Annotated in this window: 35 protein-coding genes (1 of these 35 running past the window's edge); 21 read left to right on the forward strand and 14 right to left on the reverse strand. The window is 45.2% G+C overall.

Annotated features, from left to right (window positions below):
• The first annotated feature begins 388 nt into the window (after positions 1-388).
• Positions 389-3,826, forward strand: coding sequence for a DUF4347 domain-containing protein (locus QUB44_RS14760; RefSeq protein WP_333368639.1), 3,438 nt, complete (start codon positions 389-391; stop codon positions 3,824-3,826).
• 897 nt (positions 3,827-4,723) lie between these two features.
• Positions 4,724-8,005, forward strand: coding sequence for a DUF4347 domain-containing protein (locus QUB44_RS14765; RefSeq protein ID WP_333368643.1), 3,282 nt, complete (start codon positions 4,724-4,726; stop codon positions 8,003-8,005).
• 244 nt (positions 8,006-8,249) lie between these two features.
• Here QUB44_RS14765 and QUB44_RS14770 read toward each other — a convergent pair whose 3' ends face one another.
• From QUB44_RS14770 to QUB44_RS14785, 4 genes are all read right to left on the reverse strand, one after another.
• Positions 8,250-11,834 (reverse strand): AAA-like domain-containing protein, encoded by a 3,585-nt coding sequence (locus QUB44_RS14770; RefSeq protein ID WP_333368646.1) that lies wholly within the window; start codon positions 11,832-11,834, stop codon positions 8,250-8,252.
• A gap of 27 nt (positions 11,835-11,861) precedes the next feature.
• Positions 11,862-15,539 (reverse strand): WD40 domain-containing protein, encoded by a 3,678-nt coding sequence (locus QUB44_RS14775; RefSeq protein ID WP_333368649.1) that lies wholly within the window; start codon positions 15,537-15,539, stop codon positions 11,862-11,864.
• Between the two features lie 27 nt (positions 15,540-15,566).
• Positions 15,567-19,154: an AAA-like domain-containing protein gene (locus QUB44_RS14780; protein WP_333368652.1), complete on the reverse strand. Its 3,588-nt coding sequence runs from the start codon at positions 19,152-19,154 to the stop codon at positions 15,567-15,569.
• 241 nt (positions 19,155-19,395) lie between these two features.
• The gene (locus QUB44_RS14785) at positions 19,396-20,685 is read right to left on the reverse strand and encodes an AAA-like domain-containing protein (protein ID WP_333166808.1); all 1,290 of its coding nucleotides are present in this window, start codon (positions 20,683-20,685) and stop codon (positions 19,396-19,398) included.
• A gap of 685 nt (positions 20,686-21,370) precedes the next feature.
• Here QUB44_RS14785 and QUB44_RS14790 point away from each other — a divergent pair.
• The 3 genes from QUB44_RS14790 (at position 21,371) to QUB44_RS14800 (ending at position 28,122) form a co-directional block, all read left to right on the forward strand.
• A complete protein-coding gene (locus tag QUB44_RS14790; protein WP_333166807.1) occupies positions 21,371-22,939 on the forward strand; it encodes an ATP-binding protein in 1,569 nt (522 codons plus the stop codon).
• A gap of 90 nt (positions 22,940-23,029) precedes the next feature.
• Positions 23,030-26,710 (forward strand): GAF domain-containing protein, encoded by a 3,681-nt coding sequence (locus QUB44_RS14795; protein WP_333368655.1) that lies wholly within the window; start codon positions 23,030-23,032, stop codon positions 26,708-26,710.
• A 194-nt stretch (positions 26,711-26,904) separates the two neighbouring features.
• Positions 26,905-28,122: an adenylate/guanylate cyclase domain-containing protein gene (locus QUB44_RS14800; RefSeq protein ID WP_333368731.1), complete on the forward strand. Its 1,218-nt coding sequence runs from the start codon at positions 26,905-26,907 to the stop codon at positions 28,120-28,122.
• A gap of 49 nt (positions 28,123-28,171) precedes the next feature.
• Here the strand turns inward: QUB44_RS14800 and QUB44_RS14805 are convergent, their stop codons facing one another.
• The gene (locus QUB44_RS14805) at positions 28,172-29,452 is read right to left on the reverse strand and encodes a recombinase family protein (RefSeq protein ID WP_333368658.1); all 1,281 of its coding nucleotides are present in this window, start codon (positions 29,450-29,452) and stop codon (positions 28,172-28,174) included.
• 3 nt (positions 29,453-29,455) lie between these two features.
• A complete protein-coding gene (locus tag QUB44_RS14810) occupies positions 29,456-29,815 on the reverse strand; it encodes a VOC family protein (RefSeq protein ID WP_333368661.1) in 360 nt (119 codons plus the stop codon).
• 175 nt (positions 29,816-29,990) lie between these two features.
• Here QUB44_RS14810 and QUB44_RS14815 point away from each other — a divergent pair, with 175 nt between their 5' ends.
• The 6 genes from QUB44_RS14815 to QUB44_RS14840 all read left to right on the forward strand — a co-directional run bounded on the left by QUB44_RS14815 (position 29,991) and on the right by QUB44_RS14840 (position 41,972).
• Positions 29,991-32,117 carry a SpoIIE family protein phosphatase gene (locus tag QUB44_RS14815; RefSeq protein WP_333368664.1) on the forward strand — a complete coding sequence of 709 codons (2,127 nt, stop codon included), beginning with the start codon at positions 29,991-29,993 and terminating at the stop codon, positions 32,115-32,117.
• A gap of 166 nt (positions 32,118-32,283) precedes the next feature.
• Positions 32,284-33,816: a hypothetical protein gene (locus QUB44_RS14820; protein ID WP_333368667.1), complete on the forward strand. Its 1,533-nt coding sequence runs from the start codon at positions 32,284-32,286 to the stop codon at positions 33,814-33,816.
• Between the two features lie 254 nt (positions 33,817-34,070).
• Entirely contained in the window at positions 34,071-39,521 is a 5,451-nt protein-coding gene (locus QUB44_RS14825; RefSeq protein ID WP_333368670.1) for an AAA family ATPase, read from the forward strand.
• Between the two features lie 155 nt (positions 39,522-39,676).
• A complete protein-coding gene (locus QUB44_RS14830; RefSeq protein ID WP_333368673.1) occupies positions 39,677-40,912 on the forward strand; it encodes an adenylate/guanylate cyclase domain-containing protein in 1,236 nt (411 codons plus the stop codon).
• Between the two features lie 31 nt (positions 40,913-40,943).
• Positions 40,944-41,552, forward strand: coding sequence for a DUF6272 family protein (locus tag QUB44_RS14835; protein WP_333368676.1), 609 nt, complete (start codon positions 40,944-40,946; stop codon positions 41,550-41,552).
• Positions 41,553-41,618: 66 nt separating this feature from the next.
• Positions 41,619-41,972 carry a slr1659 superfamily regulator gene (locus QUB44_RS14840; protein ID WP_333368679.1) on the forward strand — a complete coding sequence of 118 codons (354 nt, stop codon included), beginning with the start codon at positions 41,619-41,621 and terminating at the stop codon, positions 41,970-41,972.
• 182 nt (positions 41,973-42,154) lie between these two features.
• Here the strand turns inward: QUB44_RS14840 and QUB44_RS14845 are convergent, their stop codons facing one another.
• From QUB44_RS14845 to QUB44_RS14860, 4 genes are all read right to left on the reverse strand, one after another.
• Positions 42,155-43,636, reverse strand: coding sequence for an ATP-binding protein (locus QUB44_RS14845; protein WP_333368682.1), 1,482 nt, complete (start codon positions 43,634-43,636; stop codon positions 42,155-42,157).
• Positions 43,637-43,765: 129 nt separating this feature from the next.
• On the reverse strand, positions 43,766-44,119 hold the full coding sequence (locus QUB44_RS14850; RefSeq protein ID WP_333368685.1) for an alpha/beta hydrolase: 354 nt from the start codon (positions 44,117-44,119) through the stop codon (positions 43,766-43,768).
• A 24-nt stretch (positions 44,120-44,143) separates the two neighbouring features.
• The gene (locus tag QUB44_RS14855) at positions 44,144-44,452 is read right to left on the reverse strand and encodes an alpha/beta fold hydrolase (protein WP_333368734.1); all 309 of its coding nucleotides are present in this window, start codon (positions 44,450-44,452) and stop codon (positions 44,144-44,146) included.
• Positions 44,453-44,464: 12 nt separating this feature from the next.
• Positions 44,465-44,626 (reverse strand): hypothetical protein, encoded by a 162-nt coding sequence (locus QUB44_RS14860; RefSeq protein WP_333368688.1) that lies wholly within the window; start codon positions 44,624-44,626, stop codon positions 44,465-44,467.
• 128 nt (positions 44,627-44,754) lie between these two features.
• Between QUB44_RS14860 and QUB44_RS14865 the strand changes: the two genes are divergently transcribed.
• Both QUB44_RS14865 and QUB44_RS14870 read left to right on the forward strand, forming a co-directional pair.
• Positions 44,755-44,955 (forward strand): hypothetical protein, encoded by a 201-nt coding sequence (locus QUB44_RS14865; protein WP_006634481.1) that lies wholly within the window; start codon positions 44,755-44,757, stop codon positions 44,953-44,955.
• A gap of 157 nt (positions 44,956-45,112) precedes the next feature.
• Positions 45,113-47,011: a BamA/TamA family outer membrane protein gene (locus tag QUB44_RS14870; RefSeq protein WP_333368691.1), complete on the forward strand. Its 1,899-nt coding sequence runs from the start codon at positions 45,113-45,115 to the stop codon at positions 47,009-47,011.
• A gap of 273 nt (positions 47,012-47,284) precedes the next feature.
• Here QUB44_RS14870 and QUB44_RS14875 read toward each other — a convergent pair whose 3' ends face one another.
• Complete coding sequence (locus QUB44_RS14875) at positions 47,285-48,619, reverse strand: HEAT repeat domain-containing protein (protein ID WP_333368694.1); 1,335 nt, start codon at positions 48,617-48,619, stop codon at positions 47,285-47,287.
• A 45-nt stretch (positions 48,620-48,664) separates the two neighbouring features.
• On the reverse strand, positions 48,665-49,216 hold the full coding sequence (locus QUB44_RS14880; protein ID WP_333368697.1) for a CPBP family glutamic-type intramembrane protease: 552 nt from the start codon (positions 49,214-49,216) through the stop codon (positions 48,665-48,667).
• A 59-nt stretch (positions 49,217-49,275) separates the two neighbouring features.
• Between QUB44_RS14880 and QUB44_RS14885 the strand changes: the two genes are divergently transcribed.
• A complete protein-coding gene (locus QUB44_RS14885) occupies positions 49,276-49,590 on the forward strand; it encodes an acylphosphatase (protein WP_333368701.1) in 315 nt (104 codons plus the stop codon).
• A gap of 133 nt (positions 49,591-49,723) precedes the next feature.
• On the opposite strand, the gene QUB44_RS14890 is transcribed toward QUB44_RS14885, so the two are convergent.
• Positions 49,724-50,371 carry a phosphoribosylanthranilate isomerase gene (locus tag QUB44_RS14890; protein WP_333368704.1) on the reverse strand — a complete coding sequence of 216 codons (648 nt, stop codon included), beginning with the start codon at positions 50,369-50,371 and terminating at the stop codon, positions 49,724-49,726.
• A gap of 133 nt (positions 50,372-50,504) precedes the next feature.
• Here QUB44_RS14890 and psaK point away from each other — a divergent pair, with 133 nt between their 5' ends.
• The 5 genes from psaK (at position 50,505) to QUB44_RS14915 (ending at position 55,908) form a co-directional block, all read left to right on the forward strand.
• Positions 50,505-50,789: a photosystem I reaction center subunit PsaK gene (psaK, locus tag QUB44_RS14895; protein ID WP_333168587.1), complete on the forward strand. Its 285-nt coding sequence runs from the start codon at positions 50,505-50,507 to the stop codon at positions 50,787-50,789.
• Positions 50,790-50,869: 80 nt separating this feature from the next.
• Positions 50,870-52,066: a site-2 protease family protein gene (locus QUB44_RS14900; RefSeq protein ID WP_333368707.1), complete on the forward strand. Its 1,197-nt coding sequence runs from the start codon at positions 50,870-50,872 to the stop codon at positions 52,064-52,066.
• 4 nt (positions 52,067-52,070) lie between these two features.
• Entirely contained in the window at positions 52,071-54,092 is a 2,022-nt protein-coding gene (locus QUB44_RS14905) for an adenylate/guanylate cyclase domain-containing protein (RefSeq protein ID WP_333368710.1), read from the forward strand.
• 38 nt (positions 54,093-54,130) lie between these two features.
• Positions 54,131-54,916, forward strand: a complete 786-nt coding sequence (locus QUB44_RS14910; RefSeq protein WP_333368713.1) for a DUF928 domain-containing protein — start codon at positions 54,131-54,133, stop codon at positions 54,914-54,916.
• 197 nt (positions 54,917-55,113) lie between these two features.
• Positions 55,114-55,908 carry a DUF928 domain-containing protein gene (locus QUB44_RS14915; RefSeq protein ID WP_333368716.1) on the forward strand — a complete coding sequence of 265 codons (795 nt, stop codon included), beginning with the start codon at positions 55,114-55,116 and terminating at the stop codon, positions 55,906-55,908.
• A gap of 50 nt (positions 55,909-55,958) precedes the next feature.
• On the opposite strand, the gene QUB44_RS14920 is transcribed toward QUB44_RS14915, so the two are convergent.
• Positions 55,959-56,738, reverse strand: a complete 780-nt coding sequence (locus QUB44_RS14920) for a biotin/lipoate A/B protein ligase family protein (RefSeq protein WP_333368719.1) — start codon at positions 56,736-56,738, stop codon at positions 55,959-55,961.
• A 143-nt stretch (positions 56,739-56,881) separates the two neighbouring features.
• Between QUB44_RS14920 and QUB44_RS14925 the strand changes: the two genes are divergently transcribed.
• Together QUB44_RS14925 and QUB44_RS14930 are read left to right on the forward strand one after the other, a co-directional pair.
• Positions 56,882-57,208: a thioredoxin family protein gene (locus QUB44_RS14925; protein WP_015177073.1), complete on the forward strand. Its 327-nt coding sequence runs from the start codon at positions 56,882-56,884 to the stop codon at positions 57,206-57,208.
• 225 nt (positions 57,209-57,433) lie between these two features.
• A protein-coding gene (locus QUB44_RS14930; RefSeq protein ID WP_333368722.1) for an LL-diaminopimelate aminotransferase crosses the window boundary here: on the forward strand, positions 57,434-57,671 show its start. 986 nt of this gene lie beyond the right edge of the window; only the first 238 of its 1,224 coding nucleotides appear in the window; its start codon is at positions 57,434-57,436; its stop codon lies off the right edge, out of view.

Here is a 57,671-nt window from a genome sequence, read left to right on the forward strand (position 1 = left end):
TCTATCCTTGCTCTTCGCTGTGCTTATCTCAACGGTCAACTTTCAATTTGATGTATTTGCCAAACTGAGATGCACCCAATTACCTCCACTATTTCCGCATCCCTCAACTCAGGCTACTATTAGCAAAATAAGGTCAAAAAAAATTGGATAATAGAACCTAGATTTATTTCAAAAGTCCCGATTAATATTGCCATTTATTCCCATAGATAGAGGCTCAAACTTCCATTTGACTCAAGAGGCAAAAGGCAAATGCCGAGCAAAATAAATCACTAAAAATATTTTTAAAATGACACCATCTCCAAATTTAGTGTTAAGATAGAATCAAATAAGCCTGATGAGATTACTTCGGGGTGTATCTACTAATAATGCCCTTAATGGAGTCTCCAATATGAGTTCTAAAGTCGCTCAAGTTAACTCACAATCTGCTTTTGAAAAAATGCCACTGCGCTCCTTAGTCTTCATTGACTCCGGCGTGGAAGATTACGAGTCACTTACAGCGGGAGTGCTGCCGGGACAGCAGGTAGTAATACTCGATCGCACCAAAAACGGCATCGAACAAATCACCTCCGAGATGGAAAAGTACGCCTCTACTAACGGGGCGATAGACTCGGTTCACATTATTTCTCACGGCAGTTCTGGCAGCCTACAATTAGGCAATACCGCTCTGGGTTCAGATAACATAGAGCAATACAAAAGCCAGTTGGAAAAGTGGCAAACTTCACTAGCCCCACAAGCAGACATCATGCTGTACGGCTGCGATGTAGCAGGCGGTACAGGTGCTAATTTCGTCGATCAATTCAGTCAATTAACCGGGGCTGACGTTGCGGCATCCACCAACACAACCGGCCGTAGCGGCGACTGGAATTTAGAATTTGCCTCTGGCCAAATTGAATCTCCCTTAGCCTTGCAGTCAGAGGCTATGGCAAGTTACCAAGATGATTTAGCTACGATCGTAGTATCCAACAATAGCGATAGCGGGCCCGGTTCATTAAGGGCTGCGATCGCCAGCGCTGTTGCCGGTGATACAATTACCTTCGCTCCAGGTTTAGCCAGCCAAACCATTACTCTCACCAGCGGTCAACTCGATATTCCCGCTGGCAAAAACATCACGATTGACGGCGCCGCAGCAGCGGGTTTAACTATCAGTGGTAACAACGCATCCCGCGCGTTTTTTGTCAACGCCAACGTTGCCACTGCTACCAATTTTGTGGTCAAAAACCTGATTATTACTAACGGCAAAACTACCGATCGAGGTGGCGCGATCGGCACAACCGACGAAGTAAACCTCACAGTAGAAAACGTTCAGTTCAACAACAACGTCGCCGATAAAGGTGGTGGCGCAATTTTTGGTAATTTCAACAATACCCTGACTGTTACCAACAGTAAATTCAACGGCAACGTAGCCACCGCAGCTAACGATGAACGCGGTGCAGGTGCGATCGGCTTTTTGAGTTTCAAAACTTTTACAGTCACCAACAGCGACTTCACCAACAACAAAGGAATTAACGGCGGGGCAATTAACAGCCTTCAAGGTAAGCTGACAATTGACAACTCCCGATTCATCGGCAACGACACCACAGCAGCCACTTTCGCCACAGGGCAGCCCAATTCTTTCTTAAGAGGTTTCGGCGGCGCAGTTTATACCGATCGAGCCAGCAATCCCAGCGAAGCTTCCGGCACAATTAAGATTACCAATAGCGTATTTCAAGACAATAAAGGTCGAGGTGAAGGAGGCGCAGCTTATCTGTTCACCGGCAGCCAAGACAACGTTATTTTGGAAAAGAGCACCTTCCAAAATAACGAAATTCTGGCGCTACCCGGTGGAAATCCTGGAAACGGTGGTGGGGTAACGATTTTGAGCGACAACACCAACCAGGGATTGACTATTACCAACACCACCTTTGCGGGCAACAAAGCCGGCAATCAAGGTGGCGGCCTGTGGATGCGAAATGCCCCTACTACGATTACTAACAGTACGTTTTCTGGCAACTCCACGGCGTTTGCTGCTGGTGATTTCAACAAACTCGGCGGTGCAATGACTCTTGGTGCACCCACAACCATTCTCAACACGACGATCGCCGATAATTCTGCCGGCTGGGTTGGTGGAGGTATCTTCGCCACTGCCAATAATGTCACCCTCAAAAACACGATTCTTTCCAACAATACAGCGGCTAACGGAGGAAACCCTTGGGGCATTCAGCAACACGTCACCGCCCAATATAGCGATCAAGGAGGGAATTTTCAGTGGCCGGCCAAAAATCCCAATGACGGAAGCGATTTCAATGCGACGGCAAGTATTACGATCGCAGACCCCTTACTTGGGCCTTTGCAAAACCTCAACGGCGCTTTAGTCAGGCCGCTGCTGACAGGAAGTCCGGCAATTGATACAGGGATTGCCACCGGCGCACCCACTACGGATCAGCGCGGCGTGACTCGCCCTCAAGATGGCGACAGCATTCCAGGTGCGATCGTGGACAGCGGATCTTTTGAATTGGGAGGTAGTGTCGTCCCGGCCCCAACTCCGACACCCGCGCCGGCCCCAACTCCGACACCCGCGCCGGCCCCAACTCCGACACCCGCGCCGGCTCCAACTCCCACACCCGCGCCGGCCCCAACTCCGACACCCGCGCCGGCTCCAACTCCGACACCCGCGCCGGCTCCAACTCCCACACCTGCGCCGGCGCCGACTCCCACACCTGCGCCGGCGCCGACTCCCACGCCCGAACCGGCGCCAACTCCCACGCCCGAACCGGCGCCAACTCCCACACCCGAACCGGCGCCAACTCCCACACCTGCGCCGACTCCGCCGCCAACACCAACTCCTGCACCGACACCAACTCCAGCTTCGGATGATTGCCTACTCGATAGCCTCAACGCCCCGCAACTAGATCCTGCCACCATCACCCCCAACCCCGTCCAACAAACTATCAACGGCGGCGAGGATAGCGATTTCATCATGGGCGGTGTCATCAACGACTCAATTAACGGAGAAGCCGGCAACGATACTCTCTACGGCATGGGCAGCAATGACAACATTGACGGCGGCGCAGATAACGACTCAATCTTCGGCAATGGAGGCAGCGATTTCATCTCTGGCGGCGCTGGCAACGATACCATCTACGCTGGCAAAGATCCTGACACTGTTGTTGGTGGTGAGGGCGACGACTTGTTGAGGGGAGATTTAGGCAATGATACAGTTGCCGGCGGCGTTGGTAACGACAGCATTTTCGGCGGTAAAGATGACGATATCTTGCTGGGTGAAGATGGTGACGACTACATTTTAGGGAACTTAGGAAATGACACAATTAATGCTGGAAATGGCAACGATATTGCCTTTGGCAATGAAGGTGCAGACCTGATTTTTGGCGACATCGCTAACGATACCCTGTACGGCGGCAAAGAAAACGACAGTCTCGATGGCGGTGAGGGCAACGACTTGCTGTTGGGTGGCAATGAAAACGATGTACTCTGTGGCGACATCGGTAACGATACCCTGTACGGCGGAAAAGCTAATGATATTCTCAGCGGCGGTGCTGGGGACGATTTCCTTTCCGGGGATGTTGGGGACGATACTTTGACTGGAGGTTCGGGAAATGATGTGTTTTTCCTCAATCAAAGTTCGGGTAGCGACATCATTAATGATTTCCGCAAGGGAGAGGATTTAATTGGGCTGAATTCTGGTTTGAGTTTTAATCAACTCAGTATTACTTCCAGTAACAATCAAACTTTGATTACTGTGACGGACACCAATCAATTGTTGGCGAAGCTTAACGGTATTACCCCCGGTATTCTCACCGCTAGCGATTTCACTCAGGTAACAATCTAACTGCCTGGGGTAGGGTGCGCCATCAGCAGCCCGCCCGCTTAGAAGTGGTGAAGAAAGCTCTCAAACTCCTGAAATTTGGGGAATGACGTTAGCGCAGTCCGCCCCTATGGGGGCTACGCCAACGAAGAGGAGCGATCGATCTGATTCTTTTTAACAGCGATCGGTAATAAATCTTGTTTATTGCCGATCGCCCCCACCTAGAATGAGGCACATCAGTCTATTGCAATCCTGAGCTAGCTAGCCATAAGTAGTACCCGAATAAAGCCAGCTTTCTCAACCACTAAATTTCAGATTTTTGGGAACTTTTTCCAGGTAGGGAAAAACTTAAATTAATCAAATTTTTAGGCATTTTTCCTGGTTTTATCTAATGTGAATGTATCAGGTACTAGCTAGAGCAATTTTCAGGAATTCGGAACCCAGAAAATCTTTTCTAAATTTCCCCTGACCAAGGCTTCCAAATGGTTTGATGCACTACTTATCTGGCTAAGGGTGTGCATGGCAAATCTACATAGAGAGGTTCCCCGTATCCGACTATTTACATTAAATCCTCTCCATTTAATTGCTAAAAAAATCGCAACTTTCACACAGCTTAAGCTGATTTGGGAGACAAGTGTCGGATTTCACTTACGGAGAAAATTCAAGTTTTCCCCTAAATTTTAATCTCCCCGATGGATCACCGAGGTTTTATATCAAATCCGTTAGCATCGGAATAGTAAATTCGAGTTCACTGTTCACGGCGTTCACTGTCAACAGTCAACAGTCAACCGTCAACAGTCAACATCATTCCGGTGTAACCGGAAATGATATTAATTCTGACTGCTGCCTTCTGCATCTCTAGCCTTCCGCTTTCAAGGTGAATCTACCAGCAAATAGTAAACATTCTCATGGGTATGCCAAATGAGTTCAACTTTTGCCACCAACATGGATTCACAATCTGTTCTCCGCAATACTGGTTCTAAATCTATTGTCTTCATTGATCCCGACTTAGATGACTATCAAACTCTTGCGGGTGGCGTGCTTACCGGTGCAGAGATCGTCATTTTAGATAAAAATGGTAACGGAGTCGAGCAAATTACTGCGAAACTGCAAACAATTTCTGCTGCTGGGGAAACTGTAGACCAAGTTCACATTTTTTCTCACGGCAATTCTGGCAGCTTGCAGCTAGGTTCTGCAACGTTAAATGCGGATAATTTGCCGCAATATGAAAGCCAGTTGCAAAGGTGGCGAAATGCCCTAAGCGACAAAGCAGATATTGTGCTTTATGGTTGCGATGTGGCTGCGGGTTCGGGAAGCGATTTTGTTGATCGCCTGGGCGAGTTAACCGGGGCTGATATTGCAGCATCTAGCGATCGCACTGGCCGCGGTGGTAACTGGAATTTGGAGTTTGCCAAGGGTGATATTGAAGCACCGCTAGCCTTGACTCCAGAGGCAATGGCGGATTATCAAGGGACTTTAAAGACTATTACCGTTACCAACACTAATGATAGCGGGGCCGGTTCATTGAGAGATGCGATCGCCTCTGCAGCAGCCGACGATACCATTCAATTTGCCTCCACTCTTGCGGGTCAAACAATTACTCTAACGAACGGTCAACTTGTCATCAACAAAAACTTGACAATTGATGCCGTTGGTGCAGCCAATTTAACCATCAGTGGCAACAATGCTTCGCGGGTAATCCGCACAGAAGGTGCAACAAATGTTACTCTAAAAAACCTAATTGTTGCCAACGGCAAAGTTTCTGGAACCGATCCGAATAATGAGACAACTAGCGCCGGTGGTGGCATTCAAACAGGAGGTAGCAGCACTTTAACTTTAGAAAATTGTCAAGTCAATAATAATGTGGCCGGTTTTGGTGGCGGCATTTACACGGGTTTTCGCAGCACGACAAATGTAATTAACAGCAAGTTTAGCGGCAATGACGGTTCGCTAGCGGATAATACCGAACGTGGTGGCGGTGCGATCGCTACTAAAAGCGGCGGTGTTCTGACTATCAAAGATAGCGAATTTACCAACAACAAAGGCAGCTACGGCGGTGCTGTTAATAACCTGTTGGGCAGCATGACGATCGAAAACTCTAAATTCACAGGCAACCGCACAGAGAAAGGCGTTGGCGGAGCAGTTTACGTCGATGGCGCTAATGCTTCAGGACCGAATGCAACCCCCGGCCCCGTTGCCGGAACTATTGCTATCCGCAACAGTGTTTTTGATGGCAATATCGGAGCGAGAGAAGGAGGAGCGGGATTTTTATTTGGCTATCTTCAAGATAAGATAGTTTTGGAAAATAGCACTTTTGTTAACAATAAAGCTGTTAAGGATCTAGCCGGAGTTGGAGGTTCTGGAGGCGCAATTCGTCACGGAAATACCGAACTTACTGTAACAAACTCCACTTTTGCCAATAACCAAGCTGAAGATAATGGGGGCGGTTTGTGGTCAGGAGAGAATGGAAATATCAGCATTGTCAACAGTACATTTTCCGGCAACAGCGCTGCTAAGCAGGGCGGAGCAATGCTTGTCGCTAACAGAGATTCCTTTTCGACTAACATCGTCAATTCGACTTTTGCTAAGAATACCGCTGAATTTTCGGGAGGTATTGCTACTTTTAACGATCCTGTGAAATCGCCAATTACTGTCAAGAATTCGATTTTTGATAGGAATACGGCAAGTAATCCTTTTAAAACTAGGCAGCACACTGGACGGGAGCTCATCGATGGGGGAAACAATCTTCAATTTCCCGCTAAACTGACGACGGGCGATCCTAATGATAGTAATGTTACGGCAAATGTGACGATCGCAGACCCCTTACTCGGCCCTTTGGAAAATATTAACGGCGCTTTCGTGCTGCCGCTGCTAACAGGAAGTCCGGCAATTGATACGGGTACTGGTGCGGGCGCGCCGGCGGCAGATCAGCGCGGTGTGAGTCGCCCTCAAGATGGTGATAATAACGGAAGTGCGATCGTTGATATTGGCGCTTATGAATTTAACCCTACAGTCACGCCGAGTCCCACTCCGACTCCCACTCCAACTGAGACTCCGACTCCGACTCCGACTCCGACTCCGACTCCCACGCCCACACCGGAACCCACTCCTACTCCCACACCGGAACCAACTCCCACGCCCACACCGGAACCAACTCCCACGCCCACACCGGAACCAACTCCCACGCCCACACCGGAACCAACTCCCACGCCCACACCAACTCCAGCTTCGGATGATTGCCTACTCGATAGCCTCAACGCCCCGCAACTAGATCCTGCTACCATCACCCCCAACCCCGTCCAACAAACTATCAACGGCGGCGACACTACCGATTTCATCATGGGTGGTGTCATCAACGACTCAATTAACGGACAAGCCGGCAACGATACTCTCTACGGCATGGGCGGCAATGACAACATTGACGGCGGCGCAGATAACGACTCAATCTTCGGCAATGAAGGCAGCGATTTCATCTCTGGCGACGCTGGCAACGATACCATCTACGCTGGCAAAGATCCTGACACTCTTATTGGGGGAGATGGCGAGGACTTGTTGAGGGGAGATCTCGGCAATGATACAGTTGCCGGCGGCCTTGGCAACGACAGCATTTTCGGCGGTAAAGATGACGATATCTTGCTGGGTGAAGATGGGGACGACTACATTTTAGGCAACTTAGGAAATGACACAATTAATGCTGGAAACGGCAACGATATTGCCTTTGGCAATGAAGGTGCAGACCTGATTTTTGGTGAGGAGAGACATGACACGCTGTACGGAGGCAAAGAAAACGACAGTCTCGATGGCGGTGAGGGCAACGACTTGCTGTTTGGCGGCAATGAAAACGATGTGCTCTGTGGCGACATCAGTAACGATACCCTCTACGGCGGCAAAGCTAATGATATTCTCAGCGGCGGTGCTGGGGACGATTTCCTTTCCGGGGATGTTGGGGACGATACTTTGACTGGAGGTTCGGGAAATGATGTGTTTTTCCTCAATCAAAGTTCGGGTAGCGACATCATTAATGATTTCCGCAAGGGAGAGGATTTAATTGGGTTGAATGCTGATTTAAGTTTTAATCAACTCAGTATTACTTCCAGTAACAATCAAACTTTGATTACTGTGACGAACAGCAATCAATTGTTGGCGAAGCTTAACGGTATTACCCCCGGTATTCTCACTGCTACCGATTTCATTACTTTGTAGTTATTATACTAAATCCGGTTTGGCTATACCCTCGATTATTCTGCGTATCCTTCGGCGGTTGAAACCGCTACTAAACAAACGAAGTCCGCCTCTGCAGACTGAGAGATAAAGGGAGTAGTTAAGCCGGATTTAGTATTATAGTATAGTTCACTAAAAAGTAGCCAAGCATGATAATTATCCTCTAATCTTCTGATGCTATAGCCACACATATTAATCTATTATTCCTAATTAAGCGGACTTAATATTATTCGGTTTTAATCCGATCGCACAAATGTCTATCCTCCTCCTTCACACCGGCATTTGTTCGCAGATAATCCCCCACCCGATCGCACCCATAACCCAATTCATCGAGTTTGAGAATACGCTCTAGATCCCATAAAATCACAGTGCGATCGTCCCCGGCTGAGGCAATTTGTTTGCCATCAGGACTAAACGCAACTCCCCAAACGTTCCCTTCATGTCCGGTTAGCGTCGTTATTTCTGTCCCGTCAATTTTCCAAAGTTTGAGTGCGCCAGTTGAGCCTCCCCCCACCAGCATTTGACCGTCTGGACTGAAATCAACTGCCATCATGCCTCTAGTATTTCCCTGGAGGGTTTTGAGCAACGTGCCATCGATCGTCCAGAGTTTAATCGTGTCATCCCTGCTGGCAGTTGCCAAAGTGCGACCGTCTGGACTGATGGCAACTTCCCAAACAGGGCTGCGATGACCCTCTAGAGTCTTGGAAAACCTACCGTCAAGACTCCACAACCGAGCAGTGCTGTCGCTACTGGCTGAAAGCAGCCTCTGTCCGTCAGGGGTAAAGTCCACATCGTAAACCCTAGCCCGATGCCCTGTGAAAGTTCGTAGGGGCGGTGCCCCTGTACCCGCCCTGCCGTCCTTGTTCCACAGTTTCACAGTTTTATCGTTGCTAGCAGAAGCCAGTAGCCGACCATCTGGACTGACGGAGGCATCCCAAACTCCCGCCTCATGTCCTGTAATGGTTTTCAGCAGCGTCCCGTCGAACTGCCAGAATTTAATTGTTTTATCTTCACTAGCGCTAGCAAGGATGGGCGCGATCGCTCTGTTGGCAAAGCTGGCATCAGAGAGGAAAGCAACCGAGTGAACGGCAGTCTCGTTTCCGGCAAAAGACTTCAGCAACGTGCCGTCTCGCGCCCACAGTTTGAAACTGCCATCCGTACTAGCTGAAGCTAGCATCTGACCTTCGGGGGAGAAATCCACATCCCAAATCGTGCCGCCATGTCCGTAAAGGACTTTCGAGAAGGGGTTTGTCGGATTCCAGAGTCGAGCGGTATAGTCGTCGCTAGCGGAGACAACCATTTGACTGTTGGGAATAAAAGTAAGCCCGCGAATTCCAGATTGATGCCCTTTGAGGACTTTCAACAGCGTCCCGTCCGGCTTCCAGAGGTTGATGGTTTGGTCGGCGCTGGCGGAAGCAATCAGATCGCCTGCTGTGCTGACGGCGACTTCAAACACTTCCGAACTGTGACCGCTAAGAGTTCGTAGCAGCGTTCCGTCGGGTTGCCAGAGTTTGACTGTGTTGTCAGCGCTGGCAGAGATAATGGCGGGACGTTTTACGCCGCTATTGTCTGCAAGTAAAGCGAACTCAACTTCCCAAACTGCGGCGCCGTGACCTTCCAGAGTGTTCACCAGTTCGCCGTCTAGAGTCCAGACCTTGACCGTATTATCTGTGCTGCTAGAGGCGAGCAGGTTTCCATCCGGGCTAAAGGCAACACCCCAAACTGCACCTTGATGTCCGCTCAGGGTTTTGAGCGGTTTGCCATCAACGCTCCACAGGCGAATGGTGCTGTCTTCACTGGCGGAGGCGATGCGCTCACCGTCTGGACTCACGGCGATCGCCCAGATCGCAGCCTTGTGTCCCTGAAAGGTTTTGAGCAGCTTGCCTTCCCGACTCCACAGATAAATGTTGCCGTCCACGCTGGATGTTACCAGGCGCTGGCTGTCGGGACTAAAACGAAGGGCGTAGACGCTGCTGATCGTGTGTTGGAGAGTGTGCAGCAAGGTGCCATCCCGTTGCCAGATTTTGGCTGTTTGGTCGCCGCCGCCGGTGGCGATGAGTTGACCGTCTGGACTGACATCAACTGCCAGAACCGGGCTGGAATGCCCCAACAGGCGATTGAATTCTGCCGTTCCATAGATGGCTTGTTGCAGCACTTGTTGAACTTGAGATGGCAACTGGGGGCTGGAAGGCACGAGACTGTCGAGCCTGCGTCTGGCTTTGATGGCGCTCACGAGGGCATCTAATTGCTGTTGGGATGCGAATTGCCCTGCCGATGAGGAGGTGAGGGCTTGAACTTCGCTGATGCGGGCTTGCTGCTCGCTGGTGAGGGCTTGATGATATTGCCAAAGGGCGAGAATGCCAAAGGCGATCGCAACTATTAGCGCAGCGCTGAGCGCCCCAAGAAATCTTCGCTGCCGCTTCGCTGTCTCTCGCTCTAAAACTAACCGCTTGCGTTCTTCTGTGAGTCTGGCTTCAACTTCTCTGAGCCTCGCTGCTTCCAGCGCTTGCTGCACTTCCAGCCTGTCTAATTCGCCAGAAGCGGCTAAAAATTGATAGTCCAAATCGCTCAAACTTTTTCCCTGGGCCCAGTAGGAAGCGTCTTTTAACGATTGTCCGCGCAACAATCGCGATTCATCGGTTTGTTTTGAAGCGATCCAAGCATTGAAAGCTTGGGAGTAAGGACGCAGTTGCTCTAACTGTTTTTCTACCCATTGTAGGTGAAAAACTGCTTGATAAATCGGGTTATTTACCTTTAAAAAACCTTGGTATTTTACTGCCAAACCTGATAGCAGCAGTTCGATATGCTCTCGACTGTCATCCGCTTCAACTTCACCAAATTGTAAGAGGTTTTGATAGATACCTAAGCTACGTGCAGTGAGTTGTTCGTTGCGAATGATGCGATCGCGAATAGTCTTTAAATGCTCCGGCTCATCTTGCGATTCCCATTTATTGATGATGTTTTCTCTCACCAATGATTCTACAAAAAATCCCTCGGTTCCCGGTGGTATTTTTAAATCACCGCTGTGGGCTGACCCCGCCATTTTTACTACTAATTCACATATCTTTTGCGTTAAAAATGGCTGTCCTCCCGTCCAATCTAAGATTTCTTTGAGAACTGCCTGCGGATTGGCTATGACATTTTCTAACCCTTTCGCTAATGGTTGCGCTTCTTCTAAACTAAATCCTGACAAATCGATCGCTTGTCCGATATTAAAAGGTGTCCGATTTTTATCGGCGATTAAATCGCTGGGTGTAGCTACTCCGAAAATCGCGAAGGTAATCCGGTTGTATTCTGGATTAATGGCTCGTTGGTTGTAACAATAACGAATCAAGGCGAAAAAGTCATCGACGGGAAAATCTAAACTTAAAATACTATCAATCTCATCGACAAATATAAAAATTCGCTCGTTCGGAAATTTTACCAATAAAATCTCTTCAATAAATTGACTCAATCTTTGCAGGAGAGAAACTTCTTCTTGTTCTTGCCACCAGATTTTTAAATTGACTTTTCCTACAAGATGGAAACTGCGCCACAAATCCCCAACGATGCCTTTATACCACTGTAAAGGAGTAATGTTTTCGCTACCGATGCGGGTCATGTCGATCGTGCTGCATTGAAATCCTTCGGCTTGCAATCGATGGAAGGTGCGAACGAGAAGGGAAGATTTGCCCATCTGTCGGGAGTTGAGGACGTAGCAAAACTCGCCGAGTTTTAAGGCTTGATAAAGTTCGATATCTGCTTGTCGTTCGACATAGGTAGGCGCATCAGTTGTAAGACTGCCACCAATTTGGTAAGAGTAATCTTTCATAATTGATATTTAATTGTTTCGGATAATTTAACGATCGCCCACGGCATCGCACAAATGTCTATCCTCCTCCTTCACATCGGCATTTGTTCGCAAGTAATCTCGCACGCGATCGCAACCATCAGCCAACAAATCCACTTTCAAAACTCGATCCACATCCCACAAAACCAGCGTATTATCCTCACTCACAGAAGCCACAAATGACCCATCCCCACTATACGCTACCCCCCGAATCGCCGCAGAGTTACCTCGGATCGTCGTTAATTGGGTACCGTCAAGCTTCCAAAACTTCAGCGTATTGTCTACACTACCAGAAGCAATAATATTACCATCCGGGCTAAATGCCACCCCCCAAACCGCCACCGCATGACCTTCCAGAGTTCTCAGTAACTTACCATCCACAGTCCAAATCTTAACAGTATTGTCCCCACTGCCAGAAGCCAGAAATTTACCGTCAGGGCTAAACGCCACCCTCCACACCGCAGCAGTATGGCCTTGAAAAGTTCTCACCAAAGTACCATCAAGCTTCCACAACTTCACAGTACCATCCCCTCCTGCCGAGGCAATTAGCTGACCGTCAGGGCTAAATACCACCTGCCAAATAGGAGCATGATGTCCTGTCATAGTATGCAATAAAGTACCATCGGGCCGCCAAAGCTTGATAGTATTATCTTGACTTCCAGAAGCAATAATTTGACCGCTTGGACTGAAAGCTAATCCAAAAACCGTAGCGTTATGACCTACCAAATTTGCGATCGCTTTTCCGTTTCGAGTCCAGATATTCACCTTATTATCATTTCTGCCAGAAGCAATTAACTTGCCATCGTCACTCAGGGCAACAGCATAAATCGCAGCGTTTTCTACAGTGAAAGTCCTCAACAATTTACCTTGCCGACTCCAAAGCTTAGTCGTGCCATCCTCGCTGCCTGTAGCAATTGTAGAACTATCCGAACTCAGTGCGAGCGCCCAAATTCCGGCTTTATGTGCAGTAATCATCGTCCGCAATGGGTTTTGACTCTGCCACAGCCGCACCGTATTATCTGCACCCGCCGAAGCAATAAAACTGCCGTCTGGGCTCCAAGCTATCCCCCAAATCGCAGCAGTGTGACCTCTCAATGTCGTCCGTTCTGTTCCGTCAAGATTCCAGAGTTTAACAGTTTGATCGCGACTTGCAGAAGCAAGAGTCTGACCATCGGGACTGAAAACAACTCCCGATACTACGGCAGAATGACCTTCAAGCGTTCTAAGCAAAGTACCGTTTTTGTTCCACAGTTTCACCGTTTTGTCTCCACTTCCTGAAGCCACAATCTGACCGTCTGGACTAAACGCTGCTGCAGATACCACAGAAGTATGACCCCGGAGAGTTCTTAACAGTTTGCCGTCTTTGTTCCAGAGTTTCACCGTTTTGTCTCCACTTGCCGTAACAATAGTCTGACCGTCTGGACTGAAAGCCACTGAGGGTACCCCAGCAGTATGACCCTGGAGAGTTCTTAACAGTTTGCCGTCTTTGTTCCAGAGTTTCACCGTTTTGTCCATGCTGGCAGAAGCAATTGTTTGACCATCGGGACTAAACGCCACTGTCCAGATACCAGCAGTATGACCCTGAAAAGTTTTCAACAAAGTTCCGTTTCGCTGCCAAAGTTTTACAGTTCCATCATCACTTCCAGAAACAATAAACTGACCGTCCGGGCTAAATTTGACAGACCGAACGATCGCCTGATGACCTTTGAGTGTTGCTATTTCCGTTCCGTCCCGCCGCCACAGTTTAATAGTTTTATCCACACTTGTTGAAGCAATAAACTTACTGTCCCGACTAATATCAATTCCAATAACAGCCGCTTTATGTCCCGATAAACGGTTGTATTCATCCCCTTCATAAACCGCTTGACGCAATACATTGATAACTTGATTATCAATATTTTTATCCATTTTGCCTAAGTTTTGTAGTCGGCGCTTAGCTTTAATTGCTTCTATTAGTGCATCCAATCGGCGATTAGAGGCAAACAATCCCTCTGAGGAAGAAACCAGGGCTTTAATTTCACTAATCCGAGCTTCGCGCTCACTAATAATGGATCGGCGATACTGAAAATAACTTGTTACTCCTAAAGCACAGGCAAGTAGCAGTGCCATACTCACAGCAAATAGTAATGCCCTCTGTCGTTTAACTGCTTTTTTTTCTTGAATTAATCGCATTTGTTCCTGGGCCAGTCGCGCTTCCACTTCTTTGGTGCGTTCTGCTTCTAAAGCTTGTTGAACTTCTCGCCTATCTAGTTCGGCACTAGCAGCTAAGAACTGATAGTCTAGGTTACTTAAGCTTTTTTCCTGCGCCCAGATTTGACCATCTTTTAAAGCTTGTCCCCGCAAAAGTCGGGAAGAATCTGTTTGTTGTGAAGCAATCCAAGCATCGAAGGTTTGCGAGTAGGGGCGCAGTTGCCCTAATTGCTTCTCTACCCATTCCAGGTTAAAAACTTCAGCATAAACCCTGTTTCTTACCTGTAAATAACCATTGCTTTTAACAACTAATCCCGATAATAATAGTTCAATTTGTTCTGGTGAGTCATCAGTTGATACCCTTCCCGCTCTTTTGCTCAAAGGTAGAAATCTTTCATTTCCTTGTAGAGGCAATTCCCCTGTGGTTGCCCTATAAAGATTTGGGTCAGGCACGGAGGTACTGCCCCTATAGTCCTCTTCAAAGTCGCACAATGAAAAAGATCCGCTGGCTAAGGGGGGGTTAGATAGTAAAATTTGCTGGTAGATGCCGAGTAATCTGCCCGCGCGTAGTTCGTTGCGAATAATCCGCTCCTTTATGGTTTTTAAATGTTCCGGTTCATCCTGAGATTCCCATTTATTAATAATATTTTTTCGCACTAAACGTTCTACCCAAAATTCTTCTGCTTCTGCTGGAATTGTTACTACTTTTGGCGGTGTTGTTTGAGTTGCTAGGTAGGCTAAATAGCACAGTTTTTGCGTCAGGAATGGCTGCCCAGAAGTCCAAGCCAATATCTCTTTGAGAATAGCTTCATAATTATTGACTACACTTGCCAATCCCGCCGCTAATGGTTGGGCTTCTTCTAGTTCAAAACCTCGTAAATTTATGGCTCGACCAATATTAAAAGGAGTTCGTTTTTTATCAACAATTAAATCGCTAGGTGTAGCTACTCCAAATATTGCAAAACTAATACGATTATATGCTGGATTAATTGAGCGTTGATTATAGCAAAAGCGAATAAGGGCAAAAAAATCATCGACAGGGAAATCTAGACTGAGAACACTGTCAATTTCATCAATAAATATAATGATTTGTTGGTCAGGAAACTTGGCTAACAAAATATCTTCAATAAAATGACTCAATCTTTGCAGAAATGATACATCTTCTTCATCGCGCCACCAGGTTTTTAAGTTAACTTGCCCTAAAAGATTGAAGCCGCGCCACAGTTCCCCAATCATGCCTTTATACCACTGTAAAGGAGTGATATTTTCGCTACCGATGCGGGTCATGTCGATCGTGCTGCATTGAAACCCTTCGGCTTGCAATCGATGGAAGGTGCGAACGAGAAGGGAAGATTTGCCCATTTGGCGGGAATTGAGAACGTAACAAAACTCACCTCGTTTTAAGGCTTCATAAAGTTCTATATCTGCTTGTCGTTCGACATAGGTAGGCGCATCAGTTGTGAGACTGCCACCAATGTGGTAAGAGTAATCTTTCATAATTGATAGTTAATTGTTTCGGATAATTTAGCGATCGCCCACTGCATCGCACAAATGTCTATCCTCCTCTTTCACATCGGCATTCGTTCGCAAATAATCCCGCACCCAGTCGCAACCAAAAGCCAGGGGGTCTGTATTGAGAATTCGCTTCACATTCCACAAAATCGCCGTTTGGTCGAGGCTGGCCGAGACAAGGAAAGTGCCGTCGGGACTAAAGGAACTTTCTCTCACCGCACCTGTATGCCCCGTGAGCGTCGTCAGCAAGATGCCGTTAGAGTTCCAGAGTTTCACCGTATTATCAAGACTTGCCGTAGCAATGATTTCACCATCCGGGCTAAAGGACACTCCCGGCACTCCCTGTGCGTGACCTTTAAGCGTTCTCCGTAGCTGTGAAGAGTGGGGAACCGAGGTGCCTTGAAGAGTCGAAGAGAAATCTAATTTCCAGAGTTTGACGGTGGCATCCGTACTGGCTGAGGCTAGAGTCTTGCCATCTGGACTGAAACTGACCCCCAGAGTCATAGCCTGATGGGCGCGGATCGCCTGCAACAAAGTGCCATCGGGCTTCCAAATCGCGATCGCGCCGCTGCTATTGACGGCGGCTAGAGCTTCTCCATCAGGGCTAAAGGCTACGTCCCAGAAGGAGCTGCCATCTAGCTTGAGAGTTCTCAGCAAAGTGCCGTCTGGCTGCCAGAGTTTCACCGTGCCGTCTAAGCTTGCGGAGGCAAGAATTTTACCGTCAGGACTCCAAGTAATTCCGTAAACGACTCCGTTGTGTGCCTTGATTTCTCTCAGGAATCTGCCACCCTTGTGCCAGAGTTTCACTGTTTTTTCGCCCCCCACGGCAATGAGTTTACTGTCAGGACTGAATGCCACAGACCAATGCACTCCTTTGCCCTCCTTAAGCGTCTTGTGCAACGTACCATCGACGCTCCAAAGTTTCACCGTGCCGTCTGTACTTGCAGTGGCGACGATTTTTCCGTCAGGAGCGAAAGCAGCAGCATAAACAGCGCCCTCATGACCTTGCAGGGGCAAGAAAAAAATGTTTTTCGGCTGCCAAAGTTTGACATCATTTCCTATACCCAGCGAAGCAATGAAAGTGCCGTCAGGACTGAACTCGATATCCCACACGCCACCGGTATGTCCTCTAAAAGTTCTCAGCTCTTTACCGTCTTTGCTCCAAAATTTGATGGTTCGATCGTCGCTCGCTGTGGCGATAATCTCACCGTCAGGACTAAAATCTATAGCCTGAACGCCAGAGGCGTGACCCTTAAGGGTTCGCAGGGGAGGCACTTGCCTTGGCGGATTAAGAGACATCAGCAAAGTGCCTGGGTGTAACTCTTCGTCTGGCCCAGCATTGGAGCGCCAAAGTTTAACAGTTTTATCCATGCTGGCGGAGGCAAATATCTCGCCGTCAGGACTGAACTCGACCTCCCATATCGCAGCGCTATGCCCTTGAAACGTTCTCCGTAACTTTACCGAGGCCCATTCTGGGCCGTCTTTTTTCCACAATCGGATCGTACCCTCGGCACTTCCGCTAACGAGCATTTCCCCATCGGGGCTAAAGCTAAGGCTGCGAACTGCATCGGTGCGATCGAGAATGGTTAATAAAATGCCGTTTTTGTCCCAGAGTTTAACGGTGTTATTCTCACCGGATGCGGCTAAAATCTCGCCATCTGGGCTGAAGGCCACACCGTTAAACTCGGTACTGTGTCCCTCAAGGGTGTGTAGGAGTTTGGGGTTCTGCCAAGAAATTCCCTGTTGCTGCCAAACTTTAACTGTGCCATCTCCACTGGCACAAGCGAGGAGTTTACTGTCGGGGCTAAAAACCATCCTCCATACCATACCGTTGTTGGCAAAAGTCCCTTGCAGAGTGCCGTCTCGCTTCCAGAGCTTGACCGTGTTATCCATACTTGATGAGGCAATTGTCTCAGAGTCGGGGCTGACTGCTAATCTATACAGTGTCGCCTGATGTCCTGAAAAGCGGTTGAACTCCGAAGCTCCATAAACTGCCTGCTCTAGTAATAATTGCACGCGATTTTCTAGTTCGGGATTTGCCCCACCGAGTTGTTGCAGTTTGCGCTTGGCTGTGATGGCGGCAATGAGGCTGTCTAATTTTTGCTCTAAGGTGAAGAGGGCTTCGGAGGAGGTGGCGATCGCTTCTACCTCACTCAATGTAGCTCGACGATATTGCCAAAAAGCTGCTGTTCCGAGAAACAGGGCGATCGCTAATGCTAAAGAGAGTGCAGCAATAAACCACTTTTGCCGTCTGGCATTTTTTTCGACTTCTTTTAACCTTTCTGCTTCTAAGGTCAGTTGCATTTCTTGCTTGTCGAGTTCGGCGCTAGCTGCTAAAAACTGATAGTCTAAATCGCTCAAACTTTTTCCCTGCATCCAGAGTTGAGCATCTTTTAAGGATTGTCTCCTCAAAAGGCGCGAATCATCTGTTTGTTTGGAAGCGCTCCAAGCATCGAAAGATTGGGAGTAAGGACGCAGTTGCCCTAATTTTTTTTCTATCCATTCTATATTAAATACTTCTTGATAAATTCTGTTTTTTACCTGCAAGCAGCCTTCATTTTTTACCACTAAACCCGATAGCAATAGTTCGATTTGTTCTCGGCTGTCATCGGTTGGTACTTCCACACTTTGCAAGACTTGCTGGTAAATGCTGAGCAATCTTCCGGCGCGTTGTTCGTCACGGAGGATGCGATCGCCTATCGTTTTTAAATGCTCCGGTTCGTCCAGGGATTCCCATTTATTGATGATCTGCGATCGCACCAAACTATCCATCCAAAATGCCTCTGTTCCAGGGGGAATATTTACTAATCCTCCCGCCGTTTCTAGGCTGGATCTATACGCCAAATAGCAAATTTTATGGGTGAGAAATGGCTGTCCTGAAGTCCAAGCTAATATTTGTTTGAGAACGGCATGAGGATTACTGACGGCACTCTCTAATCCTTTAACTAATTGTTGGGATTCGTGCAGTTCAAAACCCCGCAAATCTATAGCATGACCGATATTAAAAGGAGTTCGCTTTTTGTCGGCAATTAAATCGCTTGGCGTCGCGACTCCAAAAATTGCAAAAGTAATGCGGTTATACTCTGGATTAATCGCTCGCTGATTGTAGCAAAACCGAATTAAGGCAAAAAAATCATCGACAGCGAAATCCAAACTGAGAATGCTATCGATTTCATCGATGAATATAAAGATGCGCTCTTCCGGAAATTGAACCAGTAGGATATCTTCTATAAAATGACTCAATCTTTGCAAAAATGAGACCTCTTCTTCGTCGCGCCACCAGGTTTTTAAATTAACTTTTTCTAACAAAATGAAGCTGCGCCACAAATCCCCAACAATTCCTTTATACCATTGTAAGGGAGTGATATTTTCGCTACCGATGCGGGTCATGTCGATCGTGCTGCATTGAAAACCTTCTGCTTGCAGTCGGTGCTGGGTACGGACTAAGAGAGAAGATTTGCCCATTTGCCGGGAGTTAAGCACGTAACAAAATTCGCCAGCTTTTAAGGCTTCATAAAGTTCGGAATCTGCTTGCCGGACTACGTATGTAGGCGCATCACTGGCGAGACTGCCACCAATTTGGTATGTTACCTGGGTCATGCGGTTTATGGGTGGGTTTAAAGCTGAGTATGTAGGGAATTTATTTAGAGGTAAGGATGTGGTGCTGGAGCTGTATTATAATATAAGTTATGATAAACTATGCTAAATTATGGTTGATTTATCCCTTTTTTTTAGTGCACGTAGGCGGACTTTGTTTGTATAGCAGCGATTTCTAAGCGCCAGAAAACGTCGAGTTTTAAAGGGGGATATTGGATTACGCAAAAAAACTGTAAAGCCGGCTCTAAATAAAGTTGTGCGAACCAAAATAGATGCGGTACAACTCACAGCTTAGCGTACAGCGGTTGTTATCGATATGAATCAGCCCTATACTAAATAATTTAGAAGCCACTATCGGATCTAATTCCACTCCGTGTTCCGATTTTACTACTTGTTTAAGTGCAACCGCCAATTCGAGATACTCTTGCAATGTTGCCCAAAAACTCCGCAAGTAATCTTTATAAATTCCCGCTATTGTCGGAGCTTCTTGTAGTAGCTGATCTAGTGTTACACTGTTGTGACAGAGGTGGTAAAAAGCGAGCCGCACCAGATAAGGATGTCCCCCCACCATTGCCATCAGTCGATCGGCATCGGAACCCTCTGTCCAATCCAGTCCGTGACGCTGAGCTAAAGCAAGTATCTGCTCTTCTGTAAAATAGGGCAATTGCAGCGGTAAACCGACATTAAAAGGCGATTCAGTGAGCTTTAAAGGAATATAAATTTCTGTGGAGTGAAGAACGATTAATCGCAGTTTTCCCAAAGTTTCAATCCGCTTTGCTTCTTCATGCCAGCTTCGCAGCAGCGGCAAAAATTCTCTGGCAATTTTTGGATACTCAAAAATTATATTTACTTCATTTAACGCTAACACAATAGGGGTACTTATTTGTGCTAATATATATTGTTGCAAATAGATGGTGCAGCTTACTTTGCTACCCATGTCTTCATCCCAATAATCCTCTAATAGAGGTGGTAATTCTAGGTTACGGCTGATGTTGGCACAAAACCAGCGTAAAAATTTATCGATATTGGCTAAGACAGCTTCCTCGGCTTGCTGAAAATCTAAACTTACAGTTCGATAGTCAAGAGAAGTCGCGCGATCTAAAATCCGTAGGAGAAGGGAGCTTTTTCCCATCTTCCTGGGAGCTTTAATCCGCAGAACACTTCCTGGCTTGGTAATCTCTCGATAGGCGAGTTCTTCAATTAGCGGGTGAGGGATATAAAATGGCGAACCGAGGGGCACGGGAGAGCCGGGAAATTCTAAAGGTGTTGCGAGGCATTGGCTGCGGGTGAAGGATTCAATTAATTCTCGTTCCTCTGCGGTCAGGGAACGTGATTCTACACAAGAGCGAAAATTTGATTTGCTAATAGATGTCTGCAAGATTTGAGAGAGAGATTGCCACAAGGATGAGGCGATGTTTCTCAGGTAATGCTCTCCGTAATGAGAGGCAGATGCGATACTTGTATAAGTCTTTCCTTCCCAAACTTGGCGGAGTATGATTTCTTGTACTGGGTATAAATCTTTTTGTAATCGCACACGAGTTAGCTGTAGTACCTCATCTATCGTCATAACTGGCAATAACCATATAAGTGTATCGTTGATATTATCACTTATGATTGAGTGTAAAGCTCAGATCGATCGCCTATTGGATTGCGACACGCTCCTGTCGCGACATTTTGCAGGGGGTAATTGGTCAAATCGGTTAAATATCCCCGAAGACTATCACTGTCAATAATCAAGAATTCCCTCGCGGGGTGGGGGCGAGTGTATTTAACCTGCCTGCACTCTTCAAGGGTACAAGAGTGAACCCACCTCTACAGGCTTTGGAGAATGGTTCTCTTCGTTAAGTGAAATCCTTGAAATGCGTTAAATCTGGTAATTTCCCCGTTGCCTGACGGATCGCAGAGTGCTATAACCTAATTTCAATGGGCGCTGGCGATCCTACTGGAAAGGAATCTGTGCTCAGTTTTTCTTTATCGTTGGCCAAAATGTCATGCCGGTGTCACAGTTGGTAGTGAAGGCAGAATTAAAAATGTGACAGTTGACTTTGCTAAAGCTGAGTCGATTGATGTTAAGTTAATTAACATTAGTTTCAGATCGCTGCATTTACTCATCACAAGCGTTAAGTCCAAAAGCATAATTCTTATTTTTGTGCTAGCAGGTTTTTTTATTTCCATGTAATCCTGTCTTAAAAACTTTAGCAAATAACCTAGTTGATTTAATGCAAATGATTCATGAAATCTTTCCTAATTATTTTATTCCTCACGGTCATTGCTACTTGTGGAAGCCTGGATTAGTGGGGCTGCACATTTTGTCCGATGGTTTGATTGCCGTGGCTTATTTTTTGATACCCATCACGCTGATTTATATTGTTAATAAGCGGAAAGACGTGCCTTTTGACTGGGTTTTCATGCTGTTTGGCTCTTTTATTGTCTGCTGCGGGATTACCCATATTATGGAAATATGGACGCTGTGGCATCCTAATTATTGGTTCTCTGGTTTTCTTAAAGCGATTACGGCGCTGATTTCGCTAAGTACAGCAGCAGTGCTGGTGGAACTAATCCCAAAAATCTTGGCTATTCCCAGTCCAGATCAATTGGCGGTGGCAAATGTAGCTTTACAAAATGAGATTGGCGATCGCAAACAAGCTCAAGAAGCACTCTCGGAATTAATGCTAGAATTGGAAAAACGCGTGATGGAGAGGACGATCGCTTTAGAATCCACTAATGAACTTTTGCTACAGGAAAATCGCGATCGCTCTTTGGCGGAAAATTCATTGCGGCACTCGGAAGCTAAACTGCTAGAACAAACTCAGCATTTAGAGAACGCTCTGCAACAACTTAAAGGCGCTCAAACTCAACTCGTGCAAACTGAAAAAATGTCGTCTTTGGGGCAAATGGTAGCTGGGGTTGCCCACGAAATCAATAACCCTGTTAACTTCATTTATGGCAATTTGATTCCTGCGGAGGAATACATTAAAGAGCTTGTAGAATTGATTAAGGCTTATCAAGTTTATTACCCCACTCCGGCGCCGGAAATTGCAGACAAGATTCGCACTATCGAACTCGATTTTATTTTAAAAGACCTGCAAAAACTTTTTGGTTCGATCAAAATTGGAGCAGAGCGAATTAGGGAAATTGTTAAATCTTTACGGACTTTCTCGCGGTTAGACGAAGCCGACATGAAAAAGGTAAATATCCATGAAGGTATCGATAGCACTTTAATGATTTTGCAGCACCGCTTGAAAGAACAACCAAACCGTCCGCCTATCCAAGTGATTAAAGAGTATGGAGATGTGCCAAAATTGGAATGCTACGCTGGGCAGCTTAACCAAGTATTTATGAATATTTGTTCTAATGCTATTGATGCTTTAGAACAGATTGTACAGGAGGGATATTCGACCAACGGCTATTGGGAAAATAATTTATCTGACCACTTACAAAACGCCTATTGCCCACTGCTAAAAATTCGCATCCGCACCCTTTTAGTTGATGACAAGTGGGTGCAGATTCACATTGCTGATAATGGCACTGGCATAGATTATGATGCGATCGCTAAAATTTACGATCCATTTTATACAACGAAACCTATCGGTGCTGGTACCGGGCTGGGTTTGGCAATTGCTTATCAGATTATTCAAGCCCATGAAGGTTATTTGCGCTGTACTTCCGAGGTGGGGAGAGGTACGGAGTTTATCATTGAAATTCCTTTGCGATCGCAATTTGGCGATCGCCCCCTACTCCAAAAGCAAGCTGTTATGAACAAGCTGGGTTTAGGCGTTAATAAATAATTCTGAATCCAGCTACCATTTTCGGTTTATTTTATTTTTTGCCTAACTTAGGTATCATCAAATCCATATTATCTGCCAACAACAAGTATTATGTGGGAAGCACTCAAAAATATCTTTTCCCCGACTCAGTATATGCCTCACGGTCATTGCTATCTTTGGCAAACGCCTTTAGTGTGGCTGCACGTAACTGGGGACTTTTTAATCGCGATCGCCTACTATTCAATTCCGGCGATGCTAATTTATTTTATCTTCAAGCGGCGCGATGTTCCTTTTTTAGGAATATTTGCTTTATTTGGTGCATTTATTATTCTGTGTGGGACGGGTCACTTGCTAGACATTTGGACGTTGTGGCATTCCGCTTATTGGCTGTCGGGGATTGAAAAAGGAATTACTGCACTGGTTTCCTGCTTCACCGCCGCCTCAATGGTAACACTATTGCCCCAGTTTTTGTCTTTAAAAACACCCCAAGAATTAGAGGCCATAAATCGCAAGTTGCAGACTGAGATTGGGGTGCGTGAAGATGCTGAATTAGCGTTGCGCCACGCTTATGATGATTTAGAAATTAAAGTCCAAGAGCGCACCGCACAGTTAACAGAAATTAATGGTTATTTAGAAGCAGAAATAAGAGAAAAAGTAGCCGCTGAATCCGCTTTGCGTGAACGAGAAAGTAGGTTAACAGAACAACAAAATGGTTTGCTCGAATTAGCAAAAAATTCTAGTATCTACGAGGGAAATATCAGCGAGGCGTTGAGAGAGATTACGCAAATGGCAACTCGTACCCTGAATATCGATCGGGCAAGTATTTGGTTTTATCAGGAAAATAAATCCGCACTGTGCTGTGCGGATATTTACGAACTGACTCCCAATCAACACAGCGCCGGTGGAGAAAGGAAAGTTGCTGACTATCCTAGCTATTTCCAAGCTTTGAAGACAGAACAGGCGATCGCAGCAGTTGATGCCAAAACTGATCCGCGCACCCGAGAATTTAGCGAATCTTATTTGACGCCTTTAAACATCTCGTCGATGCTAGATGTTCCTATTACCCATAAAGGGCAAATTGCGGGTGTAATTTGTTTAGAACATCAGGGAACGACCAGGAATTGGACGCTGGACGAACAAAGCTTCGCTAGCTATGTGGCGCAGATCGCAGCTTTAGCAATGGAAGCTCGCGATCGCAAGCAAGCCGAGCTAAACTTGCGTTCTGTCACCGAACGCTTGCAATATTTGCTGGCGACTACTCCGGCGGTGATTTTTAGCTGCAAATTAGGGGAAAATTATGACGTAACATTTGTCAGCGATAATATTGTTTCAATGATTGGTTACGAATCCCGAAATTTTCTTGATGGTTCCCTTGATTGGCATAGCTTGGTTCATCCAGAAGATCGAGAGATTGTTGATACTTCATACGCTCAGATATTGGAAAAAGAATCGATTTCCTACGAATACCGCGAACGGCACAAAGACGGTAGTTATCGCTGGATATACGATGAGGTTAAGTTAGTCAAAGATGCTGCTGGTATACCTGTGGAGTGTGTTGGTTATGGAGTAGATGTTACGGCTCGCAAACAGGCGGAAATAGCCTTGCAGCAACAAGTAAAAAGGGAGCGGCTAGTGAATTCCATTCAAGAGCGAATTCGTTCCTCTCTTAACCTAGAAGAAGTGCTGACTATGGCTGTGGAAGAAGTCCGCCAGTTTTTGTCAACTGATAGAACAGTTATTTACCGCTTTAATCCAGATTGGAGTGGATTTATAGCCGTAGAGTCGGTATCCGTCGGTACGATGCCGATTTTGGGAATTGACATTAATGACCCTTGTTTTCGACAACGCTACGTCTCTGTTTACGAGCAGGGACACATTCGTGCGATCGACAATATTTATACAGCAGGTATTTCAGAGTGCCACGTTAATTTACTGAGCGAGTTGGAAATTAAAGCTAACCTCGTCGTTCCCCTTTTGCAAGGTGAAAAACTATGGGGGCTACTCATTGCTCATCACTGCCGCAGTCAAAGGCATTGGGACTCTTCTGAGATAGAATCTCTCAAGCAAATTTCCGTGCAGCTAGCAATTGCTATCCAGCAATGCACCCTTTTTGAACAAGCTCAAACAGAAATTGCCGATCGCAAATTAGCAGAAACAGCATTACAAAAAGCTGTCGTAGCTGCTGATACAGCTAACCGCGCCAAGAGCGAATTCCTTTCTTCTATGAGCCACGAATTGCGGACTCCCCTAAATGCCATTCTCGGATTTAGTCAGGTGATGGTGCGCGATTCATCTCTCAACAATCAACACCAGCAGCACCTAGAAATTATTAATCGCGCGGGTGAACACTTGCTTGCGCTAATTAATGACATTTTGGAAATGTCCAAAATTGAAGCGGGTCGAAGTCAGCTTAATGAAAGCAGTTTTAATTTAATGCGCTTGCTAAAAACCTTAGAAGAAATGTTTCGATTAAAAGCTAAATCTAAGAAATTGCAGCTAAATTTGGAAGTGGGTGACCGTGTACCACACTTTGTTACTGCAGATGAAGGTAAATTGCGCCAAATTTTGATTAATCTTGTAGGAAATGCGATCAAGTTTACAGAGAGGGGTAGCGTTACTTTGCGAGTGAAAAAGAAGGTAGAAGAAAGTTTGGGGGCTGAAAATGCAGAGTTTTCGGACACACAAACAAAACTTGCCGACGCGGGTTGTGAACATTCCGAAAGCTTAGCGGTTGAAACCACAGCTATACCAAAAAGAACCGGATGGTGCACTGGTTTTAATCAGTCCGAAAGCTTAGGAAACTGTGATTGTGTAGACGCGAATGACCTTCGCCCGGAATTGTTACGCCTTCAGTTTGAAATTGAAGATACTGGCCTTGGCATTGCCGCAGAAGAGATGAATAAGTTATTTGAACCATTTGAGCAAACAAAAACAGGTCAAAAGTCTCAGCAGGGGACTGGATTAGGTTTACCAATTAGCCGCAAATTTGTACAAATGATGGGAGGAGATATTACTGTCAGCAGTAAACCTGAGTTGGGAAGTAAGTTTACATTTGATATTCAAATCAGCCTTGCCACTCCAAGCGAAATTAAAATCCTTAAACCGCAGAAAAAAGTAATTAGTTTAGCACCGAATCAACCAGAATACCGGATTTTGGTTGTTGACGATCGCGCCGATAACTGCCTAGTCATAGAGAGATTATTGTCACCACTAGGCATCCTCGTGCGAGAAGCTAGAGATGGTGAAGAAGCTATTTCTGTATGGGAGGATTGGCAACCGCACCTGATCTGGATGGATATGCAGATGCCTGTCATGGATGGCTATGAAGCCACCAGACAAATTAAAGCTCATCCTCTCGGAAAACAAACTATAATAGTTGCTCTTACTGCTAGCGCTTTTGAAGAGGAACGACAAACTATTTTAGGAGCCGGCTGCGATGATTTCATGCGTAAACCCTTCGATGCAAAGATATTATTTGCGAAAATGGAAGAACTTTTAGGAGTGCGCTATATTTACGAGGAATCAGTTGATGCAAAACTAGAAAATGAAAGCGAAATTAGCGAAGTGACTAGCAATCAATCTGTCGAGTCACAACTCAGTCAAATGCCTCTTGAGTGGGTAGAAAAGATATCTCATGCTGCTCATGAATGTTGCGACGATAAAATTGTCAAGTTGATTGAGGAAATGCCGAGCGAGTTTGCCTTGGCTGCAGAATATTTAACTACTTTGGTGCAGGATTTCCTATTTGACGACATTATAGATATAGCGCAGTCAGCAGTTGCGATGACCTGAAAATACCAGTTTTCAACTAATCTAAACTTGGGAGGCTATTTCATTTAAAAAAGACCTAACATTAAGCCGCAATAGCGTCTCCTTGTAATCTTTTTTTAGGAGAGACAATCGGAATTTATACTGTTTCGTTTTTTTGATGTAAACTTCTTAAGTATTAATATCTTTTATCTTGACAAACTACCGTGAGCGATCGCATGGACAGCCATCAATATCCTACAATTCAAGCCAACATTTTAGTAGTTGATGATAAGCCCGATAATGTGCGGCTTTTATCTACAATCTTGACCGAACAAGGGTATCAGGTTCGTAAAGCGCTGAACGGGCAAAGGGCTATCGCTACAGTGCAAGAGTTTCCGCCGACTCTAATTTTGCTGGACGTGATGATGCCAGACATGAATGGATATGAGGTATGCGCAAAGTTGAAAGCTTCACCAAAAACCAGTTCCATTCCCGTGATTTTTTTAAGCGCCTTAGATGACGTTTTAGATAAGGTGAAAGCCTTTGATGTGGGAGCAGTTGACTATATTACTAAACCTTTTCATGGTAAAGAAGTATTGGCACGAGTGGCAAATCAGTTAACTATTCAAAGTCAACAACAGTTACTTCAAGAGCAAACGAAGCAATTCCAAGAACTTGTCGAACGTTTGCAAAATGAAATTAGAGATCGGCAGGGGGTAGAGGTAGCTTTACGGCTTGCTCAAACAAAGTCGGATCATTTATTGCTGAATATTTTACCAGCAGCGATTGTTGAAAATTTAAAAAAGGGCGAGGGTTCTCCTGCCCAGAGGTTTGATTCAGCAACAGTTCTTTTTGCCGATATTGTCGATTTTACGTCTATTGCTGCTAGAATGTTACCTCTAGAATTGGTAAATGTACTGAACCAAATTTTTTCAAGATTTGACCAACTAACTGAAAAACACGGTTTGGAAAAAATTAAAACAATTGGAGATGCTTATATGGTAGCGGGGGGGTTGCCTGTGCCGAGGGCAGATCATGTAGAAGCGATCGCAAATATGGCTTTGGATATGCAGGAAGCGATCGCTGATTTTCAAACTGACAGAGGCGAACCATTTCAAATTCGGATTGGCATTCATACAGGGCCAGTAGTTGCTGGCGTAATTGGCACTAAAAAATTTATCTATGACTTGTGGGGAGATACTGTTAATGTTGCTTCTCGGATGGAATGTCAAGGATTACCGGGATATATTCAAGTTACTACAGCTATTTACGAACTGTTAAAAGATCGGTATTTATTTGAGGAAAGAGGTGCGATCACGGTTAAAGGTAAAGGAGAGATGATCGCCTATTGGCTAAAGGGTACAAAAGATAATTCAGCGGGTGAAACTGATTATTGTCAAACGCAGTCCACTCCTAGCGAACTAATAGAGTACCCAAATACCCGAATTATTTAAGAAGTCGGGCATCTAACCTAGGAGCTATAGATGAACGTCGAGCTAATCATTAAAAAATGAAAATAATTTGCAGTTTGCAATTTGTATTTTCCCGGACGATTTCAATGCGATCGATAAATTCTCGAAAGTAAAACCTGCGTTCTGATTCTGATAAATCGAGCCAAAATTGCGGCAGGGAAACTGTTTGGGCAATTTCTCGCAAATTTACTGGGGGTAGTTGCGCCAATTTGTTTTGCAGTTCGGCAATTTCGGTGCGGATTTTGTATGCTCTAAACTCTGCCGTTTCCGTGTCTAATATGCCGCTGTCAATCAGGGCGGAAAGTTGCTCTATAATTTCTTGTTTCGAGGCGATCGCCCTGACAATTCCTGCTTTAATTCCACTCATATTCGGCATTTGCAACCCCGCAACAGCATCGGGTAAATCCCGACAAATACCGGCGATAGTTAATTGCAATACTTCATCGTAGGAAAGACCGCTACATTTAGGCTGTTTTGGACAGTTAATCGGTCGCAAATAAAGGTATTCTTTTTCTTTGCGGTAGGAGGTGACTTTGGCAACTGTCATGGGCGATTTGCATTCTGCACAAATTGCTAAACCTGCGAGGGAACGTGGGGCGCTAGCGCTGCGAGGAGAAAGGCAGCGGTTGCGGCGCAGCAATCTGTCTATTTGGGCGGCTTCTTCTCTGGAAATAATCGGGACGTGGGTGTTAGAAATTACTTGGCCGTTTTGATATTCCAAATCGCCTCGGTAGGCGGGATTTGTCAGCCAGCGGCGGCCGGTGCTTACAGAGATTTTTTTGTTGTATTTCTTGGCTAAATACCGCACGGAACCTCGCAAGGAACCGTAAATTAAAAAGTGTTCAAAAAAGTCTTTAACGGTGGGGGCGGTGGTTTTATCGATCGTATAACAATCTTTGCCGCGCCGGTACCCGTAAGGAGCCTTACCCGGTGGAATCCGGGATTTGATGCGGTTGCGCGCGTGTCCTTTGCGAATACTCCGGCTGTGTTGGCTGCGCTGGATTTCTGCGAGGATTTGCAGCAAGTTTTTGCGGTTTCGCGGTTCTGTTTCTGCTTGTACGATGATTTCGACGCCGAGGTTTTCGAGTTGGGCGAGGTGCGAACACACTTGCTGCAATGTGTCGCCGAGTTCTTCAAATCGCTGAATTAATAAGTATTTGACTGGTTCTGTTTGGCAGTCTTTGAGGAGTTGCTGAAGTTGCTGCCGCCCTCCTAAGTCTTGATAGGTGCGATCGACTTCTTGACCCCAAATTTCCGGTGCGGGTGCTGCTTCGAGTAGCGGTTCGGTGTAAGAATAAGCGATGATTTTCATCTGTTACTCGCTGAGTTCGATGATGTTGCCGTCGGGATCTTGGGTAAATAATGCCGATCGACCTGACGCGCTCATTTGGAACGGGCAATTGTGAGCGATTAACTGCTGTTTGGCTGCCTCTAAGTTAGCAACAGAAAATGCTAGATGTCGGTTGCGTCCCCATTTGGCATGGTCTACGGCATCTGGGATAATTGTTGCACCTAAAATTAGGTGGAGCTGGAAGTCGCCGATTTGATACCAGATTCCGGCAAATTTTAAGTTTCGATCGATTTTTTGCAGTTTTAGTACGGTGCTGTAAAAGTGTTGGGATTTTTCCAGGTTGGAGATGAGTATGGCGGCGTGGAGGGATTGGGTAATTTGCATTTTTGTTGGAATTTATTGTTTTATTTTAACCGCTGATGGAGGCAGATGAGCGCTGATGAACGCAGATTTTTTGATGTTGGTTGAGTTTTTGATATGATAACATTGTCCGTCGCTCTTAATATATCCATTATCAAGTCTTGTAACAAAAAACTGCCCGTTGGGAGTGTTTTTAACAATGGTTTCTCAAAAAAGTGCGATCGTCTCCAGATCGGGCAAATTCCGTCTCCGCAATGTCTTGGTAGTTCCCTTTGTTCTCCAAATTTTGGCGGCTGTTGGCTGCGTTGGCTATCTCTCTTACAGAAATGGAGAGCAGATAGTCAACGATATTGTTAGTCAGTTGCGGCAGGAAGTGAGTGCGAGAGTTTACGAACGTGTTCAAACCTATCTGGAAGCTCCGCCACTGGTGAATCAAATCAATCAGGATGCTGTACCTTTGGGGGTGTTGAACTTTGACAATTTGGAGCAAGCTAGACCATATTTTTGGAAACAAGTTCTGCAATTTAAGTCGATCGGTCACGCGGGAATTGCCAATGAAAAAGGTCAGTATCTGCGTGTGGGTTGGGTAAATCGGCTGGTTGGACTGGAACAACCTCAGCTTGCCCAGCAACTGATTCCGGGGGGTGGCGACTTGATATATTACAACCTTGACGAGAATGGAAACCCAACAACAATCGAAAAAAACACGCCCAATTATGATGTTCGCACGCGCCCTTTTTACACAGTAGCTGTTGAGAAGAAACAGGCAGCTTGGAGTAAAGTTTATATTAATTTTGGCTACGGTACGCTGCAAATTAATGCGAGTCTACCCTATTATGATGCCGAAGGGAAACTAATTGGCGTGCTGACTTGCCAGATGGGACTAGATCAAATTCGCCACTTCCTGCAAACCTTACGGGTGGGCAATTCCGGTCAAGTATTTATCATTGAACCCCAGGGGGAGTTAATAGCCACTTCGGTTAAAGAACAGCCTCTTGCGGTGGGAACAGGCAAAAATACAAAGCGGCTCAAAGCACAGGAAAGCAGCAACCCGCTGATGCGTCAAAGTGTGGTTTATCTACTCGATCGCTTCAAGCGTTTGGAAGACATAGATCAAACTGTTCAACTTGACTTTAAGCTGAACGGTGAGCGGCAATTTATCCAAGTTTCTCCACTAACTGATAAGTACGGTCTCAATTGGCTGAGTGTAGTAGTAGTTCCTGAAGCAGACTTTATGGCGCAAATTTATGCTAACACTCGCCACACCATTTTACTGTGTATTGTGGCTCTAATTGTCTCTGTTGGAGTGGGTATTTTCACCGCTAGCTGGATTACTCGCCCCCTGAACCAAATTGCTCAAGCTTCAGAATATCTAGCAGGTGGTGCTCTTAACCAGAACGTTGATTCCAGTCGGATTTGGGAAATTGAAACCTTAAGAAATTCCTTTAATAGCATGGCGAGACAGCAGCAAGAATCCTTTGAAACCCTAGAAGATAAAGTCAAAGAACGTACCTCTGAACTCGCCACAGCCACTAAACAAATTGCCGCTCTCAACCAGCGCCTGAAAGCGGAAAACCTCCGCATGAGCTCCGAGCTCGATATGCTCAAACAAATGCAGCAGTTGATTCTGCCAAAACCTGCTGAACTTGCAGCCATTGAAGATTTAGATATTGCCGGATTTATGGAGCCAGCCTCGGAAGTAGGCGGTGATTACTACGACGTACTTTGTACTAACGGGGTTGTCACGATTTGCATTGGTGATGTCACCGGACACGGATTAGAAAGTGGCATTTTGATGGTGATGACTCAAGCTGCGGTCCGCACTCTTCAGGAAATGCAAGAATCCAACCCGGTGCGTTTTTTAGATACCCTCAACCGCACTATTTATAAAAATGTCCAGCGCATGAACTCCGACAAAAATATGACACTAGCTTTGCTCAACTATGCGGATCGCACAATTAGTATCAGCGGTCAACATGAGGAAACTCTTGTGGTCAGGAAAGGCGGTCAAATCCAGCGGATAGACACCATGAATTTAGGATTTCCGCTGGGTTTAGATGAGGATATTTCCGATTGGATTAGCCATGTTTTAGTTGACTTAGAACCTGGGGACGGGGTGGTGCTTTATACTGACGGCATCCCCGAAGCTAGAAACATACACAAAAAATTTTACAGTATCGAAAGACTCTGTGAAGTGGTTTCTCAAAACTGGCATTTGAGCGCCGAACAAATTAAGGAAGCCGCCATCGATGATTTGCGAGACTTTATTGGAGAACAAAAGGTATTTGATGACATTACCTTGCTTGTTATCAAGAAAAAGGATTAAGTCCTGTCTGTTTTCCTTATTGCTTAATTCACCCATCACTGCTATTCTAAAAAAAGATACTTAGTATTATCGGCTGTGTTTGATATAAAAGATATATGAATAAAATTTTATAAAAGGCTCGCTATACCGCCTTAGTGATTAAACCTCTATTCTGCTCTATAAATTAATGACAAACAGCATCTTTCGACTACTGTCAATCTTCTTAACTATCGCAGTAATAACTCTATTTCCCGGAGTTGCTAATGCAGGTCTGATTTCCGTTCACAATTCTACGAACCAGCCAATTACTTGTGATGCTTCTGGTGGTATTCGCAACACAGTTAAGCAAAATATGCAGAGGATATTGCTCTCACCCGCCCAAACTATTGCACTCAACCCACAGGATTTCTCGACGCAAACGATCGCTCGCGTGGAGTGTACAGGATACAATGTTGACAATCTGAACGTCACCCCCAATAGTCCCGATCGCTATTTATCTTTCACCGGTCAAGCCCAGCAGACTTTATCGGTATTGTTGTACCCCTATTTACCGACAACACCAGAAGCAAATTTTCAGCCGATGGTACAGCGGATTGTCAATGAGTTTCAACAAAAAAATCCCCAGATTTTGCTCAATGCAGTAATGACTCAAGATTTAGAATATGACACTTATACCTACAGCAATTTGCCGAATCTTCTGGGTAAAAATGGATTTGATTTAGTTGAACTTGATACCTTAATGTTAGGTGATGCAGTCGATAACCATTTGATTCTTCCAGCTTCCCAAGCAATATCAACTTCCAAGTTTTGGCAAGTAGGTCTAGAAGCATCAACTTACAACAATCAACTCTACGGTTTTCCGACTTGGCTGTGCTCATATTTTTTATTCGGGCGAGACAGGGATATTTGGCAAGTTAAATCAGTGCCGGGACTAATTAATTATTTATCTCACAAACCACCCGTAAAACCGCGATTAATTGCAAATTTTAACAGTGACTGGAATGCGATCGGCTTTTATTTGGATGGCTATACAGACTTGTTTGGGTTTGATCACGTGACAGAAGCTTTGGAGAAACCGATCGATCCGCAGGTAATGAACAATTTAGTAGAAATATCTGCAGAATGTGCAGTCAATGGTACAAATGGCTGTGTCAACAACTACTATAATCAAGATCCCAACGCGGGATACCAGGACTTTTTAGCAGGGGCCAGCAGCTTTATTGGTTTTTCGGAAAATTCTTTTTATATCCGCTTGTCCGATACCCAAAAGCTACCTCTTTTTGCAACACCAGCTCCCTATGGCCCGGAACTTAAACCATTGGTTTTTGCTGATACTTTAGCTGTAAATTCTTCTCGATGTAACAATCAAGATTGTCAGGCTAATGCTGTCAAGTTTATCGACTACATGAGCAGCGTTGATACCAAACTTTGGATTGCTTTTAGCGAAGATTTAGATAGCGGTACGCCACCCCGGCGATCGCTACCAGCCATCAAAGCTTTCTACGACCAGCCGCGAGTCCAGCAAGACGAACTATATCCGCAATTCGCACCAGTAGTCAAGAACCCAAACGCAAATTTTCCTAACTCTATTTCGGACAATAAAAAAATAGCGATGTACCAAGAAATTTGTACGGAATTCAACCAACAGGAACCGGAATATCCCAAATGTGACTTTACCAGGCGATCGCTCCTACGAAGCAAGCGCTTCAAAGGTTTTTAACACAATGGCTGGGATGTGCGATGGTTAGCGATCGATATCATTGTTTTTTGGTCAAATCTTCCCTAAACCTTGCGGGCTGTAGTAAACTAATCACTAATGACCGCAAACTTTTTTATATTCCTTGAACTAAAAGCTTACTAGGATTTCGCAACCTGAGCGGTGGTAAGTACGTTCTGAATCGCTGAAACCATTGCCCCCCATTGCATCGATCCATCGATTTTTGCCTTCATCCTTCAACATTTGCTATAGCAACTATGACCCTAATATCAATTCCCGGCTACCGGGCGATCGAACAACTCTACTCGGGGCCCAGAACCTTCGTTTACCGAGGTTTTTCTGAATCCGACAATCAACCAGTCGTCATCAAACTGCTCAAATCTGAGTATCCCACTTTCAGCGAACTGGTGCAGTTTCGCAATCAGTACACCATTGCCAAAAATATTGAAAATTCCGGTATTGTCAAACACTTAAGTTTGGAAGTATACCGTAACGGTTTTGCGTTAGTGATGGAGGATTTTGGCGGAATTTCTCTAGCAGAATACATCACCACTGGTGCTTGGAATCTACAGGACAAAATTACCCATAGCCTAGAAAACTTTTTACAAATTGCCATTAAAATTTGTGGTTGTTTAGAAGCCATATATAACAGCAAAATTATTCACAAAGATATCAAACCCCAGAACATTATAATTAACCCTAAAACTCAAGAAGTTAAAATAATAGACTTTAGTATTTCCTCGCTTTTGCCTAGAGAAAATCCAGAAATTAAAAATCCTAATATCTTAGAAGGGACATTAGCTTATATGTCTCCCGAACAAACTGGAAGAATGAATCGTGGGATTGACTACCGCACCGATTTTTACTCGTTAGGAGTAACTTTTTACGAACTGTTGACAGGACAATTGCCATTCCAATCTAACGAGCCGATGGAATTGGTTCACTCTCACATTGCTCGCCAGCCAATTCACCCGATCGCCCTCAATCCGGCCATCCCCCAAGTATTGAATGACATAGTGCTCAAACTGATGGCGAAAACAGCCGAAGCACGCTATCAAACAGTTGGTGGCATCAAACACGATTTAGAAAAATGCTTAAAAGAATACTCAGATTATGGCACTATTCAACTGTTTGAATTAGGCAGCAGAGACATTTCCGAACGCTTTGTCATTCCCGAAAAACTTTACGGCAGAGAAACCGAAGTTTTGACCCTATTAGCAGCCTTCCACCGCGTCGCCTGTCCCCAGGAAAATTCCGCAGCCGCCGATTTGGAGGTTTCCCCTAGTAGCAGCCGAGAGCCTCAGAAACTCCCCCGTACAGCTACTACCGAAATCATGTTGGTAGCAGGCTTTTCCGGGATTGGCAAAACCGCTGTGGTTAACGAAGTTCACAAGCCAATCGTCCAGCAGCGGGGATACTTTATCAAAGGGAAATTCGACCAATTCAGGCGCGATATTCCCTTCTCAGCATGGGTGCAAGCTTTGCAAAGTTTCCTGCAGCAATTACTGACAGAAAGTGTTACTCAAGTTCAGCAGTGGCAAGCCCGAATCTTGTCCGCTTTAGGCGATAATGCTCAGGTCATTATTGATGTTATCCCAGAATTAGAACTGCTGATTGGTAAGCAACCTGCTGTCCAGGAATTAGAACCCAGTCCTGCACAAAATCGCTTCAATCTGTTATTTCAAAAGTTCATTCGTGTCTTTGCTACCAAAAATCACCCCTTAGTGATCTTCTTAGATGATTTGCAATGGGCAGATTCCGCATCTCTGAAACTAATGCAATTGTTGATCGGGGAATCAGAGGGTCAACATTTGCTGCTAATTGGCGCTTATCGAGATAATGAAGTTTCCAGCGTTCATCCATTAATGTTGACTTTATCAGAGATTCGCAATCTACCAAATCGCAGTATTGCTCGACCAGCCCCTATAATTAATCAAATTACTCTCGCGCCACTTTCAAAAATTGACTTAAATCGTCTAGTTGCTGATGCTTTAAGTTGTCCGCAGTATCGCTCGATTTCTTTAACCGAATTGATTTTCCAAAAAACTAAAGGCAATCCTTTTTTTAGCAATCAATTCCTCAAAAGGCTGCATGAAGATAAGTTAATCTATTTCGATCTTACCCCGTTGGATGGGGGAGAAAGGGGTGGTTGGCAGTGCGATATTACTAAAATTAGAGAATTGGCAGTCAGCGATGATGTCGTCGAATTTATGGCGAATCAATTGCAAAAATTGCCGCTAAATACTCAAAACATTTTAAAACTAGCTGCTTGTATTGGCAGTCAATTTGATTTAGAAACCTTAGCAGTTGTTTATGAAAAATCTCAAATAGACACTGCGGCTGATTTATGGAAAGCATTGCAAGAAGGTCTAATTTTACCGCAAAGTGAAGTTTACAAATTTTTTGCAGATGATGGGGAGTCTGCACCATTAGCTGTTGCCGATTGTCAATTGGCCAGTTACAAATTTTTGCACGATCGCGTTCAACAAGCTTCTTATTCTTTGATTCCCGATGATACCAAACAGTCAACTCACCTAAAAATTGGCAGATTGTTGTTGAGTAATACCCCAGAACATGAAAAAGAAGATCGGATATTTGATATTGTCAACCACTTGAATATTGGAGTGGAATTAATTGTTGATCGCACCGAAAGAAATCAACTAGCTTCCTTGAACTTAATTGCTGGTCGTAAAGCTAAAACTTCTACAGCTTATGCTGCTGCTGTGGATTATTTAACTATCGGCAGAAACCTGCTAGCAGATGATAGCTGGACAAATTTATACGGCTTGACGATCGATCTTTATGTAGAAGCGGTTGAAGCCGAATATTTGAATACCAATTTCAATTTGTCGCACCAACTTGCGGAAATAGTTCTATGTCGAGCGCACAATATCCTCGATCAATTCAGAGTTTACGAAGCGCAAATTCAGTCTTATATTGCTCAAAATCAGATGAAATCGGCAGTAGATACTGGATTGCAAGCTTTGGGAATCCTGGGTGTTTCTTTGGAAACAGAACTTCCCCCTACAGTAGAGATATCTGCCTTAGCTAATTTGCCCGAAATTAATGATGCTTATAAAATTGCTGCTTTGAGGATTTTATGTGCGATCGCTTCGGCTGCTTATCTAGCTAGTCCAGAACTTTACCCAGCCGTTGTGTTTACAATGGCACATATTTGTAGCAAATATGGGAACTCTGCACCGGCTAGTTATGCCTATGCTTGTTGCAGTTTAATCTGTGAAGTAATCGGAGAAATTGAATTAGGCTATCAATACGGCCAACTATCTTTGCAGGTATTAGATAAATTCCCATCGCAAGAATTTCACTCGAAAGTTGTGATGGTGTACAATGCTTGCGTGAGACATTGGAAAGAACCCAGTCGATCGAGCATACCGTCTTTGGTATCAGCAGTCCAAAGCGGTTTAGAAACTGGCGATATCGAGTATGCTTGCTATTCGGCTATGTATCTTTGCATCTACAGCTTTTTTAGCGGTGAAGACTTAAGCTCTGTAGATAAAAAATACGAGCAGTATCTCGAGCTAATGCTAAATTCCAAACAAGAATATCAGACTTATTATACTAAAATTTGGCGACAACTTACATTAAACTTACAAGGATTAGCTGAGGACAATTGTCGGTTAGTTGGGGAGAGTTTTAATGAAGATGAAATGTTGCCTGTTTTGCTGGCAGCAAATAATGTCTCTTCCATCTTTGGGGTTTATTTTGCTAAATTGGTTGTGAATTATTTGTTTGGCGATCTCGATCGGGCTGTGGAAAATGCCCAGCTAGCAGAACAATATGTCGCGGGTGTCGGCTCGTTGATGATGGTTCCCCAGTACAATTTTTACCATTCCCTCGCCCTCGTGGCACTGTATCCCCATGCTGATGCGATCGCTCAAGAACAATACTTGAACCAAGTTGCAGCCAATCAGGAAAAAATGCAAACTTGGGCATTCCACGCACCGATGAATTATCAGCACAAGTATGACTTAGTAGCCGCAGAAATAGCACGAGTATTGGGACACAGGCTCGAAGCAATGGATTTGTACGATCGCGCCATTGCTACGGCCAAAGAAAATCAATACCTCCAAGAAGAAGCACTCTTCAGCGAATTGGCCGCTAAATTCTACCTTGAATTAGGCAAAGATAAAATTGCCCGGGTCTATCTAACGGACGCTTACTACGCTTATGCTCGCTGGGGAGCTCAAGCAAAAATTCATGATTTAGAACAAAAATATCCCCAATTACTCAGCCACATTCTCGAACAAAAAACCAGTGTGTATGCGGGAGATACAATCGATCAAACTATAGTCGGAACCCTGACATCGACTGGCAATAATATTGGCAATATGCTGGATTTGGCAACAGTTATTAAAGCTTCTCAAGCCATATCTGGAGAAATAAACGTCGAGGAATTGCTATCAACTTTGATCCTAATTTTGACCCAAAATGCGGGAGCCTCAAAAGGCTCTATCATCTTAGAAAGAGTTGGCAAATTATCGATTGTTGCCAAATGCTTAGACGAGCGCTGCTATTTGCCCAATATTCCCCTTTCTCAAAGTCAAAATCTTCCCATCACTGCCATTAACTACGTCTGGCGTACCAGAGAAACCTTGGTAATTAATGATATTTCTACTGAAAATATCTTTGCGGCAGACCCGTACATTATTCAGCACCAACCTAAATCTGTATTGTGTACTCCCATAGTTAACCAAGGTAAAGCGATCGGCATTTTGTACTTAGAAAATAGTCTCACCCCAGGTGCATTTACTCCTGACAGATTGGAAGTCTTAAAAATTCTATCTTCCCAAGCAGCTATTTCGCTGGAGAATGCTCTGCTATATCAAACTCTAGAAGATAAAGTTGAAGAACGTACAGCCCAACTAGCCCAAGCGAATCAGGCAATTTCTGCCCTCAACCAACGCCTCAAAACCGAAAATTTGCGGATGAGTGCCGAACTCGATATTCTCAAACAAATGCAGCAGTTAATTCTGCCCAAACCTGCGGAATTAGCTGCAATTGCAGAGTTAGATATCGCTGGCTTTATGGAACCAGCGGATGAAGTTGGTGGCGATTACTACGACGTACTTTGTACTGACGGGGTGGTTACGCTCTGCATTGGTGATGTCACCGGACACGGACTAGAAAGCGGGATTTTGATGGTAATGACTCAAGCTGCTGTTCGCGCTTTGAAAGAAGTTCAAGAAATAGACCCGGTTCGCTTTTTAGATACCCTCAACCGCACTATTTATAAAAATATCCAGCGGATGAACTCGGACAAAAACCTGAGTCTAGCCCTCCTGAATTACGCAGACAGTAAAGTTAGTATTAGCGGTCAACACGAGGAAACTCTTGTAGTCAGAAGAGGCGGTAAAATTGAGCGTATTAATATGATGGATTTAGGATTTCCCATCGGCTTAGATGAGGATATTTCCGATTGGATTAGCCATGTTTTAGTTGACTTAGAGCCGGGGGACGGGGTGGTGCTTTATACTGACGGCATCCCCGAAGCTAGAAATAGGCATAAAAAATTCTACGGTATCGAAAGACTCTGTGAAGTGGTTTCTCAAAACTGGCATTTGAGCGCCGAACAAATCAAGGAAGCCACCATCGCTGATTTGCGAAAATTTATTGGAGACCAAAAGGTATTTGATGACATTACTTTGCTAGTATTGAAGCAACAGGGCAATATTGTGCATAATTTATGATTGACCGTCGTCAACCCGGTTTCTACGAGGGTCTTGGATTTAGTGACCAAGCATCGAAGCAGAAACAGGATTTCGAGTTCCACGTGTGTAAGTTCTAATATTTTACAGCGAGCGAGTCAAACAATTTTGCGCTTCCAGATTCGGAAGTATAAATTATGAAACCACAAATAAATTTAGCACCATCTAAATCTCCAGAAGAACTCTATAGCCAGCTACAGGAGTTGAGCGAAAAACTTGAGGAAGTAGAGGATGAAAAAAACAGCTATGAAACCTTAGTAGAAATTGTCACGCAACACTCCACGGATCTGGAAAACCAGATCCGTCATAAAAACCGAGAGATGCAGACTTACATCGAGCAGGTAAAAAAGGTTATAGATGCAGCTATTGCTGTAAAAAATAATAGCTTTCAACCCCAGATATTGTCAGATGTGGCAGCGCGCAGTGATGCACTGGGAGAACTGGCACAGGTATTTTCCCATATGGTGCAAACGGTGAAAGCGCGGGAACAAGAATTAGAGAAACTTTTGCAGGCTTACGGACGTTTCGTTCCCGATGAATTTCTCCAATTTCTCGGCAAGCAGAGCATGGTTGATTTCCAGCTTGGAGATCACGTGAGCAAAGAGATGGCAATTATGTTTTCCGATATGCGTTCGTTCACCACGATGGCGGAGCAAATGACTCCTCAAGAAAACTTTGACTTCATCAATAACTATTTACAGCAAATTAGTCCCGAAATTCGTAAGCACAACGGTTTTATTGTCAAGTATATAGGAGATGGAGTAATGGCAGTTTTTCCTGATGGCGTGGATGATGCTATTCAGGCAGGAATTGTGAAATTGGAGCAGTTGCAAAAATACAATCAAAGCCGTAAAATAAATGGGTATCTACCCCTGAAGATTGGCATTGGTATCCATGTGGGTGATACGATGGTTGGGATTATTGGAGACGCAAATCGGATGCAAGCAGATGCACTCTCCGATCATGTCAATCTCACCGCTCGTCTGGAAGGTTTGACTAAGTATTATGGCGTATCTTTATTAATTTCTGGAGATGTGGTACAACGTTTGAGTCAACCAGAAAAGTATCATATCCGTTTTTTGGATCGGGCTATTGTCAAAGGTAGACAAGAAGCCATTACAGTTTGTGAGGTGTTAGATGTTGAAGTAGAACCAGTACGATCGCTCAAAATTCAAACTTTGCCTATATTTGAGGAGGGACTCCAAGAATATTGTCAGGGAAATTTTGCTAAGGCCATAGTTTGTTTTGAACAGATAGTAGCCCTAAATCCAGATGACAAGCCCAGTCAACTTTACCTAAAACGCATCCAATCGCTGTTAGAAAATAGTATTCCCGCTAACTGGAATGGCGTGTGGAAATTCACCCAGAAGTGACATTAATACATCTATTGGAGGGATAAAAATCATGACATCTGGAAGCTTAAAAACAATGACACAAATCTTTGGAGAATTCATTGAAGAATTTCCTCCTGAACACGACTCCCTAGAACTTACATTTACCCCCAGTTCTCGCCCTATCAAACAGCGCTGGCGCAATAATCGGCTTTCAGCTCATTTTGTAGCCGATTATTTGTCTAGCTTTCTACCTGTGGATGAGGAGGATGCTAGCAGCGAGAAACGGATAAAAGAAAGCAAGGGAGCTGTCAGCTACGTCGCCAACGAGTTGTTAGAAAATGCGATAAAATTTAATAAGGATGATATCAATTACAAAGTCAAATTTGGCATCCACTTTATTGGTGAAACAGAGGTAACGGCGGTAATTTTTGCCAGTAATAGTGTCAATCCAGAAGGGGCGAAGAAGTTGAAGGAGTTTATTGAAGAAATTTTGGATTCCGATCCCAATGAACTTTATTTGCAGCAGCTTGAAAAGAATGCGGAATCGGAAAGTGATACATCGGGATTGGGATTGCTGACAATGATTAATGACTATTCAGCTAAGATAGGTTGGAAATTCGATCGCAGGCCAGATAGTGATACCATCATTGTTACGACTGTGGTTCAAATTAGGGTCTAGTTTCTAGCATTTCAATATTTACTCTCTTGTGCGATCGCAATATTTTATTCAGGAAACAAAATCACAATGGGCATTCAAGAAATTCAAGGTGAAGATTACAGCATTCAGTACGATCCAGAATCAGTCACAGTCACTTTCCAAGGCGAACTCAGCCTGAGCGGCCCTGCAGAGTATGCACCAATAGCCGAATTGTTAGATGAGGTCGCCAATAGCGAACCGCCTACTATTACCTTGAACCTAAAAAATTTGGAATTTGTTAACAGTTCTGGTATCAGTATGCTGTCGAAGTTTGTCATTGCCGTTCGGAAAAAGAAAACGATTCAACTTTTGGTATTGGGTTCAAATGATGTTCCCTGGCAACAGAAATCTCTCAGAAATTTAGAAAAGCTGTTGCCAACTTTGAAGCTCGAATTAGCGTAGGATATGTGTAAATTTTAACTACAGTTAATACAGGCGGGATGCCCGTGCTACACACAGTTAACACAGGCGGGATGCCCGTGCCACACACAGTTAACACAGGCGGGATGCCCGTGCCACAGTTAACACAGGCGGGATGCCCGTGCCACAGTTAACATAGATAATTTGGATGATTAGTAAATTGCTTAAGTTTGCTGGATCGGCAGTTCAATGATAAACTCGGTTCCCTTGCAGGGTTCCGACTCGCACCGAAGCGATCCTCGGTGATTTTCTACTAAGATTTTGTAGACAATAGACAATCCTAAACCGGTACCTTTACCGATTTCCTTGGTGGTGAAAAACTGCTCGAACATTCGCTCTTTTATCTGTGGTGTCATTCCGGTTCCCGTGTCAGCAATCCTCACTCTCACGTGATCTGGCCCTGCTAATTCTGTGGTGATCGAAATTTTTAGCGCAGCATAGGGCTGATTTTGTGATACCTCATCCAAAGCATCGATCGCGTTGGTAATTAGATTCATAAATACTTGATTTAGCTGTCCTGAATAACACTCTACAGGAGGCAATTTTCCATAATTTTTAACTACTTGAATGTCGCGACGGTCGATTTGAGAATTGAGACGGTTTCGCAAAATTAACACGGTGCTGTCAATGCTGTCGTGCAAATCGCACATGGTCATGTTACTGTTATCGGTTCGCGAAAAGTTGCCCATAGATTTGACAATTTCGCGAATGCGATTGGAACCCATTTGCATGGAAGAGATAACTTTAGGCAAGTCTTCAACTAGAAAATCAAGATCTATCTCTTCGATTTTAGCTGTGATGTCGGGACAGGGATTGGGATAGCATTCTTGATAGAGACACAACAGGTGCAACAAATCTTGAGTATAAATTGCGGCATGGCTCAAGTTGCCGTAAATAAAACTAACTGGGTTATTAATTTCGTGGACGATACTAGCCATTAGCGCCCCCAGCGAAGACATTTTTTCGCTGTGGAGGAGTTGAGCTTGAGTTTGTTTTAGTTCGCAAAGTGCGCGATCGAGCTGGGCGGCTTGAGCTTCCGCTTTCGAGGTAGCAGCACAACTTTCTTGATAAAGTTCAACCTGTTTAAGGTCGATTTCAAATTGTTCGATTTCGCTTTCTTGCTGGTATTGACTCACCACGGCATCGAAAGCTTCTAGCAAGTCGCCGCCCGCTGCTTCGACAATGTACAGCAGGTGGGGGTTTTCCAGCATGAGTTCGGCATCAGGAACTTGCACCAATGCTTTTATTCGATCGATATATGCGCGCACTTGTTTGTCTAAATACAGTGGTGGCTCAAAATACATTGCCTTGAGGGTGGCTGAAGGGGGACTCACTAAGTTGATGCTGCTGCCAATAGTAATTAAGTCGCGGTGCGATTTTTCCATAAGCTCGATCGCCTCTAACAAATTCCCCCGCAGTTTGGCTCTTTCTACCCCATTCTGAGAGCAAACTAACCTCATGCAAAAAAAAGCCGTTCGTTGGGAAAGCATTCGCTGGCGGCCGCTGATGTTAATTACCGCAGCACTAATTTTTCTGGCTGTCGTAATTTGTTCCAGATTAAAGTAGTTGCTCAGTGCTGCCATTGGTAATACCCCCGACTCAACTAAATGTCTGTAGCTCCTGCTGACACAAGATTTAAGAGCCATAAAAATAATTGTACAATACACTAATCAATATATTCTGTATTTCAGAATAAAGTAGTATACTAAAACACAATTATTTGTAATCAATGGCTTATCACAATTTTTATAATTCGGCTTATTGCACAGTTTTTCTTAATTATTCAAAAATTCACAAATCAACTTCGCCATAATTTGAGCTTGAGTTTGTGGCAACCCGTGAGTAGAATTGGGAATAATTGCTAACTCGGCCCCCGGTATCTCATTAGCGTAGGTTTCACAGTGCCATAGAGGAATTGTTTCGTCACTATCTGCTGCGATAACTAAGGTAGGAATTTGCAATTTGTGAATTTCTTTTTCTACTGTATCAACTGCATCTTCTTGCCGCATCCGACTCATTAACAATGACCTTGCTACTGGTTGAGACATCAACTTCCTGCGCCACCCTGAAATTTGCTGCAATTTCTCACTTTTTCCCGCTAAACTAGCAAAATGTTTTGCCAAGTGCAAGGCCAAATCTACCGCTGGGGTTTCTCACAGCAGCGGCCGCAAAGCATCGTATTGACCGCAAAAAGTGTTGTCTCGAATTCCCGCCGGTGCTGCTAACACTAAACTGCTTACAGAATTAGGATATTTTATGGAATATGCAGATGCTAGCCAACCGCAAAAAGAATGTCCGATGATGCAGCAAGGTTCGATATTTAGTTGTTCTACAACTTGCCGCACAAAAGCAACTTCTACAGCTACGTTGTAGCGAATTTCTGGTTTGCTGGATTCTCCAAAACCTAACATATCTAAACTGATGCACCGAAACTGAGATTGCAATAACTCAATTAAGGGCAGCCAGCCAGTCTTTTATCCTAAGAAACCGTGCAGCATCAATAAGGGTCTGCCGCACCCGATGTCCAGGTAGGCTGGTGTTTGGCTGCTGCTATTGACAAATGTACTTAATGTGTGCCTTTGTCCTACAAGTGCTTGAGACTGCATGGCGATCGACTCCTGATAAGTAAGAGACATTTGTAAAGGATTGTAACAAAAAAGCAGTCCAAAGGTTAAACTTCATTACGGAGTACACAGTTAGAAATAGACCATGATATTGTCTATGATTATTAGAAAATACTACAAACCCAAAGCAGGAGAACACTTTGAACTCTACTTTAAAACAGTACCCGGCTTGCTCTCTTCGCGAAGATGTCAGTGAGTACGTAGCACACCTACAGCTTCACATGACTTTACAAGCTCGCAACTTGCTCCCTACCATTACCACCGCTAAGGATAGTCGCGAACAACTGTTGCAGCAGACTCAGGCTCATTTTGAGAAACGTGTTTCTCGACAAGCTATTTAAATAAATTTAACGATCGCCCGCAGTCGATCGAACTTTCCCACATTTCAGCATCCCAGAAACCCGGTAGCCTCAAAAATACCGGGTTTCTTTTCGGCTAATTATGCAGGGGGCCCGGTTTTGGGTAATATGCGTTGGGTGTGCTTTAAATTTAATGTCTATGCGAATTCCGATTATTGCATTTTTGACTTTGGCGGCGCTGGCTGGCGGCGAATTGGCGGCGCGGGCGATCGATCCGAGTGTCGCACCGACTGAGGCGGAGTTTAGAGAGGGAACCGCAGAGGCGCAGAGGGCGCAGAGGGAGGAGGATGAGGTCATTGGTGATAACTTAACGTCAAACCGACCGTCTCTCTTGTTTGTAGCCAAGTCTAGATCCCCCCTAACCCCCCTTAATAAGGGGGGGACAAGAAATATGCTCAAAGTGGGTCTTCTTAAGGGGGATTTAGGAGGATCTAGACTAGATGACAAGCGACATTTGTTATCGGTTTCAGTCTTAAATAGTCACCAATCGGATGAGGTGAACCCAACTGTGCGGGATTTGCCGGCATCCGATGAGATCGCAGCTTCTCCAGAAGTACGCGCGGCGCAGCTATCCCCTAGGGAATCGCCCTCACTCAAGTCCAGCCACAATAAAGATTTTACATCTCTGTTAAAAACTCCGGGGACGATCGCGACACAAGCCGAAAGCCCCGAAGCAGTAAACAGCAACGCCCGACAGCTAGGCGGTACTCTACAAATCAGTCAAGCGGGCAATGCTGAAGGCGTTTACGTTGCTGAGGTGAAAATTCGCTTTGTCAATTCCCGAGGCGAAGCTGTTGATAGAAAAGGGAATCGAATTGAGGGCAGAATTTCGGAAGATTTTATCCGAGGTGAGCTCAAACTCAAGGCGGGGGATAACTACAGCCGGGAAGTTGTACGATCGGATTTACAGCAGTTGCAGCAATTGGGATTGTTTGACAAGGTTACGGTTTCAATTGAAGAAGTTGGCACGGATGTTAATGTAATCTACAACGTTCAAGAGCGATCGGCTCGCTCTTTTAGCGTGAGTGCCAGTCTGAGTGATGATGTTGGCGTTGCTGTTCCTCTTTCCTATACAGATCGAACTTTCGGCACCACCCCACAGCGGCTGGCGGTGGATCTTCAGCCCAGCCTCCGAGGTATCCAGTACGATGTCCAGTTTGTCAGCCCTTACGTTGCTGCCGAAGACCGTTTGGGATACAGTGTGAGAGCTTTTGGCGATCGCAGAATATCGGAAATTTTCAACAAAGATATTGATTTGCCCAACGGGAACCGAGTTCGGGAAATTCGGGTGGGGGGAAATCTCAGGTTTACCAGACCTTTGGGCGATTGGCAATCGACTTTGGGACTGAATTATACAAACATCAGTACGCGCGATCGCAACTTAAATATCGCCCGCCGTGACGAACTCGGCAATCCTCTCACATTCAGCGGCAGTGGCGTTGACGAGTTATACACTGTTTCTTTTGGTGCGATGCTCGATCGGCGGGACAATCCCTTCAACCCTACCAGCGGCTCGATTCTCAGCCTCAGCACCGAGCAGTCGATACCTCTGGGTCGAGGTAACATTGTGAGTAACAGGCTGTTAGCAACTTATATACATTATGTGCCAGTAACTTTGCTCGGCATCAGCGAGTCCGAAGCCTTGCCCGAAATGCTGGCTTTTAACTTGCAAGGGGGTACGGTAATTGGGGATTTGCCACCAACGGAAGCTTTTCGCCTCGGCGGCCGCAATTCTGTGCGGGGTTACGATAGCGGGGATATTGGCAGTGGCCGGAGTTATTTTTTAGCTTCCGGCGAATATCGGTTTCCTGTGGGTCAGGATGTTGGCGGCGTGATATTTGTTGATTTTGCGTCGGATTTGGGAACGGGAGATAGCGTGTTGGGGAAACCGGCGGTAGTCAGGGACAAACCGGGGACTGGGGCGGGTGTTGGGGTGGGTGTGAGGGTGCGATCGTCCTTTGGATTAATTCGCTTAGATGTGGGTGTTAGCGACTCCGGCGACATCAAATTTATACTCGGTACAAAGCAGCGATTTTAAATTAGTCATCAGTCAGTAGTCATTAGTCACGAGTTAAGTGTAGATACAAGAAGCGATTTCAATTGCCAGTTGCTAAAAAAAGGTTTCAGCCTACGGTTTTAAACAGCGCCGTGTCGGTGATTGCTGCGTCTGATTGGGCGAGTTGTCGATCGAATAATTGACAGAAGTTACGCAACTGTCACAAGACTTTTAGGTATGTTGTTGCGCTTCAGCGCTCTTAGGATATGAAAGAGCGCTGAAGCGCAACAACATACCTTTGTTTCTAGTAACTGCTTAACGCTTTGGTTTCTTCACATCAACTGTTTTCGGCTTAGCCGCCGGAGTGCGCGGATAAAACTTAAACTTATTGAGCGCAGCACTTGCCGATTTAGCCACACCGCTATCTGTATCTCGCAAAGCTTTTTGCAACAGCGGAATCACTTTTTCAGACTTAATCATTGCTAGTGCTTCCACAGCAGCTTCGCGCACCTCCGGGTGAATATCTTGAGCTAATTTTCCCAAGGTTTCTATTGCTCGCTGACCTTCGGATCTCAGAGCATTAGCAGCAGCCATGTTACCTAAAGCAGACGCAGCAAACTTGCGGGTTTCTTTGTCCTGACTTTGAACACATCCCATCAACTGCGGTAGGGAATAGCTTGGTGCTTGTCTGGTAATTAGAAGCTGTTGTTCGACTTCTGGTTGATGTAAATCAATTGGTTGGGGTTCCGAAAAATCTGTGTAATTTAACTCTTCTTCAACTTCTGTTTGATTTAACTGACTTGACAGTTCCTGCCAAACTTCTTCTTGTGATAAACCTTCGGCAAATTCTGTTGAATTTAACTGACTGAACTGCTGCTCCGGGACTTCTTGTGGTTGTACATTACTCTGGTACTGCTCTTGCAAAGACCTGATAGTGGCTTGCATCTGAGCTTCGTGCTCTCTCAACTGCTCGTGAGCCGCTTGCAACTGACTCTCGTATTGCTCTTGCAAAGCCTCCATATTTAACTGCAGCTCAACCTCGCGGTTCTCATATTCCTCGGCAGTTTGCCTCAAGCGAATTTCGTGTTCATTTTGCAAGTTTTGCAAATGTTGCTCCATCTGAGCTTGATAATTTATATGCAATTCGTCAGCAACTCTAAGTAAATGATGTTCGTGTTCTGCTTGCAAAGATTGGATATTTTGCTGCATCCTAGCATTGTTAGCGGCTTCTAATTCCTCGCTAATTTGTCGCCGCAGCTCATGCTCGTCTATGCTGGCAAATGGTTGGGGCTGACTGTCGCGTTCTGCCAAAACTTGTTGGAGCTGACTGTCACGTTCTGCCTGAACTTGTTGGAGCTGGTTTTCATATTGAGCCGCAACTTGTTTGAGCTGGTTTTCGTATTGGGTAGTAACTTGTCTGAGTAAATTGTCGTGTTCGATAGTAGCTTTTCTAAGCTGATTTTCCCGTTCTCCTTTCTGAGATTCGACAGCTTGTTGCACCCGAGACATCTGAGATAATTCTATTTCCTCACTAATTCTGCGAGTTTGCTGCAAGTATTCTTGCTTTTGCTTCTTTAAGCGCTTTTCTACTAACCAGTAAGCAACTGCTACCCCTGCCAAAAAACCTACGATCGCTCCTATGATACCCACAACTGAGATCCTCCCGACAAAATAGTGATGCTGGACTTTTTACATTTAACCATATAGCCTCCTGTAACCGCCCAGTAGCAACAGCCAGGCTGTCACTGCTAGCCAGTGAACCGCCACCGCAGGCCAGATAGAACCGCTTTGGAGGTATGCGAGGGAGCACGCAACTCCCAAAATTGCCGCCAGTAGCAAAAACACTGGATTCATAAAGGTCGATCGACCAACCGGGTAAAAAGTCAGCGCGTTCAGCGGGTGGTAAACTACAAAAATCGCCAAACTCGCGCATCCCCAAAACCACAGGATTAACCCAGAAGCCTTCTCGAACGGGTGCGGCAGCATTAACACCCGGAACAATAATTCCTCGGTGATGCCCGGACTTAACAAACAGCCAACGAGCACTCCCACAATTGTACGCCGAGAGGTTTGCACGTCTACTTTGAGAAATCCCGACCAAAAACCCACTGAAAGAGCGATCGAAGTGTAAACCAGCGCGAGCATAGCTGCAACCAGCCAATCAGTGAAATCGGGAATAGTTGAAAAAGCTAGGGTGACGCGGCGTATCAGGAATCCCGGCAGCGCCATCGCGCTAAAATTTAACATAATCAAACTGATCCTTAAAATTTTCAAACAGATGTTAGCAGTAAGTTGAGCCGTTTATTATGCAAAACCAATCATTGCCGCCCGTCAGAGTCCGCGTTTTTGTTTCGGGATTAGTTCAAGGAGTAGGATACCGATATTCAACGAGGAATCAAGCAAAGTATTTTGGCCTCAGCGGCTGGGTAAGAAATCTCCCCGATGGGCGAGTCGAGGCTGTCTTTGAAGGTGGCAAAAAAGCTGTTGAAGGAATGATTAGTTGGTGCCGCCGCGGCCCCACCGGTGCTACGGTTAGTGAGTTGGTTTTGGAATACGAAGACCCGGAGGGCGATTCCCTTCAAGATACCTCCGTCGCGCGTACTTTTGAGATCCGCCGATAACACAATAAAGGGAATAATCTGCGGTTGAAACTGCCACTATACAAATGAAGTCTGCCTAACCTACGGCAGACTTCACCCACGCAGACTAAAGAATGAATCGCATAAAAAGCGCGAATTTCGTATTGCCAATTTATCAATGATGAGCAAGTTGACTTAAATTAGCAAACAACTGAGCAACTTTGGTCAAATCTTTATCTCCCGGCGCTATTTCTACGCCGCTGGAAAGGTCAACACCGCTGAAGTTATTGCCGATCGCACTATCAATTGCATTTAAAATATTATCGGGTGTTAAACCGCCCGCCAGCAGCCAAGGACACTGCGGTCTAAACTCTGATAACATCATCCAGTCGATCGTTTTACCAGTACCGCCCAATTGCCCTGGATGGTAAGCATCCAGCAGTAAAGTATCGACACGAACAGCATAAACAGCAGCGGTGGCTAAAGTTTCAGGAGTCTTAACTCTCAGGGCTTTGATAATTTCAATTCCCGGCAAAAACTCCCGCAGTCGATCGCAATATTCCGCTGTTTCATCTCCATGCAACTGCACCCCGCTTAAATTTGACTCTGCCGCTACTTGACAGATATTTTCTATTGTGGTGTTGGCAAAAACCCCGATGCGATCGACATTTTCCGGCAACTGCTCGACAATCAGGCGAATTGTTTCTGGGCTGACATAGCGGGGGGAAGCCGGCACGCAGATAAACCCCAAAGCCTGGGCTCCCAAACGGGCGATCGCAATTCCTTGGTCTAATTTAGTGATTCCGCAAATTTTAACCCGCACTCCGACTCCTCCCTTCCGAATTTGTATCAAAATATAAACGAATTGTTAACTATTAAAACAAATCTTAGTTTAATGCAAAACGCTTTTTATAATCTTGGAACTCAATATATCTGTGAAATCAGGAGATAAGAACATGATTAACTCATCTTTGCTGTTAGCCGTACAATCTACTGTTCCCTCAACACCGGAGTGGTCGCCACTGGTAGGACTGACAATGATTTTATGTAATTTGCTGGCGATCACGATCGGCTACTACGGCATCTCCAAGCAAAACCGAGGCAAGGGCCCAGCTTTACCCGTTGCACTCCCTGGAATGTTCAAAGGCTTCGGCGTACCAGAATTGCTGGCAACAGCCAGCTTCGGCCACTTGCTCGGAGCCGGAGTAATCTTGGGCTTGGGTAACGCCGGAGTTCTGTAAAAATCAGGGGAAAGGCAAAGGCAAGGGGTAGAAAAGATATAATAGAAACTCTTTCTTGCTCTCCTTTCCCAGGAAAATTCATGCAGACAGGTTGGCGAATCGGCTCTTTATTTGGCATCCCCCTAGTTATAGATTATTCGTGGTTTATAATTTTAGCCTTAGCAACCCGCGAATACGCCAGCAGTTACCGCCTGTGGGGGCCTGCGCTATCGTGGAGTGCGGGGTTAGCAATAGCTCTGCTACTGTTTGCTTCCGTGCTCTTTCACGAACTCGGACACAGCTTGGCGGCGATATCGCAAGGCATTAAAGTTAATTCTATTACCTTATTCTTATTTGGCGGAGTAGCTTCGATCGACTCGGAATCAAAAACTCCCGGTCAAGCTTTTCAAGTAGCTATTGCCGGCCCTCTCGTCAGCTTTGCGCTGTTTTTAATCCTCGGTTTGGGTTCTCAAGTTCTTCCCCCGAAAAGTTTGCTAGCAATTGTCACTGAAAGGGTAGCACTAATCAATCTCGTTTTGGGATTATTTAACTTAATTCCCGGTCTGCCTTTGGATGGAGGACAAGTTTTAAAAGCAGCAATTTGGAAAATAACAGGCTCTCGATTTGCCGGCGTTCGCTGGGCGGCAAAAACAGGAAAAGTTTTAGGTTGGCTGGCTGTTGCTTTGGGTCTGAGTTTATGCTTTTTAGCGCGCGAGTACGGCGGCTTGTGGATTGCGCTGATCGGCTGGTTTGGCATTCGCAATGCCACTGCTTATAGCCAAGTTACTTCCCTGCAAGAAGCCCTGCTCAAAATTAAAGCCAGCGATGCGATGAGCCGCGAGTTTCGAGTTGTAGATGCAGATTTGACTCTGCGAGAATTTGCCGATCGATATTTGTTAGAAGTCAATCCGTTTCCATTTTACATTGCTGCGACCAACGGCCGGGATTTGGGCTTAGTGTCGATCGACGATATCCGCTTCACAGAACGCAGTCAGTGGCAAGTTCAGACTTTGCACAACATTTTGAAACCCCTGGGAAAAACCCCCACAGTCTCAGAAAAAGCATCCCTCGCAGAAGTAATTAACAGCATGGAAGCCCGTCAACTCCCCCGAATCATCGTCCTCTCGCCGATTGGTTCAGTAGTGGGGACGATCGATCGGGGCGACGTGGTTAAAGTTTTAGCAAAATACCTCAAACCCCAGATTTCAATCGCCGACATCAAGCGCAGCAAAGAAGAAAACAGCTATCCTCAAGGATTGCAGTTAAGTGCGATCGCCAAAACCGCACAGGAAAACTAAAATTTTGGCATCAGTAAGGGGCATTTACGAACACGCCAATGTTAGATTGTTGAAACCAACAATTATTAATATGCCCAAATTCTTTCATCAATTTCATCGTCAGTGGAAGGAGAGAGGGTGGACTTGGAACAACTTAACTCATTCCTTCCCCTTCCCTGACTTGCAACCTGTTGCTATCATCTGGATGGTCGTGACCGGAACTCTATTGGGAGTGAGGCATTTAGGCGGGTTGCAGCCACTAGAATTAAATGCTTACGACCTCATGGTGCAGTTGCGGCCAGATCGGGGCGCTGACCCCAGGTTGCTGATAGTTGAAATCACAGATCGGGATATTAGTGCTTTAAACAGATGGCCAATTTCCGATCGCGTTTTAGCAAAAGCGATCGCCGAAATAGCGCGTCTTGAACCCACCGCTATTGGCCTCGATATAATTCGCGACATTCCCTACGAACCGGGGAATGCAGAATTAGCAACTCAACTGAAAAACCCCAAAGTATTTCCCATTACCTTCATCGGCTCCTTAAAGTACGATCGAGTCCAGCCACCTCCCAACATACCCGACCAGCGGGTAGGATTTAACGATTTGTATCTCGACCCCGATGGTATAGTGCGTCGTAATGTGATGTCTATTGGCGATGGTAAAAACACGTTTTATTCATTTGCCTCCAGGCTAGCTTTTGCATATTTTGATAGCAAAAAAATAGAATCTAAAGCCACAGAAGACAATGAATTTATAGTAGATAAAACAGTATTTTATAAGTTACGATCTAACTCAGGAGGTTATCAGAATATTCCTGCCCAAGGCTATCAAATATTGCTCAATTACCGCTCTCCTAAAAAGATAGCAGAAACCGTGACCATAACTCAAGTTTTGGAGGGCAAAGTTGACCCCAAATTGGTAAAAGGTAAAATAGTCTTAATCGGGGTGACAGCCCCAACTGTAAAAGATATTTTTTCTACCCCTTACAGCGCTACTAAAAACGGTAATATCCCGACGCCTGGGGTATTAATTCACGCAACGGCCACCAGCCAAATTCTCAGTGCAGTTTTAGACGGCCAAGGGCTATTTTGGTATTGGGATGAATGGCAAGAAATCCTCTGGATTGTGGTTTGGAGTGCAGTGGGTGGCTGTTTAGCTTGGCGGCTAGAAAAATCGCTGAATTTGATGGGAAGTGCGATCGTAGCTTGCGGCTCATTATTCGGATTCACCTTTTTCCTCTTCCTACAACAGGGGTGGATACCTCTAATTGCTCCAGCCCTTGCCCTTTTAATCACCGCAGGAGTCGCAGTTACCTATAAATACGAGCAGTCGAGACAACAGCAAGGGATTGTGATGAAATTATTAGGACAACAAACTTCACCCGCGATCGCAAATGCCCTGTGGAAAGAGCGCGTCCATCTGCTCGAATCAGGGTTATTGCCAGGGCAAAAAGTTACTGCTACGATCATCCTCACCGACGTGCAGGGTTTTAGTACAATCTCCGAAAAACTACCGCCAGAAGTGGTAATGAGTTGGTTAAATGAGTATTTATCAGCAATGGCCCAAGAAGTCCAAGCACATCAAGGCGTGATTAATAAATTTACCGGAGATGGAATGCTGGCAGTATTTGGCGTACCCATTCCCCGCACCACTCCAGAAGAAATTGCAGAAGATGCTCGCCTCGCCGTATCTTGCGCTTTAGCTATAAGTTCCCGCTTGCCAGAAATGAATCAAAATTGGCTCACACGCGGTTTACCGGCCGTAAAAATGCGAGTAGGCATCTTTACAGGGCCTGTTATGGTGGGTAGTCTGGGAGGCACAACCCGTTTAGAATATGGAGTGATCGGCGACAGCGTAAATATTGCCTCTCGCCTGGAAAGCTGCCAAAAGGATCGGCAAGAGGACACTTGCCGGATATTGATTGCAGAAGAAACCTTTTTGCATCTGGCGGACAAATTTGAGGTAGAATCTTGGGGAGCTTTATCGTTAAGAGGCAGGGAACAAACAGTTAATGTCTACCGGATTTTGGGAAGTAAAAAAAAATAAAAAGAGAGAATCTCTCCCTAAAAATTCATGGAGTTAATATGAAAACAATTACTAAGTTTCTCATCAATCTGACATCAGTTGGCTCAATAGTATTGATAGCCACACTTAACATTTCTCAATTTGCAGTTGTGGGACAGCCGAGAATAAACACACCTGACCGCCCACCCAACCCTATACCGGGAGGGCCGCGATTCATTCAGCCCCGTGAAGACATAGATGAGCGGCCCCCCACTCAACCGGGACGCCCTGTCCGCGGTGGCTGCGCGAGCATTAGTCAGCTAGGTCTCACAGCCTTAGTGCCTACAAATAAGATGGGACGGACTGTTTCCGACTATCCAACGTTCTTTTTCTACTTGCCTCAAACAGAGGCCAAATCAGCCGAATTTATCCTAAAAGATCAAAGCGGCAAGCAGATTTATAAACAGAACCTCACAATTAGCAATTTATCAGGGGTGATCGGCGTTAGTATCCCCGATAACGAAAATGTGCCACCCTTGGAAGTAGGCAAAACTTACACTTGGAATTTTACAGTGATTTGCGACTCTCTAGACCGCTCGGCAGATCAGCTCGAAATCGGTAATGTACGGCGAGTTGAACTCAGTGCAGATATCCGCCGTCAATTAGATGCGGCTGATCCGCGCCAGAAAACCGTTATTTATGCTGAAAATGGGATTTGGCAAGATGCCCTCAGTACCCTAGCTGCCGCTCGCCGCGATCAGCCTAATGATACAACGTTCAAGGCTGATTGGGAAAGCTTGCTGGATTCTGTGAAATTGGGCGAAATTGCCAAAGAGCCGATCGTTGAAATTGAGGCGCAGCCATAACAAAATACCCATAGTCCCAACTTCTTGAAGAAGTCGGGACTCTAATATATTAATTAGATTACAGTTTTAATCAAAACATTTCTATCTTAAGATAGAGGTGAATTCACCGGAATTTATTCCAGTCCAAAAAGTTGAGAAAAGACATCCAAATCGGGCTGTAAACGCATAGAACCCTATTTAAAAGAATCCTTTAAAAAATGAAAAAAATCACTAAGTTTTTCCTAAATTTGACATCAGTTGGCTCAATATTATCGATCGCCACACTTAACGCTTTCCAATTAACCGTTGTGGGACAGCCGACTCCAAACGTAGATGGTCAGCCAATCACTCAACCGGGAAGGGTGCGCTTCGTTGGGCCTAGTGAAGATAATTTGTCGTCAGCGAACTCTCGACGAGTATTCGGGACCCCGGCAGGACTTACATGCGACGCTAGAGGTAACAGAAAGCTAACAGCATTAGTACCAAAAAGTAAAATCGGACGGACTGTTTCGCAATACCCTGTATTCTTTTTCTACTTGCCTAAATTAGACTTCGACGAAGCGCAAGCCGAGTTTTCCCTAGTAGATGAAAACGAGAATTTCATACATGAAACTACCCTAAAAATTAAGAATTCACCAGGAGTGATGAGCGTTAGTATTCCTGCCAATAAGAATGTGCCGCCCTTGGAAGCAGGCAAAAATTACCTTTGGTATATTGTATTGAGGTGCGACCGTGAGGACAGATCCGCAGATGCCGTAGCAAAAGGTATTGTGCGTCGAGTTGAACTCAGTGCAGATATCCTCCGTGAATTAGATGCGGCAGATCCGCGCCAGAAAACCGTTATTTATGCTGAAAATGGGATTTGGCAAGATGCTCTGAGCACTTTAGCTGCTGCTCGCCGCGCTAATCCTAATGATGCAGAATTAACTGCTGATTGGGAAAGCTTGCTGGATTCTGTGAAATTGGGCGAAATTGCCAAAGAGCCGATCGTTGAAATTGAGCAGCAGCCATAAATGAGTTTTCCGATTTTAGATTGGCTATTTTAGCGAGATACCCAACTTTTTCAAGAAGTTAGGTATCTAGTATCTAATATATTTTCGTTCTTCCTTCTTCCTTCAATATCTGCTATATCTTGCCATTCCTGAGCCGAAAGTGACTGCACTTTCAAATCAATTTCAAAACAGCGACAAGCGACCGCACTCAAAACATCAATTACAGTGGCAATCAAATCATCTCCCCCTTCAGATAGAGGTAATTGCACAGGAATTAATTCCTCCCCAAACACTTGAGAAAACAAACGAACATCCGGCTGCAAACGCATCGAACCGTGCTGCAAAATAGCATTACCCCGTCGTAATTGCGCGCTACCAATTAACTTGCAGCCCTCAAGTGTAACTAAATCCGCACCCGTCGCAGTACCAAAACAATTCGGATTGTGAATATAACCCCTTCCCGCTTCCCCGTATTGCAAATCCAAACCCATCGCCCTCCAACCCTCAATCAAAAACTGGCAAATAGTCTGATAAGCTTTCATACGGCTGCTTCCAAATCCCGACGCCACAACTGCATAAGTTAAATCCCCTTGATGCAACACTGCGCGCCCGCCGCTGGACCTCCTCACCAACTCCACAGGCATTCCCCGCCAAGACAACTGCTGCCAAAACTCCGGCCATCGGCGCTGGTGGTAGCCCAAGGAAATCGCCGCCGGTTGCCAGGTGTAAAATCGCAGAGTTGGCGGATGTTTGCCCGCTAGATGCTGTTCCAGTAGCCATTGGTCGATCGCCATCTGCACGCTACCAGACGCCGACAACAGTGGAATTAAACGCCATACAGAATTAGCCATCAGTCCCCAGTCCTGAGTTTGCACTCAATAATTCACAGAATGTTTTAAAATTAGTAACAGTTTTTTGGGCCTGTCTTGTCAGTTGGTGCAAGTTTTACCGAGCCGGTGCTTTAGAAATAAATAGAAAAAATAATCGCAGAACCATGAGCAACAGTGTAATTGTCATTAACGACGAAAAATTTGAAACAGAAGTCCTGAAAGCAGAGCAACCAGTGCTTGCCTATTTTTGGGCGAGTTGGTGCGGGCCTTGCAAACTGATCGCGCCTTCGGTAGACTGGGTGGCGGCTAACTACAGCGATCGACTGAAAGTCGTTAAAATGGAAATTGACCCCAATCCTAATACTGTCAAGCAGTATAAAGTAGAAGGAGTTCCAGCTCTCAGGCTGTTTAAAAATGCCGAAGTAGTGCTGTCTCACGAGGGAGCTATTACTAAACAAACTTTGGTCGGTTTGCTCGACGCTCACTTATAAAGTTTGGAAATGATTCGGGAGTTTCCAACTCCCAACTTACAACTATATAAATCGCAAATATTTTTGTAACATCTCTCTTTTCTCCTCGATATTCCTCTCTAACTCTGCGCCCTCTGCGCTCTCTGCGGTTACTAAAAAAAATACAAAGTCAATAAAAATGCCATATAAAAAATAATTTAGCTCAGATAAAAATATTCCTTAAAATTCCACAAAACTATAGAAAATATGCAATTTGCTAAACGTTTAGAACCACTGCAATTTAATGTATTTGCCGATATGGATCGGGCAAAAGCTCAAGCTAGAGCAGCGGGGCAGAATGTGATTGACTTGTCTCTGGGTTCTTCTGATTTGCCGGCGGCGGCTCACATTACAGATGCGATCGCACATTCTCTGTCCGACACCAGCACCCACGGCTATTTGCTATTTAACGGCACAAGAGATTTTCGGGAAGCAGCAGCTATTT

This window comes from Microcoleus sp. AT3-D2 (assembly GCF_036705715.1).
Lineage (GTDB): Bacteria > Cyanobacteriota > Cyanobacteriia > Cyanobacteriales > Microcoleaceae > Microcoleus.

Bases quoted from the DNA above. Each gene is read 5' to 3' on its own strand.
- QUB44_RS14760 (WP_333368639.1), top strand. From the start codon at position 389: ATGAGTTCTAAAGTCGCTCAAGTTAACTCACAATCTGCTTTTGAAAAA.
- QUB44_RS14765 (WP_333368643.1), top strand. From the start codon at position 4,724: ATGAGTTCAACTTTTGCCACCAACATGGATTCACAATCTGTTCTCCGC.
- QUB44_RS14770 (WP_333368646.1), bottom strand. From the start codon at position 11,834: ATGAAAGATTACTCTTACCAAATTGGTGGCAGTCTTACAACTGATGCG.
- QUB44_RS14775 (WP_333368649.1), bottom strand. From the start codon at position 15,539: ATGAAAGATTACTCTTACCACATTGGTGGCAGTCTCACAACTGATGCG.
- QUB44_RS14780 (WP_333368652.1), bottom strand. From the start codon at position 19,154: ATGACCCAGGTAACATACCAAATTGGTGGCAGTCTCGCCAGTGATGCG.
- QUB44_RS14790 (WP_333166807.1), top strand. From the start codon at position 21,371: ATGCAAATGATTCATGAAATCTTTCCTAATTATTTTATTCCTCACGGT.
- QUB44_RS14795 (WP_333368655.1), top strand. From the start codon at position 23,030: ATGTGGGAAGCACTCAAAAATATCTTTTCCCCGACTCAGTATATGCCT.
- QUB44_RS14800 (WP_333368731.1), top strand. From the start codon at position 26,905: ATGGACAGCCATCAATATCCTACAATTCAAGCCAACATTTTAGTAGTT.
- QUB44_RS14805 (WP_333368658.1), bottom strand. From the start codon at position 29,452: ATGAAAATCATCGCTTATTCTTACACCGAACCGCTACTCGAAGCAGCA.
- QUB44_RS14810 (WP_333368661.1), bottom strand. From the start codon at position 29,815: ATGCAAATTACCCAATCCCTCCACGCCGCCATACTCATCTCCAACCTG.
- QUB44_RS14815 (WP_333368664.1), top strand. From the start codon at position 29,991: ATGGTTTCTCAAAAAAGTGCGATCGTCTCCAGATCGGGCAAATTCCGT.
- QUB44_RS14820 (WP_333368667.1), top strand. From the start codon at position 32,284: ATGACAAACAGCATCTTTCGACTACTGTCAATCTTCTTAACTATCGCA.
- QUB44_RS14825 (WP_333368670.1), top strand. From the start codon at position 34,071: ATGACCCTAATATCAATTCCCGGCTACCGGGCGATCGAACAACTCTAC.
- QUB44_RS14830 (WP_333368673.1), top strand. From the start codon at position 39,677: ATGAAACCACAAATAAATTTAGCACCATCTAAATCTCCAGAAGAACTC.
- QUB44_RS14835 (WP_333368676.1), top strand. From the start codon at position 40,944: ATGACATCTGGAAGCTTAAAAACAATGACACAAATCTTTGGAGAATTC.
- QUB44_RS14840 (WP_333368679.1), top strand. From the start codon at position 41,619: ATGGGCATTCAAGAAATTCAAGGTGAAGATTACAGCATTCAGTACGAT.
- QUB44_RS14845 (WP_333368682.1), bottom strand. From the start codon at position 43,636: ATGGCTCTTAAATCTTGTGTCAGCAGGAGCTACAGACATTTAGTTGAG.
- QUB44_RS14860 (WP_333368688.1), bottom strand. From the start codon at position 44,626: ATGTCTCTTACTTATCAGGAGTCGATCGCCATGCAGTCTCAAGCACTT.
- QUB44_RS14870 (WP_333368691.1), top strand. From the start codon at position 45,113: ATGCGAATTCCGATTATTGCATTTTTGACTTTGGCGGCGCTGGCTGGC.
- QUB44_RS14880 (WP_333368697.1), bottom strand. From the start codon at position 49,216: ATGTTAAATTTTAGCGCGATGGCGCTGCCGGGATTCCTGATACGCCGC.
- QUB44_RS14885 (WP_333368701.1), top strand. From the start codon at position 49,276: ATGCAAAACCAATCATTGCCGCCCGTCAGAGTCCGCGTTTTTGTTTCG.
- psaK (WP_333168587.1), top strand. From the start codon at position 50,505: ATGATTAACTCATCTTTGCTGTTAGCCGTACAATCTACTGTTCCCTCA.
- QUB44_RS14900 (WP_333368707.1), top strand. From the start codon at position 50,870: ATGCAGACAGGTTGGCGAATCGGCTCTTTATTTGGCATCCCCCTAGTT.
- QUB44_RS14910 (WP_333368713.1), top strand. From the start codon at position 54,131: ATGAAAACAATTACTAAGTTTCTCATCAATCTGACATCAGTTGGCTCA.
- QUB44_RS14915 (WP_333368716.1), top strand. From the start codon at position 55,114: ATGAAAAAAATCACTAAGTTTTTCCTAAATTTGACATCAGTTGGCTCA.
- QUB44_RS14920 (WP_333368719.1), bottom strand. From the start codon at position 56,738: ATGGCTAATTCTGTATGGCGTTTAATTCCACTGTTGTCGGCGTCTGGT.
- QUB44_RS14925 (WP_015177073.1), top strand. From the start codon at position 56,882: ATGAGCAACAGTGTAATTGTCATTAACGACGAAAAATTTGAAACAGAA.